57 protein-coding genes, 1 tRNA gene and 1 pseudogene (1 of these 59 running past the window's edge) are annotated in these 47,429 nt (G+C 71.9%); 46 read left to right on the top strand and 13 right to left on the bottom strand.

Features of this window, described 5'->3' with window-relative positions; translation table 11 throughout:
• The 14 genes and pseudogenes from ABZ714_RS19620 to ABZ714_RS19555 all read left to right on the top strand — a co-directional run.
• A pseudogene (locus ABZ714_RS19620) lies at window positions 1–312 on the top strand (hypothetical protein); the annotation flags it as partial.
• On the top strand, window positions 309–560 hold the full coding sequence (locus ABZ714_RS19615; RefSeq protein ID WP_358826525.1) for a hypothetical protein: 252 nt from the start codon (window positions 309–311) through the stop codon (window positions 558–560). The pseudogene ABZ714_RS19620 and the gene ABZ714_RS19615, both read left to right, overlap by 4 nt.
• 98 nt (window positions 561–658) lie before the next feature.
• A complete protein-coding gene (locus ABZ714_RS19610) occupies window positions 659–1,270 on the top strand; it encodes a hypothetical protein (protein ID WP_358826524.1) in 612 nt (203 codons plus the stop codon).
• Window positions 1,271–1,542: 272 nt separating this feature from the next.
• Window positions 1,543–1,929, top strand: a complete 387-nt coding sequence (locus ABZ714_RS19605; RefSeq protein ID WP_358826523.1) for a hypothetical protein — start codon at window positions 1,543–1,545, stop codon at window positions 1,927–1,929.
• A gap of 53 nt (window positions 1,930–1,982) precedes the next feature.
• Window positions 1,983–3,272: a hypothetical protein gene (locus ABZ714_RS19600; protein ID WP_358826522.1), complete on the top strand. Its 1,290-nt coding sequence runs from the start codon at window positions 1,983–1,985 to the stop codon at window positions 3,270–3,272.
• Window positions 3,256–3,582, top strand: a complete 327-nt coding sequence (locus tag ABZ714_RS19595; RefSeq protein ID WP_358826521.1) for a hypothetical protein — start codon at window positions 3,256–3,258, stop codon at window positions 3,580–3,582. Before ABZ714_RS19600 ends, ABZ714_RS19595 begins: the two co-directional genes overlap by 17 nt.
• Window positions 3,579–4,082 carry a helix-turn-helix transcriptional regulator gene (locus ABZ714_RS19590; RefSeq protein ID WP_358826520.1) on the top strand — a complete coding sequence of 168 codons (504 nt, stop codon included), beginning with the start codon at window positions 3,579–3,581 and terminating at the stop codon, window positions 4,080–4,082. The genes ABZ714_RS19595 and ABZ714_RS19590 overlap by 4 nt, the downstream gene beginning before the upstream one ends.
• 98 nt (window positions 4,083–4,180) lie before the next feature.
• A complete protein-coding gene (locus tag ABZ714_RS19585) occupies window positions 4,181–4,618 on the top strand; it encodes a histone-like nucleoid-structuring protein Lsr2 (RefSeq protein WP_358826519.1) in 438 nt (145 codons plus the stop codon).
• A complete protein-coding gene (locus ABZ714_RS19580) occupies window positions 4,615–4,848 on the top strand; it encodes a hypothetical protein (RefSeq protein ID WP_358826518.1) in 234 nt (77 codons plus the stop codon). Before ABZ714_RS19585 ends, ABZ714_RS19580 begins: the two co-directional genes overlap by 4 nt.
• Window positions 4,849–4,853: 5 nt before the next feature.
• Window positions 4,854–5,282, top strand: a complete 429-nt coding sequence (locus ABZ714_RS19575) for a hypothetical protein (RefSeq protein WP_358826517.1) — start codon at window positions 4,854–4,856, stop codon at window positions 5,280–5,282.
• Complete coding sequence (locus ABZ714_RS19570) at window positions 5,279–5,980, top strand: hypothetical protein (protein WP_358826516.1); 702 nt, start codon at window positions 5,279–5,281, stop codon at window positions 5,978–5,980. The genes ABZ714_RS19575 and ABZ714_RS19570 overlap by 4 nt, the downstream gene beginning before the upstream one ends.
• Entirely contained in the window at window positions 5,977–6,462 is a 486-nt protein-coding gene (locus ABZ714_RS19565; protein WP_358826515.1) for a hypothetical protein, read from the top strand. The genes ABZ714_RS19570 and ABZ714_RS19565 overlap by 4 nt, the downstream gene beginning before the upstream one ends.
• A 90-nt stretch (window positions 6,463–6,552) precedes the next feature.
• A complete protein-coding gene (locus ABZ714_RS19560) occupies window positions 6,553–6,897 on the top strand; it encodes a MerR family transcriptional regulator (RefSeq protein WP_358826514.1) in 345 nt (114 codons plus the stop codon).
• A gap of 4 nt (window positions 6,898–6,901) precedes the next feature.
• Entirely contained in the window at window positions 6,902–7,357 is a 456-nt protein-coding gene (locus ABZ714_RS19555) for a hypothetical protein (RefSeq protein ID WP_358826513.1), read from the top strand.
• Between the two features lie 57 nt (window positions 7,358–7,414).
• On the opposite strand, the gene ABZ714_RS19550 is transcribed toward ABZ714_RS19555, so the two are convergent.
• Window positions 7,415–7,618 (bottom strand): hypothetical protein, encoded by a 204-nt coding sequence (locus ABZ714_RS19550; RefSeq protein ID WP_358826512.1) that lies wholly within the window; start codon window positions 7,616–7,618, stop codon window positions 7,415–7,417.
• 263 nt (window positions 7,619–7,881) lie between these two features.
• Here ABZ714_RS19550 and ABZ714_RS19545 point away from each other — a divergent pair, with 263 nt between their 5' ends.
• The 25 genes from ABZ714_RS19545 to ABZ714_RS19425 all read left to right on the top strand — a co-directional run bounded on the left by ABZ714_RS19545 (window position 7,882) and on the right by ABZ714_RS19425 (window position 26,998).
• Complete coding sequence (locus ABZ714_RS19545) at window positions 7,882–8,067, top strand: hypothetical protein (protein ID WP_358826511.1); 186 nt, start codon at window positions 7,882–7,884, stop codon at window positions 8,065–8,067.
• Between the two features lie 151 nt (window positions 8,068–8,218).
• Window positions 8,219–8,701, top strand: coding sequence for a phage terminase small subunit P27 family (locus ABZ714_RS19540; protein ID WP_358826510.1), 483 nt, complete (start codon window positions 8,219–8,221; stop codon window positions 8,699–8,701).
• A 21-nt stretch (window positions 8,702–8,722) separates the two neighbouring features.
• The gene (locus ABZ714_RS19535; protein WP_358826509.1) at window positions 8,723–10,534 is read left to right on the top strand and encodes a terminase TerL endonuclease subunit; all 1,812 of its coding nucleotides are present in this window, start codon (window positions 8,723–8,725) and stop codon (window positions 10,532–10,534) included.
• A 22-nt stretch (window positions 10,535–10,556) separates the two neighbouring features.
• The gene (locus ABZ714_RS19530; protein ID WP_358826508.1) at window positions 10,557–10,739 is read left to right on the top strand and encodes a hypothetical protein; all 183 of its coding nucleotides are present in this window, start codon (window positions 10,557–10,559) and stop codon (window positions 10,737–10,739) included.
• Complete coding sequence (locus ABZ714_RS19525) at window positions 10,739–12,745, top strand: phage portal protein (protein ID WP_358826507.1); 2,007 nt, start codon at window positions 10,739–10,741, stop codon at window positions 12,743–12,745. Before ABZ714_RS19530 ends, ABZ714_RS19525 begins: the two co-directional genes overlap by 1 nt.
• 93 nt (window positions 12,746–12,838) lie before the next feature.
• Window positions 12,839–13,573 carry a hypothetical protein gene (locus ABZ714_RS19520; protein WP_358826506.1) on the top strand — a complete coding sequence of 245 codons (735 nt, stop codon included), beginning with the start codon at window positions 12,839–12,841 and terminating at the stop codon, window positions 13,571–13,573.
• Between the two features lie 60 nt (window positions 13,574–13,633).
• The gene (locus ABZ714_RS19515; RefSeq protein WP_358826505.1) at window positions 13,634–14,854 is read left to right on the top strand and encodes a phage major capsid protein; all 1,221 of its coding nucleotides are present in this window, start codon (window positions 13,634–13,636) and stop codon (window positions 14,852–14,854) included.
• Window positions 14,855–14,913: 59 nt separating this feature from the next.
• Window positions 14,914–15,288, top strand: a complete 375-nt coding sequence (locus ABZ714_RS19510; protein ID WP_358826504.1) for a hypothetical protein — start codon at window positions 14,914–14,916, stop codon at window positions 15,286–15,288.
• A gap of 10 nt (window positions 15,289–15,298) precedes the next feature.
• Window positions 15,299–15,658: a hypothetical protein gene (locus ABZ714_RS19505; RefSeq protein ID WP_358826503.1), complete on the top strand. Its 360-nt coding sequence runs from the start codon at window positions 15,299–15,301 to the stop codon at window positions 15,656–15,658.
• Entirely contained in the window at window positions 15,658–16,239 is a 582-nt protein-coding gene (locus tag ABZ714_RS19500) for a hypothetical protein (RefSeq protein WP_358826502.1), read from the top strand. The genes ABZ714_RS19505 and ABZ714_RS19500 overlap by 1 nt, the downstream gene beginning before the upstream one ends.
• A complete protein-coding gene (locus tag ABZ714_RS19495; protein WP_358826501.1) occupies window positions 16,236–16,583 on the top strand; it encodes a head-tail adaptor protein in 348 nt (115 codons plus the stop codon). Before ABZ714_RS19500 ends, ABZ714_RS19495 begins: the two co-directional genes overlap by 4 nt.
• Window positions 16,571–16,909, top strand: coding sequence for a hypothetical protein (locus tag ABZ714_RS19490; protein WP_358826500.1), 339 nt, complete (start codon window positions 16,571–16,573; stop codon window positions 16,907–16,909). The genes ABZ714_RS19495 and ABZ714_RS19490 overlap by 13 nt, the downstream gene beginning before the upstream one ends.
• Complete coding sequence (locus tag ABZ714_RS19485; RefSeq protein ID WP_358826499.1) at window positions 16,906–17,097, top strand: hypothetical protein; 192 nt, start codon at window positions 16,906–16,908, stop codon at window positions 17,095–17,097. Before ABZ714_RS19490 ends, ABZ714_RS19485 begins: the two co-directional genes overlap by 4 nt.
• Before the next feature lie 7 nt (window positions 17,098–17,104).
• Window positions 17,105–17,482: an HK97-gp10 family putative phage morphogenesis protein gene (locus tag ABZ714_RS19480; protein ID WP_358826498.1), complete on the top strand. Its 378-nt coding sequence runs from the start codon at window positions 17,105–17,107 to the stop codon at window positions 17,480–17,482.
• Window positions 17,479–17,898 (top strand): DUF3168 domain-containing protein, encoded by a 420-nt coding sequence (locus ABZ714_RS19475; protein ID WP_358826497.1) that lies wholly within the window; start codon window positions 17,479–17,481, stop codon window positions 17,896–17,898. The genes ABZ714_RS19480 and ABZ714_RS19475 overlap by 4 nt, the downstream gene beginning before the upstream one ends.
• Before the next feature lie 19 nt (window positions 17,899–17,917).
• Window positions 17,918–18,331 carry a phage tail tube protein gene (locus ABZ714_RS19470; RefSeq protein WP_358826496.1) on the top strand — a complete coding sequence of 138 codons (414 nt, stop codon included), beginning with the start codon at window positions 17,918–17,920 and terminating at the stop codon, window positions 18,329–18,331.
• Complete coding sequence (locus ABZ714_RS19465; protein WP_358826495.1) at window positions 18,328–18,549, top strand: hypothetical protein; 222 nt, start codon at window positions 18,328–18,330, stop codon at window positions 18,547–18,549. The genes ABZ714_RS19470 and ABZ714_RS19465 overlap by 4 nt, the downstream gene beginning before the upstream one ends.
• Window positions 18,527–18,928, top strand: a complete 402-nt coding sequence (locus tag ABZ714_RS19460; RefSeq protein ID WP_358826494.1) for a hypothetical protein — start codon at window positions 18,527–18,529, stop codon at window positions 18,926–18,928. The genes ABZ714_RS19465 and ABZ714_RS19460 overlap by 23 nt, the downstream gene beginning before the upstream one ends.
• A gap of 68 nt (window positions 18,929–18,996) precedes the next feature.
• Entirely contained in the window at window positions 18,997–19,251 is a 255-nt protein-coding gene (locus ABZ714_RS19455) for a hypothetical protein (RefSeq protein WP_358826493.1), read from the top strand.
• Window positions 19,238–21,565 (top strand): phage tail tape measure protein, encoded by a 2,328-nt coding sequence (locus ABZ714_RS19450; protein ID WP_358826492.1) that lies wholly within the window; start codon window positions 19,238–19,240, stop codon window positions 21,563–21,565. The genes ABZ714_RS19455 and ABZ714_RS19450 overlap by 14 nt, the downstream gene beginning before the upstream one ends.
• A 12-nt stretch (window positions 21,566–21,577) precedes the next feature.
• The gene (locus ABZ714_RS19445; protein WP_358826491.1) at window positions 21,578–25,000 is read left to right on the top strand and encodes a hypothetical protein; all 3,423 of its coding nucleotides are present in this window, start codon (window positions 21,578–21,580) and stop codon (window positions 24,998–25,000) included.
• An 8-nt stretch (window positions 25,001–25,008) separates the two neighbouring features.
• A complete protein-coding gene (locus tag ABZ714_RS19440; protein ID WP_358826490.1) occupies window positions 25,009–25,437 on the top strand; it encodes a hypothetical protein in 429 nt (142 codons plus the stop codon).
• Between the two features lie 64 nt (window positions 25,438–25,501).
• On the top strand, window positions 25,502–26,437 hold the full coding sequence (locus tag ABZ714_RS19435; protein ID WP_358826489.1) for an N-acetylmuramoyl-L-alanine amidase: 936 nt from the start codon (window positions 25,502–25,504) through the stop codon (window positions 26,435–26,437).
• A 10-nt stretch (window positions 26,438–26,447) separates the two neighbouring features.
• Window positions 26,448–26,705: a hypothetical protein gene (locus tag ABZ714_RS19430; RefSeq protein ID WP_358826488.1), complete on the top strand. Its 258-nt coding sequence runs from the start codon at window positions 26,448–26,450 to the stop codon at window positions 26,703–26,705.
• Window positions 26,702–26,998 (top strand): hypothetical protein, encoded by a 297-nt coding sequence (locus tag ABZ714_RS19425; protein WP_358826487.1) that lies wholly within the window; start codon window positions 26,702–26,704, stop codon window positions 26,996–26,998. Before ABZ714_RS19430 ends, ABZ714_RS19425 begins: the two co-directional genes overlap by 4 nt.
• A gap of 57 nt (window positions 26,999–27,055) precedes the next feature.
• On the opposite strand, the gene ABZ714_RS19420 is transcribed toward ABZ714_RS19425, so the two are convergent.
• Window positions 27,056–27,535, bottom strand: coding sequence for a hypothetical protein (locus tag ABZ714_RS19420; protein ID WP_358826486.1), 480 nt, complete (start codon window positions 27,533–27,535; stop codon window positions 27,056–27,058).
• A gap of 192 nt (window positions 27,536–27,727) precedes the next feature.
• Between ABZ714_RS19420 and ABZ714_RS19415 the strand changes: the two genes are divergently transcribed.
• Window positions 27,728–28,147, top strand: a complete 420-nt coding sequence (locus ABZ714_RS19415) for a hypothetical protein (RefSeq protein ID WP_358826485.1) — start codon at window positions 27,728–27,730, stop codon at window positions 28,145–28,147.
• A 22-nt stretch (window positions 28,148–28,169) separates the two neighbouring features.
• Here ABZ714_RS19415 and ABZ714_RS19410 read toward each other — a convergent pair whose 3' ends face one another.
• Entirely contained in the window at window positions 28,170–28,655 is a 486-nt protein-coding gene (locus ABZ714_RS19410; RefSeq protein ID WP_358826484.1) for a hypothetical protein, read from the bottom strand.
• Between the two features lie 12 nt (window positions 28,656–28,667).
• Entirely contained in the window at window positions 28,668–30,107 is a 1,440-nt protein-coding gene (locus ABZ714_RS19405; RefSeq protein ID WP_358826483.1) for a hypothetical protein, read from the bottom strand.
• A gap of 191 nt (window positions 30,108–30,298) precedes the next feature.
• On the opposite strand from ABZ714_RS19405, the gene ABZ714_RS19400 reads away from it, so the two are divergent.
• Complete coding sequence (locus ABZ714_RS19400; RefSeq protein WP_358826482.1) at window positions 30,299–31,054, top strand: NUDIX hydrolase; 756 nt, start codon at window positions 30,299–30,301, stop codon at window positions 31,052–31,054.
• Between the two features lie 8 nt (window positions 31,055–31,062).
• Window positions 31,063–31,221: a hypothetical protein gene (locus ABZ714_RS19395; RefSeq protein WP_358826481.1), complete on the top strand. Its 159-nt coding sequence runs from the start codon at window positions 31,063–31,065 to the stop codon at window positions 31,219–31,221.
• 986 nt (window positions 31,222–32,207) lie between these two features.
• On the opposite strand, the gene ABZ714_RS19390 is transcribed toward ABZ714_RS19395, so the two are convergent.
• The 9 genes from ABZ714_RS19390 to dnaA form a co-directional block, all read right to left on the bottom strand.
• Window positions 32,208–32,281, bottom strand: a tRNA-Ile gene (locus ABZ714_RS19390).
• 187 nt (window positions 32,282–32,468) lie between these two features.
• Window positions 32,469–33,083 carry a DUF3566 domain-containing protein gene (locus tag ABZ714_RS19385; protein ID WP_358826480.1) on the bottom strand — a complete coding sequence of 205 codons (615 nt, stop codon included), beginning with the start codon at window positions 33,081–33,083 and terminating at the stop codon, window positions 32,469–32,471.
• 4 nt (window positions 33,084–33,087) lie between these two features.
• Window positions 33,088–35,763, bottom strand: a complete 2,676-nt coding sequence (gyrA, locus tag ABZ714_RS19380; RefSeq protein ID WP_358826479.1) for a DNA gyrase subunit A — start codon at window positions 35,761–35,763, stop codon at window positions 33,088–33,090.
• Window positions 35,764–35,804: 41 nt separating this feature from the next.
• The gene (gyrB, locus tag ABZ714_RS19375) at window positions 35,805–37,868 is read right to left on the bottom strand and encodes a DNA topoisomerase (ATP-hydrolyzing) subunit B (RefSeq protein ID WP_358826478.1); all 2,064 of its coding nucleotides are present in this window, start codon (window positions 37,866–37,868) and stop codon (window positions 35,805–35,807) included.
• Window positions 37,869–38,807: 939 nt separating this feature from the next.
• On the bottom strand, window positions 38,808–39,314 hold the full coding sequence (locus tag ABZ714_RS19370; protein WP_358826526.1) for a DciA family protein: 507 nt from the start codon (window positions 39,312–39,314) through the stop codon (window positions 38,808–38,810).
• 131 nt (window positions 39,315–39,445) lie between these two features.
• Window positions 39,446–40,633, bottom strand: coding sequence for a DNA replication/repair protein RecF (recF, locus tag ABZ714_RS19365; protein ID WP_358826477.1), 1,188 nt, complete (start codon window positions 40,631–40,633; stop codon window positions 39,446–39,448).
• Window positions 40,634–40,693: 60 nt separating this feature from the next.
• Window positions 40,694–41,590, bottom strand: a complete 897-nt coding sequence (gene gnd, locus ABZ714_RS19360) for a phosphogluconate dehydrogenase (NAD(+)-dependent, decarboxylating) (protein ID WP_358826476.1) — start codon at window positions 41,588–41,590, stop codon at window positions 40,694–40,696.
• Between the two features lie 188 nt (window positions 41,591–41,778).
• Window positions 41,779–42,909 (bottom strand): DNA polymerase III subunit beta, encoded by a 1,131-nt coding sequence (gene dnaN, locus ABZ714_RS19355; RefSeq protein WP_358826475.1) that lies wholly within the window; start codon window positions 42,907–42,909, stop codon window positions 41,779–41,781.
• A 1,041-nt stretch (window positions 42,910–43,950) separates the two neighbouring features.
• Window positions 43,951–45,792, bottom strand: coding sequence for a chromosomal replication initiator protein DnaA (gene dnaA, locus ABZ714_RS19350; RefSeq protein WP_358826474.1), 1,842 nt, complete (start codon window positions 45,790–45,792; stop codon window positions 43,951–43,953).
• Window positions 45,793–46,189: 397 nt separating this feature from the next.
• Here dnaA and rpmH point away from each other — a divergent pair, with 397 nt between their 5' ends.
• The 4 genes in view from rpmH to yidC are tightly spaced (at most 18 nt apart) and all read left to right on the top strand, a layout consistent with a single transcriptional unit that may run on beyond the window.
• Window positions 46,190–46,327, top strand: a complete 138-nt coding sequence (rpmH, locus tag ABZ714_RS19345) for a 50S ribosomal protein L34 (protein ID WP_003956500.1) — start codon at window positions 46,190–46,192, stop codon at window positions 46,325–46,327.
• A gap of 18 nt (window positions 46,328–46,345) precedes the next feature.
• Window positions 46,346–46,717, top strand: a complete 372-nt coding sequence (gene rnpA / locus ABZ714_RS19340; protein ID WP_358826473.1) for a ribonuclease P protein component — start codon at window positions 46,346–46,348, stop codon at window positions 46,715–46,717.
• Window positions 46,714–47,091 (top strand): membrane protein insertion efficiency factor YidD, encoded by a 378-nt coding sequence (gene yidD / locus ABZ714_RS19335; RefSeq protein ID WP_358826472.1) that lies wholly within the window; start codon window positions 46,714–46,716, stop codon window positions 47,089–47,091. The genes rnpA and yidD overlap by 4 nt, the downstream gene beginning before the upstream one ends.
• A gap of 3 nt (window positions 47,092–47,094) precedes the next feature.
• A protein-coding gene (gene yidC, locus ABZ714_RS19330; RefSeq protein WP_358826471.1) for a membrane protein insertase YidC crosses the window boundary here: on the top strand, window positions 47,095–47,429 show its 5' end (the start). 931 nt of this gene lie beyond the right edge of the window; only the first 335 of its 1,266 coding nucleotides appear in the window; its start codon is at window positions 47,095–47,097; its stop codon lies off the right edge, out of view.

The following is a 47,429-nucleotide window of genomic DNA, read 5'->3' as shown; positions in this document are numbered from 1 at the left end:
TTGGTGTGGCGGCTCCCGCGCCCCGGGGGCCGCCGGGTCCCGGCGGCGCGGGGCGTCGGTGAGTTCCGGCTGCCGGGGGGGCGCCGCGGGGGGGTCGGGGGGTCGGCGCCGGCCGCCGCCGCCGATGCCGGTCCGTACGGGCTGCGCGCGGTGCGCTGGGCGCACGCCGAGGAGGGGCTGAAGACGATCGCCGCGGCCGCGAAATGGATCGGGGCCCGGCTCGCCGAGGTCGACGCCGATGCCGGGAAGGACACCCGCAGCGCTGCGGGCGGCGTTCACCCGGTGGCCGACGGCGGCGGTGACCACCGGTGATCGCGTTCGGTCTGCTGCTGCTCCTGGGTGTCGCGTCGGCGGCCCTCGGCGCCGCCGGGGTCGGCCTGGCGGTCGTCGTCGGGGCCCTGGCGGCCGCCGTCGCGGTCGTCGTCGGCGCCGTCGCCCTGGTCGACCACCGCCGTCGTACGCGCCCGGACCGGGGCCGTCGCCGTGAGGCGGTCCGGCTGTGGGCGGGGGCCTGGTGGACCACGGTCACCGCGCCCCGCCACCGCCCGGGCCCCCGCTAGTTCCTCCCTTTCTCTGATCTCCGGTGGGCGGGCCGTGTCCGCTCCGGCCCGCCCACCGGCCACCACCCCCTCATCCCTTCTGTTCTGAGGAGTTCTCCGTGTCCGAAACCCAGATGACCCCGCTGACGGCGGCTATCAAGAGCGCTCTCGCCCAGCCGGACCCGCACGTCGCGCCCGCTGTGGTGGTCGTCGGCCAGGCCGCGACCGGCGACCCGGTGTGGACGGTGCAGGTGCAGATGCTCGCCCACGTGGTCCACCAGCGCATCCTCTCCCACGACCCCGCCGCCCCCGTGCCCGCGGCCACCGCGCCGAGCCCGGTGGAGGAGGCTGCGGCCGCGAAGCAGGCGCGGGACATCGTCGGCGAGATCAATGGCCTCCTCGACGCCGACCGGGCCTACACCGGGGCCCGTTGGTACCCGCCCCGGGCCGGTGACATCGTCCACGTCCACTTCGAGCGGGTCGGGGACCTGGCTGCGTCCGGGGAGACGTACCTGATCTCGGCGCACTCCGGCCCGGAGCTGGAGGCGGGGCCGCCGCTGCTGGACATGCGGCGGATCGCTCACGGCGAGAACACCGGCGACGGCGAGTTCGCCGCCGAGGGCAGCGACGACCCGCTGTACGACCTGTGGTTCGAGGCCGGGCCGCAGCGGATCACGGTGGTCCGGGACGGTCGGGTCGTTCACGCCGGGCCGTCCGGGCCGGTCGGCTGATGTCCGGACGGCCCGCCCCGGGGCGCCGCCGCGGTGGCGGGCCGTCGTGACCGCCTGGCCGCCCCGGGACCACCCCGGTCTCTACGTCGACCTCGGCGAGCACTCCCGCCCGTGGGCGCCGGAGCGGGGTGTGTGGATCCGCCCGCCGGCCGCCGAACTCCGGTGCGCGGCCGGGTGCGTGCACTACGCCTACGGCGCCGCCGAGGTCGCTCATCTCCTTGCCCGACTCGCTCATCTGCCACACCCCGGTCCGCCGTCCGACAGGAGCCGTGATGCCCACTCCGACGCCCCGTGATCTGGCCGCTCGCCCGCGCCGTGTGCCGCCGCCCCCGCCCGCTCCCCATACCCCCGCCACCCCGGCGCCGGGGTGGTCGAGGGCCCGGTTCGAGCGGTCCGTGACCGCCCCGGCGGGCAGCCGCCTCCACCCCTACGCCCGGCTGGTCGCGCTGCTCCTGGCGGCCGTGGCAGACCGGGACGGGCACATCCCCGCCTCCCGGGTCCCCGCGCCCGAGCAGCTGGCCTCCGACGCCGGGATCGACGCGCGCCGCGCCCGGGCGTCGCTCTCCGCGCTGGACCACGGCGGCTGGCTCGTCCGCCACCGCATCCCCGGCACGGCGGGCCCGGCCGCGCTCACCCTCACCATCCCGCCCCGCACCTGACCCACCCCGAACATCCCGTACGCCCCTGTACACCCCGGAAAGGAGGTGACCCGATGGCCGCGCAGCGTGTTCGCGTGCCGTGGAGGCTGGTCACCTCCCCGGCGTACGGGGATGCGGCCGTGGCCGTCTACGTGAAGATCGCCGCGCTCGCGGCCCGGCCGGAGGGCTGCGAGGCGGGCGTCTCCTACCTCGCCGGGCTGCTCGGCATGTCCATCTCCACCGTGGAGCGCGCGCTGAAGTCGCTGTCCCGGCCCGCGCCGGACGACGACGTCGTAGAACTCACGACCACCCGGCGGACGTACCGCGGCGGGCGGGGCCAGACCGCAGTTCGCCGGGTCCGGCGGCCCGCTGCGGCGGAGGCGTGGGCGTGGGTGCCCACCCGGGCCCCGGAGGGCCTGACCCCGCGCCAGCTGCGCGCCTACGCCGCCCTGTCGTACTCCACCGACCGCGGCCTGCCGGTGTCGTACGCCGAGCTGGGCCAGGTCCTTCGGCACCGGACCGGGCGCCGGGCCGGACAGCCCCTCGAGGCCGCCGCCGTCGCCCGGATCGTGCGCGACCTGGCCCGGCTGGGCTGGATCACGGTCCAACTGCGGGCCGGGCACCAGGGCCGCCACCAGTACGACGTCCACGCCGAGCCCGTCCAGCCCCCGCTCCCCGCCCCCACCCCGAACCCGGCCCCGGGACCCCCTGCTTCTGATGACGGATCGGGTACCGATCTTGGTGCGGGATCCCTCGCGACTGAGGAAGACCCCACACCTGACTCACCCGATGCCGCGACGGCCGCCGTGCCCATCCGCCGGAGGCGAGACACCGGTAGTAGAGCTGTGGATAACCCCGCACCGCCTGTGGATCACGGTGGACCGGGTCCGGCCCGGGCCCCGTACGGCGGCCCGCAGCTCACCCTCTCCCCCCGGATCTGGCGCGTCCTCGAGCCCGTACGGCCCCTGCTCCCCGGACTGAGCCCGTACGTGCTCCGGGCACTGGCCCGGGCCATCGGCGCCCAGCTCGACACCGGGACCGCCCCCGAGCGCCTGGCCGCCCGCCTCCGCCACCGGTACGCCACCACCGAACCGCCCCGCGACCCCGGCCGGTGGCTGCTCGGAGCCGCGATCGTCCGCCGGGGCTGCGGCCTCGACGTGTGCGAGTCCGGCCGGATCTGGCACACCGGCACCCCCTGCCAGGTCTGCGCCGACCTGCGAGCCTCCCGCCCGCCCGGCGGCCCCTCCGGCCCCCGGCGACCCCCCTGGCCGCCCCCGCCCGCTCCCGGACCGCCCCGCACCTGGTGCCCCTGCCCCGACTGCACCCCACCCGCCCTACGGAGGACCGATGCCACACGCCTCTGACCTCACCCCCTGCCCCCGCTGCGGACGGCCGGTCCTCTGGACCGTCACCGCCGCAGGCCGCCGCCTCCCCGTCAACCCGGGCCCCGACCCGGCGGGCAACGCCGCCGTGTACACCGACGCCACCGGCCGGGTACGGTCCCGCGCCCTCACCACCCTCCGGCCCGTCCCCGAGCACGCCGAGTGGCGCGCGATGCCCCACCCGGCCACCTGCACCAACCCCCACCCGAACAAGCGCAACAACGGGCGGCACAGCGGGCGCACCGGCCGTCTGCGGCCCGCGCCCCAGCCGTGGCAAAGGCGCCCCCGATGACCGGCCCCGGCCCCGGCCAGTGGCGGCGCCGCCGGTGGGCGGTCGACGGAGCGCTGCGGGAGTACGACCTCCCGCTCCTGGCCGGCCTCGCCCGCGGCGACGGCCTCCCCGAACTGGCCCGCATTCACGGACTCCCGAAGGGGACCACCGATCACCGGCTCGTCCGGCTCCGCGGCAGGATCGAGGCCCGAACCAGCGCGCACGCCGTAGCAATCGCCTACCAGCGCGGATGGATGGCGGGCCTGCGACCGGAACCCCTCCCCGGGGAGCTATCCGCCCGCCAACTCCACGTCCTCGCCGCGATCGCGGAAGGCCACGGAACCCTGTCGACCGCCGCCCTGCTCGGCCTCAGCAGACACACGGTCACCACCCACCTGCGCCACATCTACACCACCCTCGGCGTCCAGACCTCCGGCGCGCCCCGCTGCCACGCCGTCGCCCTCGCCCACCAGCACGGCCTCCTCCCCCTCCCGGACCCGGATCCGGGCCGGGCGGGATGACGATCGCTGCCCTCCGGGCCCTCCTTGACGCCGAGCAGCCACACGTCCCGCGCCACCCGGCGCCCCGTATCCCGCACACCGCCCACCGAAGGAACAAGATGACCACCACCACCGCCGTCGGCACTTCCGGCAGCGCCGCGCCGGGCACCCCCGAAGCCACGCACGGCCCGGCCCCGGCAACACCGTCCGTCGACACCCTCCTGGCCTGGGCCGCCCAGCACTCCGATCCCGCGATCCAGCGCGCCGGTACGGCTGCCCGGGATGCCCTCGCCACCCTCACCTCCCGCCACCACGCGGACAGCCGCCTCGCCCACCTCGACGCCCGGGCCGCCCAGCTCGAGGCCGAACTCGCGAAGGTCAACGGCGCACGAGCCGAGCTGCGGCCCGCCCGGGCGCGCCGCGGCACCGCACGGGACCACGACCCCGCCAGGGTCAGGGCCTGGGCCGCCCAGGCCGGGCTCGACGTGCCCGACCGGGGCCGGATCCCGGCCAGCGTCCTCACCGCCTGGCGCGCCCGGACCGGACCCGCGGCATGACCGCCACCCTCGTCGGGTTCGTTCTCGGGATCGCCGTCCTGGCCGCCGCCGTACGGCTCCACGACCGCACCGCCCGCCGCCGTACCGCACGGGCCGCCGAACAAGCCGCCCGCCCCCACACCCAGCCCGCCGACGTTCCGGCCCTCGTCCTCGCCGCCGCCTGCTGCGAAATCTGGTGGACCTCCGCCGGGACCGACCACGAACCCACCTGCCACCACAAGGAGCCCTGACCCCGATGGCCGACTTCCGACTCGTCCCCACCCCCGCCACCGCCCTGCTCGCTACCCAGGCCGGGGTCGGGATCGCCTCCGTCCTGAAGTGCCAGCACCAGCAAGCCTCTGTGGACCTCCACTTCATAGGCACCCGGCTCAACGGCGCGCGCCCCGGTACGGGCTCCGGCCGCGCCCGGGCCGAGGCCGCCATCGTCGTCCCCCGCTGCGTCCTCGCCGACACCTTCGGCGCGCTGCTCGCCCAGCTCGAACACTACGAAGGCCCCGCCGCCGTCGAAGAGTTCCTGGGCGCCGTCTACGCCGCCCAGGACCGCATAGAGCCGCAGATGACCGCCCTGGCCGAGCAGCGCCGCGACTGCTGTGACGCCGGTTTCCGCACCGGCGGCCGCGAGCACACCTGCACCCGCAACTCATCGACGGAGGGCACGCCGTGACGTGCGCCGTCTGCGCCCGGCCCATCCCCCACCAGGAGCAGCACCGGACGGCCTGCCACCGTTGCGGCGACCGGATCGCCGCCCTCCTCCGCGAACTCCCCCACCAGCTCGTGCTCCTGGGCGCGAGTCTGCAGCGCGACGTCCGGCCGTCCGCCGACAGCGGGGCCCCCGGGCGCGGCCGCGCCCATTCCCCGCTGCCGCTCCGGGCCGACGTCCTTACCCTGATCGGCCCCGCCGCCCCGGGCCCGGTCCGCGGCCATGGGCACGACCAGACCGGCCCGACGCCGATCCCCGCGCTCCTGCGGTCCTGGGCGTTGGCCCTCGCCGACGACCTCGGCGTCCCGGTCCCGCCCGGGCCCGCTACCGCCCACGCCGCCTGGCTCGCCCGCCACCACCGCCACCTCGTCACCCGCCCGTGGATCGCCGACTTCCATACCGAGCTGCTCGACGCCGTCCGCGCGGCCCGGGCGATCACCCTCACCGCCCCCCGCCGCCACCCGCTGCCCACCCCCTGCCCCTGCGGCGCCTTCGGGCTCGTCCGTACCGACTGGGACACCTACATCAGCTGCCAGGTCTGCGGCCGCCTCCTCACCGAGAACGAGTACCAGCGCCACGACCGGACCGTGATGCCCGCCCTCGCCCGAACCGCCCTCCACCTCCTCGCCGCCTCCGCGACCGCCCAGGACCCCACCCCATGACGCACACCGACGCACCCGCCGACACCACCGGCGCACCCCTCGACGCGCGCCGCGCCGCCGTGCGCCGCCACTCCGACGCAGGGCTCTCCGGCCGCGCCATCGCCCGCACCCTCGGGATCGGCGAAGCCACCGTCCGCCGCGACCTCGCCGCCATCGCCGCCCACCCCACCCCCGACGACCAGGCACGACGCACCGACGACGCACCCGCCGGGCCCGCCCCGGCGCACCCGGCGCACCTCACCCCGCGTGCACGGCGCGCCGCCGAAACCGACACCGCACTGCGCCAGCTCGCCGACGCGGCCGCCGCCGTCCGCGACGCACGAGTCGCCTACGCCGTCGTCCCCCGCACGGTTGCCCGGGGGTGGCTGGCGCAGCTGCGCCACACCCTCGACACCCTCGACGGCATCGCCCGCGAACTCGCCGAGTACTACCCGGACATGCCCACCTCGGAGAGCAGCCCGCTGGACAAGATCAGCAGCTAGCGTCACACTGAAGCAGCGCTACAGGTGCGCCCAGATCACGGACCAGCCCCCGCCACGCCGGGGGCTGACCCATGAGAGGAGGCGCCCGCCGTGACCCTGTTCACCACCGCCGAGGCCGCCGCCCTCGCCACCACCTGGCGCCAGCAACTCACCGCCGGAGCAGCCGCCGTCACCCCCGCCGCCGTACGGCAGTGGGCCGCCCGCGGCCACCTCCCCCGCGGCGGACTCGACCCCCGCGGCCGCCCCCTCTACCGGATCGGCGACCTCGCCCGCGCCGAAGCAGCCACCCGCCCCGGCGCGCTCCGCCTCGTCGGCATCGGCCCCGGCCCTGCGCCCCACCCACCCCCTGCGCCCCATACGCCACACACCGGATCACAGACCCGTCACAGCACCCCGGCATCCCCCGCGCGCCCCGGCGGAGCCCCGGCACGCTGAACGGATGCGTACCCGACACACCATCCCCGCCGCCCTGGCCGCCGCTCTGTTGCTCACCGCCACCGCCTGCTCCACCGAGAGCAAGCCCGAGCCCACCAAGACCATCAAGCCGCCGCCGACGGCAACCCCGTCGGCGAAGGAGCCGTCCGCCGAGGATCTGGCGAAGGCGCGTGAGAAGGCCGGCCTCCCGCCGAAGCCCGACGCCACGGTGGCCGCCGCGTATATCGCCGCGCTCAACGCGATCGACCCGCGCATCGTCAAGCCCGGCAAGGAAGACCAGGCCATCAGCCGCGGGCTGAACCAGTGCAGGTCGATCAAGTCGGTGAAGGACAAGTCCACACTGCCTCAGCAGGCGCTCGGGCGGTTCACTGTCGACACCCGGCTCCCGGACATCGCCACACACACGACCGGTACGGCGATCCTCGCCGCCGTGCACAAGAACCTCTGCCCCACCTTCTGACCGCTGATGCCTCGAGCCCGGCCGCTCCCCGTCGGCCGGGTCCGCCCTCAGTCGCGGTCAGCTGTTGATGATGCCCTCCTCCCCGGGGCAGTTCGGCGTGTGGCAGGGCCACCACACCGACCCGCTCGGGTCCAGGGTCCGCTCCAGGCCCTTGTCCTCCTTCTTCCACTTGATCCGTGCCGTCGTGCGGCAGTCCGGACAGATACGGGTCTGAGGCAGTGCGCTCAGCCCTGAACGCGTGCTGTACGTCGGATAGTCCATACCGGCACGGTAGGACGGATTCCGTCCGTTGGTACCCCGGGTCTCCCCCCGGCGATGGCGAAGGAGGTGAGGCGGTGCCCAGCCGTGCGCCCCGTCGCTGTACTACGCCCGGCTGCGGGGGTACCCCCCTGCCCGGTACGGCCGTGTGTGCGTCGTGCGCGCCGACGCGGCGCAGGCCCCGTCCGTCGGCGGCCGCGCAGGGGTACGGCCGCGAACACGAGTCCCGGTTCCGCTCCGCTGTCCTGGCGCGCGACCCCGTGTGCGTGGTGTGCCGCAAGGCGCCCTCGGCGCACGCCGACCACTGGCCGCTGTCGAAACGGGAGCTGCGGGAGCGCGGGCTGGACGAGCACGACCCGAGGCGCGGCCGCGGTCTGTGCGCCCGGTGCCACTCGTCCGAGACCGCGCGCCACCAGCCCGGCGGCTGGCATCAGCCTGGTCCCCGGTACTGAGGGTGACCGGGGAGGGGGGCCTGGATCGCTGGCCAGGGGGCCCGCGGAACGCGGGGGGGAGCCCACCTGCGCTCTGACAGGTATCGGGATCCGCCGTACCCGGGACCCTGGCCGCTACCGTCCGTGACCTGATGGAGGGTGAGGGGGACTCGTGGGGAAGCGCGGACCGGCGCCGAAGCCGACGGCCCTGCGGGTGCTGCACGGTGACCGCAAGGACCGGATCAACACGGCCGAGCCGCAGCCCGACGACGGTGATGTCGTGCCGCCGGAGTGGCTTGGTGAGGCAGCCCTCAAGGTCTGGCACGCCCTGGCGGACGACCTGATCTCCAAGGGCGTGCTCACCTCGTGGGACACCGAGGCGTACGCGAACTGGTGTGACGCGGTGGCCCGGCGCCGGGACGCCGCCGAGCACGTGGCCGCCGAAGGAGCCGTGGTGGAGCACCCCGTGTTCAACAAGAACGGCGACCAGACCGGTGCCCGCATGGGCAAGAACCCGTGGCTGCTCGCGCTGGACGCCGCCGACGCCCAGGTCCAGCGGTACGGCGCCCGGTTCGGTCTCACCCCCAGCGACCGGGCGCAGCTGAAGATCGGCGGGACGGCCGAGGCGGGCGGGGCGGAGCGGCTGCTGTCCTGACCGTGCGGGAGGGGGCCGCCGATGACCGCCCGGACCATGACCCGGCGCCCGCCCCGCGCCCCTGCGGGCAGTCGCCCCGGGGGGCGCCGCAGGGCGGTAACCGTCCAGCACCACAAGCGGTGGCGGCCGTCGTCCCGCCGCGGCGGCGTGTGCGGCTACACCCTCGACGGGAAGACGTGCAGCCGCCGGGGCGCGCATTACTGCGAGCCGCGCGCCGACCGGGTGGTCGCGTTCTTCGCCGAGCTGCTGGTGCACCCTGCCGGGGCGCTGGCGAACACCCGGTTCGTGCTGGCCCCGTGGCAGGAACACGAGATCATCCGGCCTCTTTTCGGCGAGGTCATCTGGTCCGAGCAGTGGGGCCGGTACGTACGCCGCTATACCCGGGCGACCATCGTCATGGGGAGGAAGAACGGGAAGTCGGCGCTGCTGTCGGGGATCGCGCTGTACATGCTGTGCGGGGACGGGGAGGACTCCGCCGAGGTGTACGGCGCGGCAGCGACGACCCGGCAGGCCGGGAAGGTGTTCGAGCCCGCCGTGAAGATGATGCGGCGCTCCCCCCTGCTGGCGCGGCGGCTCACCCATATCCGCAACGCGCGGCGGTTGGTGGACGAGACGTCGGGCTCTCACTACGAGGTGATCCCGGCCGACGCCGATGTCGAGCTGGGGCACAACCCGCACGCGTTCATCCTGGACGAGGTGCTGTCGCAGCCGGACGACTCGCTGTGGAAGGCGATGCGTACGGCCGCCGGTGCCCGGACCCAGGCCCTGATGCTGGCGATCACGACTGAGACGTCCGACCAGGTGTCCTTCGGTGCGGACTTCATCGATGAGGCCGACCGGGTCATGGAGCAGCCCGCCCGGGCGCCGCACCATTTCGTGTACGTCCGCAAGATGCCCCGTACCGCCGACGAGCTGGACCGGCTGCACCGGTTGTTCCCCGGCCGTCCGGACCTGCCAGTCTCGATCGACCCGTGGGACGAGGCGAACTGGTACTGGCCCAACCCCGCGCTCGGGTCGTTCCTCAACATTCAGTCCCTGCGGGAGGAGGCCGAGGAGGCCCGGCAGAACCACTCCGCGGAGAACGGGTTCCGGCAGTTCCGGCTCAACCAGCGGGTGTCCCAGGTGTCCCGCTGGATCCCGATGGACCTGTGGGACCTGAACGCGCGGGAGATCGCGCCGACGCCGGGGTGGATCGCCGGGCGGCTCGAGGGCCAGCGCTGCTGGGCCGGGCTCGATCTCTCCTCCAAGCTCGACCTCACCGCCTGGTGTCTGCACTTCCCCACCGGTGAACTGCTGTGGCGGTTCTGGGCGCCCGAGTCCGTGGCCCCGGTACTGGACGAACACACCAGCGGCCGGTTCTCCGAGTGGGCAGCGGACGGATGGATCACGCTCACCGACGGCGACACCATCGACTACGACACGATCTACGACGACGTCGAGACTGACCACCAGCTGTTCCGGATCGTGGACATCACCTACGACAAGTGGTCCGGTGAGCCGGTACGGCAGGAGATCGTGAAACGGACCCGGCTCAAGATGGTCGAGTCCGACACCACGTACCTGCGGATGACGCCGCCGATGGCCGAGGTGATGCGGGGGCTGAAGGCCCGGGAGTACGCGCACTTCGGAAACCCCGTCGCCCGGTGGATGGCGGACACCATCGAGTCCAAGTCGCCGCGGGACGACCCGGACCGGATGCGGCCGGTGAAGCCGCAGCGGGACAAGACCGGCAAGCGGATCGACGGCCTGGTGGCTGCGCTGTTCGCGATCGACGGCGGGATGCGCGGCATGCCCGCGCCGTCCGTCTACGAGACCCAGGGCATGGCCCTCTGACCCCCATGGAGGTGGTGAGGGCGTGGACCGTTGGGACGTGATCGCCCTGATCGGTATTGCGGGCCTCGGGCTCGGGCTCGGGCTGCTTCAGCTCTGGCTCGGTATCACCGTCGCCGGGGCCGCGCTCCTGGTCGTCGGGATCGGCGGCGGCGTTCTCGCCGGACGGGCTGATGCCCGCGCCGACAGCGGGAAGGAGAGCGGCTGATGGGCTGGCTGCGGCAGGCGGCACGGGCGGCGGCCGGTCCCGTGTCCGGGATCGCCACCCCCGAGAAATGGGTGGAGGACTGGTTCACCGGGGGAACCGCGAACAGTGCGGGTATCCGGGTCGACCAGGAGACGGCCCTGATGTACTCGCCGTTCTTCGCCGGGGTGCGGGTGCTGTCCGAAGATCTGGCCGGGCTGCCGCTGTTCCTGTACGAGCGGCTGAAGCCACGGGGCAAGCAGCGCGCCGCCGGACATCCGCTGTACGGGCTGCTGCACGACCAGCCCAACGACATGATGTCCTCGGCATGGCTGCGCGAGACGCTCATGGGCCACGCGATCACCTGGGGCGACGCCGTCGCCCAGGTCGTCACCCACGAACGCACCGGGACGATCGAGGAGATCTGGCCCCTGCGCCCGGACCGGCTGAAGATCTGCGTCAAGCGGACCGGCCCGGGCCGGTTCCGGCGGCTCTATCAGTACCGCGACGAGACCAACGGCATCTCCGCGACCCTGCTGCCGCACGAGGTTCTGCACATCGGCGGCCTCGGGTTCGACGGGATCCGCGGCTACCCGGTGGTCGAGCTGGCGGCGAACGCCATCGGCCTCGGGCTGGCCACCGAGCACCACGGCGCCAAGGTCTTCTCCAACGCGGCCGCGCCCGGAGGCACCCTGACCCACCCGGGGAACCTCTCCCCGGAGGCACGGCGGCGGATGGCGGACGACTGGGAGAACATCCACCGCGGGATCGACCGCGCCCACCGCGTCGCGATCCTGGAAGAGGGGGTGACCTGGCAGCAGGTCGGCATCCCCAACGACTCCGCCCAGTTCCTCGAGACGAGGAAGCTCCAGGTCACCGAGATGGCGCGGTGGCTCCGCCTCCCCTCGCACAAGATCAACGACCTCGAGCGGGCAACGTTCTCCAACATCGAGCAGCAGCAGCTCGACTACGTGGCCTCCGCGCTGAACATCTGGCTGGTCCGGTGGGAGCAGGCGATCCTCACCCAGCTCCTCCTCCCCGAGGAGCGCACCCGGTTCTTCGCCGAGTTCCTCGTCGACTCCCTTCTGCGCGGCGACACCCTGACCCGGTACCAGGCGTACGCGGTCGGCCGCCAGTGGGGGTGGCTCTCCGCCAACGACGTCCGCGACAAGGAGAACCTCAACCCGGTCGACGGCGGGGACGCGTACCTGGTGCCGCTGAACATGGTGCCCGCCGGCCGCTCCGCTGTCGGCGCGGCCGGGCGGCGGGCCCGGCTGTACGCCGGGCGGACCACCGTGCGGGAATCCCTGGCCGAGGTGTACGGAGCCCGGATCGAGGAGTCCGACCAGGAGGTGGCCGACCTCGAGGCCGCGCGGGTCCGGGCCCTGGTGGCCGAGCACCTCGAGCCGGAACGCGGCGCCCGGTCGCTGGCCGGATTCCTGGCTGCCCTGTCCGCGCTGTACTCGGGCGACGGTCCGATCGCCGACCGGCTCTCCGAACTGTGGCTGCCGCTCATGACCGCGTTCGCGGCCGACGTCGCGACGGACGCCGCCGAGGAAGTCGGATACGAGGAGCCGGTGGACCTGTCGGTGTGGGCCCGTGCCTACGTCCAGGCCCACGTCGCGTACCGGATCTCGTCCTCCTTCGGGCAGCTGCGGAACGCCGCCGACAACACGGACACCACCGAGGCGGCCGCAGAGGCCGTCGTGGACCGGATCGCGAAGTGGCAGACCGAGCGGCCCGCGCAGACCGCCCGCTGGGAAACCGCCCAGCTCCCCAACGCCGCAGCCCGTGAGACCTGGAAAGAGGCCGGGGTCACGAAGATCCAGTGGGTCGCCCGCGGCTCCAAGAACTGCCCGTACTGCCAGCGCCTCGACGGTTCCGTACGGGAGATCGAGACCCCGTTCATCGCCAAGGGCGACGAGGTCGACGGCGAAGCCGAGGGCGAAAAGCTGGTCGCCAAGCGGAACACCTTCCACCCGCCGGTACACGCCGGGTGCCTGTGTCAGGTGGTGCCCCTTGTCGACTGACCAGCGCACCGTCTCCGGCCCCGTTCGGGTCCGGCAGCGCGGCCCGTGCGGGCCGCCTGCCGACCGGCAGATACGACACCCTGGGAGGGACAGATGAAGGGACAGCGGCACTACGTGCGCGGCTACGTCCAGCGCGCCGAGGGCGACGACGCGGCCGGGAAACCGCTGACCATCGTGGCCGCGACCGAGGGCCGCAAGGGCGACGGCCTCAACCTCACCATGACCGGCGCCCGCCTCGAGCGGTTCGAGTCGAACCCGGTCGTCGGCTACGGCCATTCGTACTGGGGCCGCGACGGCCTCCCCATCGGCCGCTCCGACAGGACGTGGATCGACAGCGACCAGCTGAAGATGGACATCCTCTTCGACCAGGAGGACGACTTCGCCCGCCGGGTCGAAGGGAAGTACCGCGGCGGGTTCATGAACGCGTTCTCCATCGGGTTCGACGTCTGGGGCGTGGACGAGGAGGGCGTGCCGGAGGGCTGGGAGCTTTTCGAGGTCTCGGCCGTCCCGCTGCCCATGGACCCAAACGCGGTGGTCGAGTCCGGGCGCAGCGCCTCCGACTCCGACCTGATGCGGGCCCTCGACGCCCGCTACGCCCCCGACGAGTTCACGCAGGCCGTGATGTCCCAGCTTGCCGAACTCGGCGACGGCGCCCGGGCGGGAGCGGTGCTGTCGAAGAAGAACAAGCTGCTGGTGCAGAACGCGGTCACCGCGCTGACCGAGCTGCTCGACGCCGCTGGCGGGACCGGCGACGACGGCCAGGACGACGATGACGCCCGGCAGGCTCCCGTCGATCTCGCCCGCCTCCGGCGCCTCGCCGGTGTCTGACCCCCTTTCGCCCCGCGCGGAAGCGCGGGGCGCACCCCATCCCTGAACGGAGAGACAGCCGTGCCCAACATCCGGGAGCTGCGCGCCAAGCGCACCAAGCTGGGCGCTGACGCCCAGGCGATCATGCGGGCCGCGGAGGACGACGGCCGCAGCATGACCCCCGAGGAGGAATCCCGCTTCGACAAGCTGATGGACGAGCGGGACGGTGTGGACCGCACGATCACGCGCGCGGAGCGGCTGGACGCCGACGACCGCGCGGCCGCCGACCCCGACGAGGACGGCGGCCGCGGCGGCGAGGAGGCTATGGCCGCGCTGCGGGCCTACTTCCTCGGCGGGCGGCGGGCGCTCACCGACGCGCAGGCCCGCGCGCTGAACGCGGGCAACGATCCCGAGGGCGGGTTCCTCACCGCGCCGACCCAGTTCGTGAAGGACCTCCTCAAGGGGGTGGACGACCTGGTCCCGATGCGCGGTCTGGCAACCGTGTACCAGCTGACCCAGTCCGATTCCCTCGGAGTGCCCGCTCTGGACACCGACCTGGGCGACGCGGAGTGGACCAGCGAACTGGCCACCGGCGGGCAGGACGACAGCCTGCGGTTCAAGAAGCGGGAGCTGACGCCGAACCCGCTGGCCAAGCGGGTGAAGATCAGCCGCAAGCTGCTGCGCACCTCGGTGATCAGCTCCGAGCAGCTGGTCAGGGAGCGCATGGAGTACCGGTTCGGTACGGCTGCCGAGAAGGCGTACATGACCGGTGACGGCAACAAGAAGCCGCTCGGGGTGTTCACCGCGTCGCCGATGGGGATCTCCACCGGCCGCGACGTCCAGGTCTCCACCTCCGGGACCGGGCTGGTCAACGTCGCGAACGGGAACGCGGCCGACGACCTGATCACCGCCAAGTACACCCTCAAGGGCCAGTACCACAAGAAGGCCCAGTGGCTGTTCCACCGCCTGGTCGTCGCCTCCGTCCGCAAGCTGAAGGACGGGCAGGGCAACTACGTCTGGCGCGCGGGCCTGGCCTCCGACCAGCCGGACACGATCCTCGACCTGCCGTTCATCACGTCCGAGTTCGCGCCCTCGACGTTCGCCGACAACGACTACGTCGGCATACTCGGGGACTTCTCCTACTACTGGATCGCCGAGTCCCTCCAGTTCGAGGTCCAGCGCCTGGTCGAGCTGTACGCCGAGAGCAACCAGATCGGTTTCATCGGCCGCCAGGAGGCCGACGGGATGCCCGTCCTGGAGGAGGCGTTCGTCCGCCTCCAGGCCAACGACGTCGTCCCGTAACCGTCCCGTCCGCCACGTTCCGGCCCGGCCGCCGCGCCGGGCCCGGGAGGGAGCCCGCCATGCGCTCAGACATCAAGTCCCACATCGCACCCGTCCAGACCATCGCCCCGGCCGCGTACACCGCCACGGCCACCGGTACCGGGGTGGACCTCGCCAACTACGACGCCGCCGCCGTGGTGGTGACCGTCGGAGCGGTCACCAACAACACCTTCGCCGTCGAGGTCCAGGAGTCGGACCAGCCCGCGTCCGGATACACCGCCGTCCCCGACGGACTCCTCGACGGGGCCGAACCGGCCACCCTGACCGCGGCCACGACCACGGTGATCGGCTACCACGGCATCCGCCGCTACCTGCGAGTCGTGGCGACCACCTCGGCCGGGAACGCCGTCTTCGGCGCCACCGTCGTCCGCGGTCACGGCCGCATCCAGCCCTGAGGAGCCCCCCATGCGCGTAGAGATGCTGCGGCTGATGTGCAGCCCGGTGCACGGCAACCACCAGCCCGGGGCGGTCATCGACCTGCCTCCGGCCGAGGCACGGAAGCGGATCGCCTCCGGCGACTGCCGTCCGGCCGACGGGCCGCCGTCCCCGCCCCGGCGTCCCGCTCCGGCAGACACCGCCCCCGGCCCGGACGGCGACGGGCCTGCGGTGGAGAAGATGACCGCCGACCAGCTCAAAGCGTTCGCGGACGCCGAAGGCATCGACCTCGGCGACGCCACGAAGAAGGCCGACGTGCTTGCCGCCGTCGTCGCGGAGATGGAACACCGCCGCGACAGCGACGACGGCACCGGCGGGGGCGGGGACTGATGGCGATCGCCGCCCCCGCCGAACTGCGCTCTCTGCTCCGTATCAGCGAGCCCTTCACCGAAGACGACTCCGCCACGGCCGTCCTCCTCCTCGACCTGGCGCTCGGCGTCATCGAGGAGGAGGCCGGCCAGGCCCTCGAGTCGGCAACGGACACCCTGGTACTGGACGGCCCGTCCCGCCAGGACGGCCCCTACCAGTCCGGCACGGGCACGGACCGGCTGATCCTTCCCCGGTGGCCGGTCACCGCCGTCGTGTCGGTGACGGTGGACGGCGACGTCCTGGTCCACGGCCGCCACGCGGACTACACCTGGTCGGCGGCCGGTGTCCTCACCCGCATCGGCGCCCACTGGCCCGCCCACGACCGCGCAGTAGAAGCGGTCGTCACCGCCGGGTTCACCACCTTGCCGCCCGGCCTGAAGCGCATCGGGCTCCGGCTCGCCGCCGCCGCCTGGGCCAACCCCGAAATGCTCGCGTCCGAAACCCTGGGCGACCACGCCCGCAGCTTCTCGGCGGAGGCCCTCGGCATGCAGCTCACGGAGGCCGACCGGCGGACCATCGGCGCCTACCGGGCCCGGACATGAGCATCGGCCACCGGCTCAACCGGACTCTCGAGGTCTGGCGGCCCCAGACGGACCCGGACGGATACGGCGGCCAGACAGTCACGTACGTACGTCAGCCGGTTGACGTACGGGCCAAGGTCGACCAGCCGGGCACCTCCGACCGGATGCTGGCCCAACAGGCCGGATCCGAGCACACCCACACCGTCTATCTGCTGCCCGGCGCGGACGTCGCCCGGGGCGACGAACTGCGCGGCCGGGGCCAGGTACTGCGGGTGCTGGCCGTCGCCGAGCCGTCCGCCACCCGCTACCGCCGGGCCGAATGCCACCTCGTCCAGCCCGAAGGAGTCATCCGATGGCCAACCTGAACCTGACCGTCATCCCCGTCGACGGCGGACTCGCCGATCTCGCCGCGGCCGCCGTAGCGGCGGCCGCGGGCGGAGACACCGCCCCCGTCGGACCGGGCCGGTTCCTCTTCGTGAAGAACGGCGGCGCCAGCCCAGTCACGGTCACCCTCGCCACCCCGGGCCGGGTCTCCGGCCTCGACATCGAGAATCCCGCCACCGTCGTGGCCGCGGGCAAGGAGGCCCTGCTCCCGCTGTCCCGCCTGTTCTCCGGAACCAACGGCCGGGCCGCGATCACGTACGACGCGGTGACCTCGGTGACCGTCGGGGCGCTGGAACTCGGCACATGACCACGCCCCCGGCGGGCAGCGGCCGCCCTCTGCCCGTCGAACCGTTGGAGTGCCGACAGGCCGCCGAGCAGCACCTCTCCGACAATCCCCCCGCCCCAGGCGACCACACCGGGACAGCCGCCGTATGGGCGCTGCTCGCCATCGCCGGAGAACTGCGGGAGATCCGCAGACTCCTCGGCAGGAAGTGAGGCTGCCGTGGCCCGTCGGCGGCGTGCCACCGTCCGTATCCTCGGCGCGGCCCGGCTCCGGCAGCGCCTCGAAACCCTCCCCGACGAGATCGTGGAGGCCCTGAAGAAGGCGGTACGGGAGTCGGCCGAGGCGGTCCGGGACGACACCCGGGACACCGTCCGGGTCCACTCCGGCAACCTCCGCGACACGGTCGACATCCGGTATGAACACAACGGGCTCACGGCGCTGGTGGGCTGGTTCGAGGATCCGGAGTACTACGCCCGGTTCCTCGAGCACGGAACGCGCCGGGCCCCGGCCCGCCCGGCGCTCCGCCCCGCCCTCGAGGCGGAGCGGACGCGGTACCGGGCCCGGCTCACCGCCGAGGTCCGGCAGGTCCTGCGATGACCGCCCGCTCCCCGATGCTGGAAATCCAGGGGGCGGTCTACCGGCGGCTGACCGACGACCAGGAGCTGACTGGCCTGGCCCCCGGGGGCGTCTTCGACTACCTCCCCGAGACCGCCCCGTACCCCTTCACCGTCATCGGAGAAGCCACAGAGACGCCCGACAACGCCCACGACCGGCATGGCTGGCAGACCGTTCCCGTTCTGCACGTCTGGACCCGGAGCCGGGGATTCGCACAGGCCCTGCGGATCGGGGCCCGCGTTGCCGAGCTGCTCGACCACCAGCCCCTCGACGTCCCCGGCTACCACCACGTCGCCACCCTCTTCGAGTTCTCCCAGACGCTCCAAGACCCCGAGCCCCCCGGCGACATCCGCCACCTGATCCTGCGGTTCCGGGTGCTCACCGAACAGATCCCCTGACCCTGAGGAGGGTTTCGGCATGGCCGGACTCAACGCATTCGGTGTCGCCTTCGCCCGCGGCGACGGCGCCGCACCCGAGGTGTTCACCCCGATCGCCCACGTCACCAGCGTGAGCGGCCCGGGCCTGTCCCGGAACACCATCGACGTCACGACCCACCAGTCCCCCGGCGCCTGGATGGAGTTCATCGGCGGACTCAAGGACGGCGGCGAGGTCTCCATCGACGTCAACTACGACCCCTCAGACCACGACGCCCTGGTCGCGGACTTCAACGACCCCGATCCCCGCTCGTACCGGCTGCTCTTCCCGGACCCGGCCCAGACGACCTGGACCCTCAGGTCGATCCTCACCGGCTTCGAGCCGTCCGCGCCGGTCGACGACAAGCTCTCAGCCGCGCTCACGTTCAAGGTGTCCGGGGCGCCAGTCCTCGCATGACCGCCAATCTGATCCGGATCACCCGCGAGGGCACCCGCACCCGCATCGTCGTGGACGGCGTCGAGATCCCGGCCGGGGCGATCGGGCGCGACTCCGTACGCCTCCCCGTCGACCCCGACCAGGTGCCCAGTGTGACCCTCACGCTGCTCGCCACCACGGTCGATGTCCTCAACGCCTCGAAAGGCAAAACACCTCATGGCACTTCTGACCCGAGCTGAGATCGACGCCGCCGACGACCGTGCCTGGGAGGACGTCCCCGTCCCGGAGTGGGGCGGCGACGTCCGGGTCCAGGGCATGTCCGGCTCCGAACGCAACGCCTACCAGTCCTCGCTGGTGGTCATGGGATCGGGCGGGTCGGTCCAGCGACTCAACATGGCCGACCAGACCGCCAAGCTCCTCGCGAAGTGCCTGGTCGACGCCGAGGGTGAACGGCTGTACTCCGACAAGGAGGTCAAGGCCCTCGGCGCGAAGAACGGCGCCGTCCTCGAGCGCCTGTCCAAGGTTGCCGCCAGGCTGTCCGGGCTCCGTAAGGAGGACATGGCCGAGGCTGAGGGAAAATCCGAGGACGAGCCGACTGGCGCTTCTACCACCGGCTAGCGCTCGCTCTCGGCTGGACGGTAGACGACGTCCTCATCCGCCACACCTCCGCCCAGCTCACCGACTGGATGGCGTACGAGCGGGTCACCGGGCCCCTCGGACCTGAGCGCCTGGACCTCCTCTTCGCCACCCTCACCGCCACGGTCGCCAACACGGCCCGCGGCAAAGGCCAGCGGGCCCGCGACCCCAAGGATTTCCTGCCCAAGTGGGACCAGGGCGCGCCCGGCATGGAGTGGGAAGAGATGCTCACCGCCGTCACGGCCATGAACCGCGCCCTGGGCGGAACGGACCTCACGGGAGGGGGCGGGCATGAGCATTCTTGACCAGCTGCTCGTGGCGGTCGGGATCCAGGCCGACGAGCTGACCGCCGGGGCCGCCGGTGCGGCCGACCAGGTAGAGCAGTCCCTCGCGTCCGTCAGCGGCGCGGCCGACCAGGTCGCGACCGCCGTCGGCCAGGCGGGCGACGCCGCCGAGCTGGCGATCAGGGAGATCGGCGGCGCGGCCGACCAGGCGGCCGCCGCCACGGCGGCGGCCGCGGGCCGGGCCGCTACCGAGATCGGCGACGTCGGCACCGCCGCCGACCGGGCCGCCGCCGACGTGCGGCAGGCCGCCGGGCAGGCCGAGACCGCGCTGGAAGGGATCGGCGACGGAGCGACCGCGGCCGCCGCCGAGACCGACCAGGCCGCCGGGCAGATGGAACAGTCCCTCGGCGGCATGCAGGCCGCGGCCGCCGGGGCGGCGGTCGGCGCCCTGTTCATGACCGGCCTCACCACGGCCATGGACGCCAAGCACGCCAACGCCAAGCTCACCACCCAGCTCAACCTGAGCCAGGAAGAGGCGAAGCGGGCCGGGGACATCGCCGGAAAGGTCTACTCCGAAGGGTTCTCGGACTCGATCGACGGTGTCAACGACGCCCTCGGCAGCGTCGCGTCGGCGATGGGCGGCATGGGGAAGATCGGCGACGCCGAACTGGCCCAGCTCACCAAGAGCGCCGTGGTGCTCGGCGACGCGTTCGAGATGGACGTCGGCGAGACCGCCACGGCCGCCGGAGCCCTGATCAAACAGGGGCTGGTCAAGGACGGCGTCGAAGCCTTCGACGTGATCACGAAGGCAGCCCAGACCCTGCCCAAGAGCATGGTCGCGGACATCCCTGCCGTGATCACGGAGTACGGCACGCACTTCAAGCGCATCGGCCTGGACGCGCAGGACGCGTTCGGGATGATGAGCCAGTACGTCCAGGCGGGCGGGCGGGACATCGACCAGGCCGCGGACGTTCTCCACGAGTTCGCCCGGATCACCAGCGAGGAGACCGACCGCGCGGCCGAAGGCTTCAAGGCCCTCGGCCTGCCCGCGAAGCAGATGCTCGCCGACATCAACCGCGGCGGCGAGCCCGCGAAGGCCGCGCTCCAGAAGACGATCGACGCGCTGCGCGGGGTCAAGGACCCGGCCAAGCAGGCGCAGCTCGGCGTTGCCCTGTTCGGCGACATGGCCGGTGAATCGGCCAAGGCTCTGTGGGCGATGGATCCGGCTACCGCCGCCGCGAAGTCGGGTATGGACCAGGCGGCCGGGTCGGCGAAGGCCGCGACGGACGCGATGGCGCAGTCCGCCAGTATCGAGTCCGCGTGGCGGACCCTGGCGGTCACTCTGGGCGAGGCACTCGCCCCGGCTCTCACCGCCGTCGCGAGCGTCCTGGCCGAGCATCCCGAGGTCGTGAAGATCCTGATCCCGGCCGTGCTCGCGCTCGGTATCGGGATCGGCCTGGCCGTCGTCGCCCAATGGGCCTGGAACGCCGCGCTGTGGGCCTGGCCGGGGACGTGGATCATCGCGGGGATCATCGCGCTGATCGCCGTCATCGCGCTCATCATCGCCAACTGGGACGCGGTCTCTGCGGCGACGAGCGCGGCGTGGGACGGGATCACCGGAGCGCTCAGCGCCGCGTGGGGCTGGATAGAGGACGCGGCGAGTGCGACGTGGGACGGGATCACCAGCGGTGTGTCCTCCGCGTGGAACTGGGTCCGTGACGTCTCCGTGAGCGTCTGGAACGCCGTCGCCGGTGCGGTCAGTACGGCGTGGGGCGCGATCACGGGGCATGTCGAGATGGGCGTCCACGGAGTGATGATCGCGATCTCGGCCCTGGCCGCCGTCCCGGGCCATGTCGCCTCGTGGCTCGGGAGCATCGTCGGGTGGGTCGCCGCCCTGCCCGGCCGGATCTGGGCCGCCTCCCGCGGCATGTGGGACGGGCTGAGATACAGCTTCGTGGACGCGATCAACTGGCTGATCTGGAAATGGAACTCGCTCAGCTTCACGATCGGCGGCGGGAACTTCATGGGGATGGACATCCCGTCCTTCACCCTCCACACCCCCGACATCCCGTACCTCGCCGAAGGCGGGGTCGTGACCGGGCCGACGCTCGCCATGGTCGGCGAGGGCCGCGAGGACGAAGCCGTCCTGCCGCTGTCCCGGCTCGACGGCATGCTCCGGTCCGTCGCCGCCCCGGTCAGGGAGACCGGCGGCGGCCAGCTCGAGGTCCGCACCGTCCTCGAGGTCGCCGGTGCCGAGAGCGAGTTCACCGACTTCTTCCGGGCCGTCGTACGCAACCGGGCGGGCGGCTCCGTCGTACGCCTCGCCGAAGGATAGAGAGGAGCGCGCGTGCAGATCCCGCCGGTTCGCGTCACGGAGCTGTACTACCTGGGCCAGTGGGTCCCGGTGAGCTATCTCGCCCGCGGCACGGTCACCATTGCCCGGGGGTTCGGGTCGGAGGCGGGCGGGTCGTCCCGCCCCGACCCCACCAACGGCACCCTGATCCTGGACAACCGCGGCGGGGACCTGGCGCCGCTCGATCCCGAAGGCGTGCTGTACGGGCTGATCGGCCGCAACACCCCGCTGAGGTACTCCGTGGAGGCGGGGTCGCCGTGGCTCTACCTGCCGGGGTCGACCGCGTCCGGCGGCGACCGGATCACCACCCCGGCCGCCGCTGCCCTCTCGGTCACCGGGGACCTCGACGTCCGGGTCGAGGCGGCGGCAACCGACTGGGCGCGGCCGCAGATGCTCGCCGTCCGCATCGCCACCGCCGGGACCAACCGCTGCTGGGCCCTCGAACTCGGCACCGCCGGGCGGCTCGTTCTGATCTGGCACCCCGACGGCACCACCCTGCGCAGGGTCGCGACCGCGACGGCCCCGGTCCCCGCGCACCGCGGGCAGCGGATCACCGTCCGGGCGACCCTCGACGCCGACAACGGGGCCGCGGGCTGCACGGTGCGGTTCTGGTGGTCGCGGGGAATCGCCGGGCCGTGGGAGCCGGTCGGGGACCCGGTGGTGCTGGCCGGGACCACGGCCGTCCACCACGGGACGGCCGCGCCGCTCGAAGTCGGCCACGGCAGCCAGTTCAACGCGTTGCCGGACGGCTCGGCGCTGGGCGCGTTCACCGGCGCCGTCTACCGGGTCCAGCTGCGGGCCGGGATCGACGGCCCGCTGCGGGCCGACCTCGACCTGGCGGCCGGGCAGACCGGCGCGACCACGATCACCGACACCACGGGCCTCCTCTGGACCCTGCAGCGCGGCGCCTATTTCACCCGGCGGCACGTCCGGCTGGTCGGGGAGATCCCGGCCTGGCCGCAGGAGCACGACGCGTCCGGGGCGGACGCGATCGTCCCCATCGCCCCGACCGGCATCACCCGCCGCCTCGCCGCCGGAGCCAAGCCCCTCGGCAGCGCGATCGCCCGGTTCTTCGCCGCCCCCCGGGAGGCGCTGATCGCCTGCTGGCCCCTGACCGACGGCGACCGCGCGCTGGCCGGCGCCCCGCTCGCCGGTACGAGCCCGGCCCGGGCGGTCATCGCCTCCGGCACCGGCGTGCCCGGCTGGTCCGGCGGGACGCTCGCCGACTGGATCGAGCCCGTCCTGCAGGCCCCCTCGCAGACCGTCGGCTACGTCACCGCGCCGGTCCCGTTCGACGGGGCCGCGCGGGTCGAGGGGTGGTGCGCCGAGTGGGTGCGCTCCGGCGCCTCGCGGGACGAGACCCTGGTGGTGGAGGACCGCGGGTACGGCACGGACGTCGACCCCCGGTACGACCTCCGCGTGCAGATCAGCGCGGACGGCACGGTGCGGATCACCCGCGTCATCACCACCACCGACACCTCCTCCACCGCCCTGGTCGCCACCGGCGAAAGTCTCGTCCCGTTCACGCCCGGGCCGCATCACATCCGGCTCACCACCATCCCGGCCGGTGCGACCACCGGCGTCCAGGTGCACATCGACGGCACCCTCGTCCTGTCCGCCACCGTGGGCGAGGGCATCCGCGAGGCCCGCGCCCTCATGCTGGCGTGGGACACCAACCCGGTCGGGCCCGACGGCGGCGGGACCCCGGCGCTCGGGTACCTCTCCTACTGGAGCCGCCTCGGGGCGCCCAGCCCGGCCCAGATCTACGCGACCCTCGCCGGGTACGCCGGAGAGACCGCCGGGGCCCGGGTCGTACGGACCGCGCAAGAGAAAGGGATCCCGGTGTCCGCGTCCGGGGTCATCGCCGAGCAGACCCGGCTCGGGCCGCAGTACCAGGAGACCCTCCTGGACGCCCTCGCGGAGGCGGGGGACGCCGATCACGGCCTGGTCCTCGAGCAGCGCGACGCCCTGGCCCTCGTCTACCGGGGCCGGGACACCCTCTACAACCAGACCCCCGCTCTCGTCCTCGACTACGCGACCGGGGTCATCAGCCCGCCGTTCCGTCCCGCGCCGGACGACAAGGCGTCCGAGAACGACGTCACCGTCGTACGGAAAGGCGGTTCGCCCGGGCGGGCCGTCCTCACCGAAGGCCCCCTGTCGATCCAGGACCCGCCCGCCGGAGTGGGGCTGTACGACGTCTCGCACACCCTCAACCTGTACGACGACGGACAGCCCGCGCAGCACGCCGGATGGATGCTCCACCTCGGCACCCACCCCGGCACCCGCTACGCCAAGATCACCCTGAACCTCGGCAACCCGCGGGTCGCGGCGCTGGTCGACCAGATCCTCCGCGCCGACGTCGGCGACGTCCTCCGGATCCTCAACCCCCCGCGCTCCCACGGCCCGGGCCCAGTCGATCTGCTGATCCGCGGCTACACCGAAACGTGCGGACCCGACGGCTGGACCATCGTGTTCACGTGCGCGCCGGGCGGGCCGTGGACCGTCGCCGTCCTGGACGATCCCATTGGCGGCCGGGCCGACACCTCCGGGTCGCTCACCCTCGCTGCGGTGTCCAGCAGCGCCACGGCCCTCGAGGTCGCCACCACCACCGGGCCTCTATGGACCACCGACCCGGCCGATTGGCCGTTCGACGTCGCGGTCGGGGGCGAGGTCATGCGGGTCACCGCCGTCGCGCCCCGGCTGGCCGATACGTTCGGCCGGACCGTCACCGGCGGGTGGGGAGCACCACCGGACGGGCAGCCCTGGCAGGTCTACGGCGGTGGGGCCGCCGACTTCTCCGTCAGCGGCGGGCTGGGCCGGATCACCCACGCCGCCACCAACACACCCAGGATGGCCGTCATCCCGGTTCCGAGCGTCGGCATCTACGTCAGCGTCGACGTCTCCGCCACCGTCGGCGCCCCTCTCGCCACCGGCGCCTCCACCTACATCGCCCTCCTCTGCCGCGCCACCGGCGTCGACACCTACTACTCGGCCCGCCTCGAGCTGACCACCACCGGGGCCGTGCTGCTGTCACTGCGCAAGATGATCGACACCGAGACCGAGCTGGCCGGGGTCACCGTCCCCGGCCTCACCCACAGCGCGGCCGTCCGGATCGCCGTACGCCTGCAGATCACCGGCACTGTCCTGCGGGCCCGGGCCTGGGCCGCCACGGGGACGGAGCCGACGATCTGGCACGTCGCAGCCGAGGACTTCTCCCTGACCGGGTCCAGCCCGGTCGGCATCCGCACACTGCTCGGCACCGGCGCGACCGGCCTGCCCGTCACCGTCACCGTGGACGACCTGGTCGAGCGCCGCCACCAGCGGCTGACCGTGACCCGCTCGGTCAACGGCATCACCAAACCCCACCTCGCCCAGGCCGCCGTCCGCCTCGCGAACCCCTCAATCCTCGCCCTCTAGGAGGTTCTGTGTCCGGACCGTTCGCCGCCGGATCCCGCATCCGCGCCGACGACCTCAACACCGAGCTGGTCGAGCTGGTCATGGACTGGACCAGCATCGGCCTCCTCGGCACCTACACCGCCGCCGGATCCCCCGGGTCCCCCGCACCGGAGATGAGGATCCTCCGGATCCACGGCTCCCTCGTCTGGGAGTACACCGGCCGCGTCAACACCACCGGCATCACCGCCGGGGCCACGGTCTCCGTCTTCACCTTCAACCCCGACTACCGGCCCACCGCCGAACGCGGGACCGCGACGTTCGCCAGCAACAGCGCCCACTACCCGGCCCGGCTGGCGATCATGACGTCCGGGGCGCTCACCGTCTCCGTCCCCACTGCCGCCGGTGCCACCACGTCCGGCGTCCATCTCGACGCCCTCATCATCCACAAACCCCGCTGACCCACGACCCGCGAACCCCCGTGCCGCCTCTGGCCCGGGGGTTCCGTCATGCCCGGAGGCACCGATGGCAAAACCGATGACCGCCGCCCAGTTCGAGGCCGCCCTCCGCGCCGAGGGCGTGAAGATCGCCGAAGTCGGCAACTGGCAGAACCACACCCGGACCGCGGGCGGCCGCCCCTGGGGACCCGTCAACGGAGTGATGATCCATCACACCGTCACCCGGCGCCCGACGGATCCGGTCGCCCTCTGCCGACGCGGCCACCCCACCCTCCCCGGCCCCCTCTGCCACGGAGTGATCACCAAGGACGGCACGGTCCATCTGATCGGCTGGGGCCGGACCAACCACGCGGGCGGCGGCGACCCCGCCGTCCTGGCCGCCGTCACGGCCGAGTCGTACGGCGCCAGGCCCCCCGCCCCCACCAAGGGCAACAAGGACGGCATCGACGGCAACCGCCACTTCTACGGATTCGAGTGCGAGAACCTCGGCGACGGCAAGGACCCCTGGCCCGCAGCCCAGCTCGACGCGATCGAACGGGCCGCGACCGCACTCTGCCGGATCCACGGCTGGTCGGCGAAGTCGGTGATCGGCCATCTCGAGTGGTCCGACGACAAGGTCGACCCCCGTGGCTTCGCCATGCCCACCCTGCGGGACCGGATCGCGAAGAGGCTGGCAACGGCACCGGCCAAGCCGAAGCCGCCGACCTCACCCACCGCACCCGTGGTCGACCTCTCGAAGATCGTCGCCGCCGCCCGCCGGGACCCCTCCAGGCCGAGCGCCCCCGTCTCGTATCCCGGGGTGAAGATCGTGGAGCAGGCCCTGGTCAAGGAGGGCCTGCTCACCGCCTCCCTCGCCGACGGCCACTACGGCACCGCCACCAAGAAGGCGTACGCCGCCTGGCAGCGCGGCCTCGGCTACACGGGCGGCGACGCCGACGGCATCCCCGGCCCCTCATCCCTCCGAGCCCTCGGTACGCGCCGAGGCTTCACCGTCACCCCCTGAGAGGACCACCATGAAGGACCCCACCAAGCGCACCCTGCGCACCGCGCTCCAGACCGCCGTCGGCCTGGCCGTCATGCTCCCCGCGATCGTGGCCGAGTCCGGGATCCCGGCGACCCTGCCGTGGGTGGCCGGCGCCCTGGCCGTCGCGGCCGGACTGGCCCGGGTCATGGCGCTGCCCGGCGTCCAGCGCCTCCTCCCCGGATGGCTCCGCACGGACACCCCCACCCCGGACGGCGGCATATCCGACCTGATCCGCCGCGGGGGGTGAACGTGGAACTTCTGCTCTGGCTGGGCGGCGGCGCTGCGGCGCTGCTCGCCATCGCCCCCGTCATCCGCTGGACCCACCGCGTCCTGGTGCACGTCGAGCAGATCGCCGACGACTGGACCGGCGAGGAAGGACGGCCCGGAGTCCCTCCCCGCCCTGGGGTGATGGAGCGGCTCGAGGCCATAGAGCGGCGGGTGACGGCGGTTGAGCATGAGCTGCTGCCGAACTCGGGCACGTCCTTGAGGGACGCGGTCGACCGCGTCGATCGCCGTACCGCCGCAGCATCCGACGAATAGAACGGCCCCGTCCGCCCCTCACCGGGGCGGACGGGGCCTTTCGCCATGGGCGGGCTGTTACTGGCCGTGGACGTACTCGGTCACCGCGACGCGGAGCGCGGTGTGCGCGTCGCGGGTCCTCTCCCGCCCACGGTCCAGCGCCTCCTCGACCTCCGCCGCGAACCGCCCGCTGGAAGGAGCGCCGAGGCGTACGTCCGAGAGATCGATCGCGGACCAGGCCGCCTCCTCGGCCGCCGCTATCAGGGCCGGGTCGGCGGTGGCGAGGGCGAGCCGGTCCCGCGCCCGGGTCACCTCGCTACGGGCCCGGTAGACGGCGGCCCGGTCGACCGGATCAGCCTCGCCACCACGGATGGAGTCGACGCGCAGCCAGTAGATCTCCCGGTACGAGAGCACGGCGTCGAGGAGCGCGGCCGCCGCGGCGGCGACGTCCTGGCGGTGCTGGTGCGTACGGGCGCGGCGGTCCGCCCAGATCTGGGTGGTGCTGGCGAGCGCGACTCCGGAGAGCGTGCCGATCACGGCGATGAGTGTGGTCCACATGCCGGTGACGGTACGGCGCGCGTCGAGTCGACATCGGCAAGACCGCTGTTCTGTCAGAGATCTGACACGTTCTGCCCTCGGACCACCTCGAGCCACGGCAGGATCCCCCGTATCGGTGGAGACGACGGCCTCGAACCGAGCAGTACCGACAGGTGATCGCCGGGGCACCCGGCGAGAAGGAGGAAGCGCGACATGAAGATGGATCTTCAGCTCGGGGACCGGGTGTTCGGGTTCCGGCCCGACGCCAAGCCGTACGACGAGCAGCTCACGGTCGACCTGCCCGCAGTGCCCCGGGTCGGCGAAGAGGTACTGATCACCGAGGACGACGGAGAGACCTGGCAGCAATCCGAGTACCGGGTGCGGGCGGTCGACTGGTCGGTGACCGCCCAAGAGGGCACCGGCGGAGTCATGGTGCGCCTCGACCGGCTGCCCGAGGACCGGCAGGAGGACCAGGCCCCGGGCCTGCCAGCGCCGCAGCGGGCAGCAGTCGAGACAGCTCGCCGTCTGCTGATGGTCTCGGCCGAGCGCGAGGGAGATCCGACGTACGCGGCGCTGCTGAAAGCTAGCGCCGCCGCCCTCGCCACCGTCCTCGGCGGTACGTCATCAGGGTGACGTACGACGGCCCCGGCCCTGGTCAGCCTCGCCGGGCCGCGCCCTCGGGCCAGACGACATCCACAGGGGTTCCCGCCGCGCGTGCGTCGAGAACGGTATCGGCGGTACCGCCGCCCTTCCCGGAGGGCGGGGTTCCGTCCCAGACGGCGACAAGCCGGTCCGACCGGGAGAGCAGTTCCCGGTTGGCCGCCTCGTACGCCTGCCGGTCCGCGGTCTCGTACGGCATCACGACGACATCGGTCGCCGCCGCGTGGAGTCGGTCGAACAGCTCGGCATGGGTAGGCTTGACCTTGGCCTGCCGGTAGTCCCGGGACGGGATGACGACCACGAGCCTCCCGCCCGCATCGAGCACGGCCTCGGCAAAGAGGCTGTCAGATCCGGCGGCGATGCATGACACCCCGGTGAGGTTACCCCCGTGTCCAGCGAGCAGGTCGCGGAGGGCGGCGCGGACGAGCGGAATCGTCTCGGCGGTCAGGTCCATGTGTCCGGTCACGGCGATGGTCACCACGGCGGGCCCCTCTCAGGTCGACAGCAGATCGCGGATCCTATCGCGTGCTTCCTGTACGGGCCGGGCCGTGCTGCCGACGGTGAGCGGGTACAACTTCCCTATCTGGGACCTGACCCGGGCCGACCGGGTGGCCTGAGCCGCGTCGACTGCGCGGTGCGTCTCGGCGACGCCTTCGCGAAGATCGCCGAGAAGGAAATGGCAGCGAGCGAGGCCGATGCGGTCGAGGGCGTGGCTCCGCCCAGCCTCCGGGCCACGCTGCGCCAGCGCCCGGCCGATCGCGTCGGCTGCTGCCTCGGCGTGCTGCCGAGGGTCCTGCCGGGCGAGGTCGAGCAGCCGCCCGCCCGTCGTCCCGGAGAGTTCAGCATCATCGAAGTACGCGATCCAGTACGGCTCGGTATCGGCGTCGGCGTCGGCGAGGGATTCCCGGGCCTGGCCGGTGGCCCGCTCGAAGGCGGCGATCCGGCCGAGGGATGCGTAGGCCCAGGCTTCGCGGGTGTGGAGCATGGCCCGTACCCGGGGACCGGCAACGTGGCGGGCGCCATCCTGGGCGAGGCGGATGAGGTCGAGGGCGTCGTATGGCCGGTCGCGGTACAGAAGCTGTCGGGCCATCCCGGCGAGAATGTTGGCGCCGAAGGCCGTGTCACCCCCGGCATGGGAGGCACGGAGGGCTAGGAGGTAGTAGTCCTGGGCGCGGCGCTGGAGTCCGCTATCCCACGCCATGGTGGCCGCCGTACCGGCCAGCTGGGCCATCACCCTGTACAGCTGCTGCTCGACCTGCGGCAACTGGTGTTCATCAAGGTGGGCGGCAACCTCGCTGAGCTGTCCGACGACCGCTTTGCGCCGGAGGCCGCCGCCGTACTGGTGGTCCCAGGCTCGGAAGACTTTCGCCGTGGCGGCAAGTTCGTCGACTTCCCGCAGGCCGAGTCTCCCGGCCGGGCGGCGCTCCGCTCTCGGGCCCGGCGGCTTCAGCCATCCTTCGAGCGGGTCGAGTAAGGCGGCGCCGGTGATGGCGCTTCCGGCGAGGGCTCGGGTGGCTTCGCGTCGGTCCATCACGAGATCGCTCCGTGTCAGGGTCGCGGCCATGCCCACGGTCGTAGCCGCCCGCCATGGAACCTCGTCCGCGGCAGGCTGCTCGGCCCTGGACACCGGGGGCGGTGCGGGCTGCTCGGTCTCCCACGCGCGGGGGGCGAGCCCGACCAGGCGGCCGGGGATGCGCAGTCCGTCGGCGATCCGACTGATGACGTCGAAGCTCGTGACCTGGTGCTGGCGGTTGATGATGAGGGAGACCTTGCCCGGGGTGAGCTGGCACGCGGACGCGATGCGGTTCTGGGAGAGGCCGCCGTACTTTTTGATGAGTGCGAAGGCGCCTCCGAAGTCGTGCTCCGCGAGTGCCTGTCGAAGGTCTCCTCTGTCGAGGATGTCGGGGGCGAGCGGGCCGGGGGTGGTGTCCATATCGGGTGCCGACTTCCAGAGATCCTACGCGCGGCAGGGCGCCTAACTGGAGCATCAACGATGCTATTACCGCCTAGGTAACACCCGCCGGTCATTCAGCCGCCCCGCCAACGCGACGACGCTATTCACCAGACAGCAGAAACCCTTGCGACCTGCCCGGGTCCGGGGGTGGACGACTAGGTGGAGTCGCCGTGACGATTGGTACTGACGAACGGCCGCCCGCGGCCCGGCCCGCTGTGGCGGTGGGCATCGTGGCCCGCGCAGACGGAGCCGTACTCCTCGCCCGTCGCACCGGCCCGCCGAGCGGCTGGGCCTTCCCTGGCGGATGGATCGAACCTGACGAGACCCCCGAGATCGCAGCCGTACGCGAGATCAGGGAAGAGACCGGACTCACCGTGACGGCCGGGGCATTCCTCGGCGCTCGGGTCCACCGGATCTCCGGCCAGTTCATCGCGTACGTCGTCTGCCACGTCGCGCAGGGCACGAGCCCCCGGCCGACTGCAGCGGCACCGGCCGAGGTCAACGGTGTGATCTGGGCTCCCCCCGGAACCCTCCACCGTTACTTGGGAGACGACGTCTATCCGCCGGTCAAGAAGTACGTCACCGGGCTGCCGACCGCCGCCGATATCGACCTATCGGAGATGCATGCGGATGTCCGGCTTGGGCTGGAGCTGGCCGGTACGCAGCCCACCGGGCCTACGGTCGATGGGCTGCGACACCGGCTCCGTGAGTACGCGACGGCACTCATGGTCCCCGGGGAGGCATATGGCCGGACCCTTCGCGGCACGCACCGTACGGTCGTCCTCGACACCATCCGGTATGCGCGTCAGATTGTCGAAGATCCGGTGGCCGAGGCGGACGGGGATCCAGCCGCGACGCTCATCCGGTTATCGGGCCTGGTGGAGACGCTGGCGATGTACCACGACAAGGTCCGGGCGCGCCTGTGAGTTATCACGTGGGCGATGGAGTTGGCGCTGCGTCCGCGCTCGGTGGGGCCATCGTGGCAGGGCTCGGCCTTGTGGCCATGGTGGTCCTCGGCGAGGTCGCGGAGGACCAGCTGCCGAGCATATCCGGGGTGTCGACCCTTGATGCTGCGCCGGACTCCTACGACTGATCGCGGCAGGGACTGCAGAAGAGGCCCGTGACCGGCCCGGTGGTACCGCCGACAGAAGGAAGTCGAAGTGGTGGATCGTACTGAGATTCGACGGATCGCGGGCAGCTCTTCTCCCTACGCATCTCTCGACCCCGCCCCATCGCCCTGGCCGCTGTGCCAGTGCGGGCAGCCTGTTTGTCCCGATGGCCCTGGAGAGGGCGAGAGCGCCACCATGGCCGCTCTCCGGGAGCGGGTACGGGAGACGAACGGGACGCGCCGGTGACTCAGGACGCGCCCGGTGCAGAGCCCTCCTGGCCTGATGGGTGGCCAGTGTGTACGCGGTGCCAGAAGCCTGTCGAGCCGGTCGAGGCTCACCGCGTGTTCCGGCGATTCCCGGTGGGCGCTCTGTACGCGCATCCGGGCTGCCGTCCCAACCGCCGCCCGATACCGCCGGCCGATCCACTGGCCCGCTGAGCCCCCGGCCGCAGGGTTGGGGACCTGCGGCCGGGCCAGATCCCCGGGCTCTACCCCCTTGAGGGCGGGTGGTTGTCAGACCCCCTGTCTACCCTCCCCAGAGACTCCGCGGCCTGATGGTCGCGGTGGCGCACGGCCCGCAGCGTGATGCACGTCCGCTGCGGGCCGCTGCGCGTCTAGGGCACTTGGCGCAAGGGTCTCGGGCTGCCCGGCGGTCGCTCTTCCTCGGCCCCTATGAAGGCGCCCCCCTGCGCTGATGCGCAGGGGGGCGCCCCTTCCGGCAGGAAAGCCTCCCGACAGTCCCACCGGGCCACATAGGGGTTGCACGTCAGACGGCGGGCGACTCTCCACCGTCTCCCCACCAGACACTGTACCCACAGCTACAACACGTCTACACACTGTTGATCGGAATGGACTACGAGAGGCCGAAAGGGACCGCGCCGGGGTAGGGGCGGGGTAGGGAGCGCCCAAATGGTAGAAGCCCTGTAGATCCCGGAGGTTCTACAGGGCTTCTGACCTGGTGTTACACACTGTGGGGCTAACAGGATTTGAACCTGTGGCCTCATCCTTATCAGGGATGCGCTCTAACCAACTGAGCTATAGCCCCGCCGCGCTCCGCGCTGACCTCTGAAGATTAGCGCACGTGCGGCGCAGCGCCCAAATCCGTAAACGCGACCCCCGCGAAAGGGCGGAACGAGGCCGCGCGCAGGGGCCGCCGGAGCGGGGGAGGCCCCCGGGTGCGGACACCCGGGGGCCTCCCCCGACAACGAGCCCGGCGCGGTGGCCGGGTGGGTCTACTCGTCCTCCGCCAGGGTCAGCTCGACGCCGCCCACGAAGCCCGCGGAAAGGTTGTAGATAAAGGCGCCCAGCGTCGCCAGGGCCGTGACCAGGACCACATCGATGACCGCGATCACCGAGGTGAAGATCAGCACCCGGGGGAGCGAGAGGAACGCCTGGAGGTCGAAGCCGTTGCTCTCGTTCGAGCCCGTGGCCTCGCTGATCGTGCCGCCGACGGTGGAGAAGACGCCCATGGCGTCCATCACCGTCCACAGCACCGCCGAGGCGACGATGGTGCAGATCCCGAGCGCGATGGAGAGCAGAAAGCTGACCTTCATCACCGACCACGGGTCGGCCTTGGCGACCCGCAGCCGGGCCTTCCGGGTCCGGGGGGTGGTCCGGGCGCCCGTACGGGGCATCCGGACGCCCTCGTCGCCGTCCGCCGACTGATACGCCTGCGGGGGGCGGTAGGGCCCCGAAGCGGGCTGGGCCGCCGGGCGCTTGCCGTCGAAGACCGGGGAACGCCCGTCCGTGTCCACCGCACCCCCCTGGGAGTCCGTGGCAGAGCCACGGGGGCCGTTCCTCTTGGCAGCTCCGGCTGCGGCCGGCCCGGCTCCCGTGGCTCCACTCACGCCTTTACTCCTCGTGCTCCCGGGCCGAGGACTCAGTGCCCTCGGCAGCCGCCTCGGCCGGTTCACCGCCGGCCACACCGATCCCCCTGACCTCAACAGAGGTCACGGGAGCCGATTCGGTTCCGTCGGATCCGACTTCGGTTCCGTCGACTTCCTCGGCCTCGCGGCCGGCCTCGGCGTTGCGGGCGATACCGACCACGGCATCGCGCTTGCCCAGGTTGATCAGCTGGACACCCATGGTGTCACGGCCGGTCTCCCGGACTTCATTGACTCGCGTACGAATCACACCACCGCCGAGGGTGATGGCCAGAATCTCGTCGGACTCCTCGACCACCAGCGCGCCCACGAGCGAGCCGCGGTCCTCCACGATCTTGGCGGCCTTGATGCCGAGGCCGCCGCGGCCCTGGACGCGGTACTCGTCGACCGCGGTCCGCTTCGCGTACCCGCCGTCGGTTGCGGTGAAGACGAACGTACCGGGCCGGACGACATTCATCGAGAGCAGTTCGTCGCCCTCGCGGAAACTCATCCCCTTGACACCCGAAGTGGCGCGTCCCATCGGGCGCAGCGCCTCGTCCGTCGCGGTGAACCGGATCGACTGCGCCTTCTTGCTGATCAGCAGCAGATCGTCCTCGGCCGAGACCAGCTCCGCCCCGATCAGCTCGTCGTCGGCGCCGCTCTCGGTCTCCCGGAGGTTGATCGCGATCACACCGCCGGAGCGGGGCGAGTCGTAATCCTTCAGCGGGGTCTTCTTGACCAGGCCGCCCTTGGTGGCGAGGACCAGATACGGCGCGGCCGCGTAGTCCCGGATGGCCAGGATCTCGGCGATCCGCTCGTCCGGCTGGAAGGCGAGCAGGTTGGCGACGTGCTGGCCGCGGGCGTCCCGGCCGACGTCCGGCAGCTCGTACGCCTTGGCCCGGTAGACCCGGCCCTTGTTGGTGAAGAAGAGCAGCCAGTGGTGGGTGGTGGAGACGAAGAAGTGGTCGACGATGTCGTCCTCCTTCAGCTTGGTGCCCCGCACCCCCTTGCCGCCGCGCTTCTGCGAACGGTAGTCGTCGGTCTTGGTCCGCTTCACATAGCCGCCGCGGGTGATCGTGACGACGATGTCCTCCTCGGCGATCAGGTCCTCGATGGACATATCGCCGTCGAAGGGCACCAGCTGCGAGCGGCGGTCGTCGCCGTACTTCTCGACCAGGACGGCCAGCTCGTCGCTGACGATCCCCCGCTGCCGGGCGGGCGAGGCGAGGATCGCGTTGTACTCGTTGATCTTCGCCTGGAGCTCGTCGTGCTCCTGGATGATCTTCTGCCGCTCCAGGGCGGCCAGCCTGCGGAGCTGCATCTCCAGGATCGCGTTGGCCTGGAGCTCGTCGATGGCCAGCAGGTCCATCAGGCCGCCGCGGGCGATCTCGACGGTGTCGCTGCGCCGGATCAGCGCGATGACCTCGTCGATCGCGTCGAGCGCCTTGAGCAGACCGCGCAGGATGTGGGCCCGCTCCTCCGCCTTGCGGAGCCGGAACCTGGTCCGCCGGACGATGACCTCGATCTGGTGGGTCACCCAGTGGCGGATAAACGCGTCCAGCGAGAGCGTCCGCGGCACCCCGTCGACCAGCGCCAGCATATTGGCGCCGAAGTTGGTCTGGAGGTCGGTGTGCTTGTAGAGGTTGTTGAGGACGACCTTGGCGACCGCGTCCCGCTTGAGGACGATCACCAGCCGCTGGCCGGTCCGGGACGAGGTCTCGTCGCGTACGTCGGCGATCCCGCCGATCTTGCCGTCCTTGACCAGGTCGGCAATCTTCTGCGCGAGGTTGTCCGGGTTGACCTGGTACGGCAGCTCGGTGACCACCAGGCACTGCCGGTTCTGGATCTCCTCGACCTCGACCACCGCGCGCATCGTGATGGAGCCGCGGCCGGTACGGTACGCCTCCTCGATGCCCTTACGGCCCACGACCAGCGCGCCGGTCGGGAAGTCCGGGCCCTTGATCCGCTCGATCAGCGCGTCGAGCAGCTCCTCGTGGGAGGCGTCGGGGTGCTCCAGCGCCCACTGGGCACCGGCCGCGACCTCGCGCAGATTGTGCGGCGGGATATTGGTCGCCATGCCGACCGCGATCCCGGCGGAGCCGTTGACCAGCAGGTTCGGGAAGCGCGCCGGGAGGACCGTCGGCTCCTGGTTACGGCCGTCGTAGTTGTCCTGGAAGTCGACGGTGTCCTCGTCGATGTCCCGGAGCATCTCCATCGACAGCGGCATCATCTTGCACTCGGTGTACCGCATGGCGGCGGCCGGGTCGTTGCCCGGGGAACCGAAGTTGCCGTTGGAGTCGACCAGCGGCATCCGCATCGACCACGGCTGGGCCAGCCGGACCAGGGCGTCGTAGATCGAGGAGTCGCCGTGCGGGTGGTACGTACCCATGACGTCACCGACGACGCGGGCGCACTTGTAGAAGCCCTTCTCGGGCCGGTAACCGCCGTCGTACATCGCGTACAGCACCCGGCGGTGAACCGGCTTGAGGCCGTCCCGGACATCGGGCAGCGCACGCGAGACGATCACGGACATCGCGTAGTCGAGGTAGGAGCGCTGCATCTCCGTCTCGAGCCCGACGGGCTCGATCCGCATCTGCGGCTGCTCGTCCGCGGCGGCGTCGCCCGCGGGGTCCTCGGTGGTGGCAGGAGTGTTCTCGTCGGCCATTGCTGGTCTTGGATCCTTTCGTACGGTCAGCGGAGACCGACTCAGATGTCGAGGAAGCGGACGTCCTTGGCATTGCGCTGGATGAAGGAGCGCCGGGCCTCGACGTCCTCACCCATCAGCACCGAGAAGAGATCGTCGGCCTGGGCGGCGTCGTCCAGCGTGACCTGGCCGAGGACCCGGTGCTCGACGTCCATCGTGGTGACGCGCAGCTCCTCGGCGTTCATCTCGCCCAGACCCTTGAAGCGCTGGATCGAGTCCTCCCGGATCCGCTTCCCCTGCTGCTTGCCCAGCTCGACCAGGGCGTCGCGCTCCCGGTCCGAGTACGCGTACTCGAAGTCGTCCCGACCCCACTTGATCTTGTAGAGCGGGGGGCGGGAGAGGAAGACGTGTCCGGCCTCGACCAGGGGCCGCATGAAGCGGAAGAGGAACGTCAGCAGCAGGGTGTTGATGTGCTGGCCGTCGACATCGGCGTCCGCCATCAGGATGATCTTGTGATAGCGGAGCTTCTCGATGTCGAAGTCCTCGTGGACCCCGGTACCGAAGGCCGAGATCAGCGCCTGGACCTCGGTGTTCTGGAGGATCTTGTCGATCCGGGCCTTCTCGACGTTCAGGATCTTGCCGCGGATCGGCAGGATGGCCTGGTACATCGGGTTGCGGCCGGACTTCGCCGAGCCGCCGGCCGAGTCGCCCTCGACGATGAAGATCTCGCACTTCGTCGGGTCGTTCGACTGGCAGTCGCTGAGCTTGCCCGGCAGGGACGCGGACTCCAGCAGACCCTTGCGGCGGGTCAGATCGCGGGCCTTGCGGGCGGCGACCCGGGCGGTCTGCGCCTGGACGGCCTTGCGGACGATGTCCGCGGCCTCGTTGGGGTTGCGGTCGAACCAGTCCGTGAGGTGCTCGTGCACCACCTTCTGGACGAAGGTCTTCGCCTCCGTGTTGCCCAGCTTGGTCTTGGTCTGGCCCTCGAACTGCGGCTCGCCCAGCTTGACCGAGATGATCGCCGTCAGGCCCTCGCGGATATCCTCGCCGGAGAAGTTGTCGTCCTTCTCGCGGAGCAGCTTCTTGTCCCGGGCGTACCGGTTGACCAGGCCCGTGAGCGCGGCGCGGAATCCCTCCTCATGCGTACCCCCCTCATGCGTGTGGATGGTGTTCGCGAAGGAGTAAACGCCCTCGGTGTACTGAGAGTTCCACTGCATCGCGATCTCGGCCGAGAGCATCCGCTCCTTGTCCTCGGCCTCGATGTCGATGACGGTCGGGTGGATCAGCTCACCCTTGCGCGAGTTCAGGTACGTGACGAAGTCGACGATGCCGCCCTCGTAGTGGTACGTGACCGAGCGCGCCTGGTCGGAGTCCTGCTCCTCGGCCGAGTCGGCACCCACGGTGGCCCGCGCGGACTCCCGCTCGTCGGTCAGCGTCAGGGTCAGGCCCTTGTTCAGGAAGGCCATCTCCTGAAAGCGCCGGGAGAGCGTCTCGAAGGAGTACTCGGTGGTCTCGAAGATGTCGCCGTCGGCCCAGAAGGTGACCGACGTACCGGTCTCGTCCGTCGCCTCGTTCTTGGCGAGGGGCGCGGTGGGGACGCCGAGCTTGTAGTCCTGGGTCCAGCGGTGGCCGTCCGTCCTGACCTCGACCGCGACCTTGGTGGAGAGCGCGTTGACGACCGAGACGCCGACACCGTGCAGACCGCCGGAGACGGCGTAGCCGCCGCCGCCGAACTTGCCGCCCGCGTGCAGCACGGTCAGTACGACCTCGACGGCGGGCTTGTTCTCCGAGGGCACGATCCCCACCGGGATGCCGCGGCCGTTGTCGACGACCCGGACCCCGCCGTCGGCGAGGATCGTGACGTCGATGGTGTCCGCGTGCCCGGCGAGCGCCTCGTCGACGGAGTTGTCGACGACCTCGTAGACGAGGTGATGAAGGCCACGCTCACCGGTGGAGCCGATGTACATTCCGGGCCGCTTGCGGACCGCGTCCAGGCCCTCCAGGACGGTGATCGCGCTGGCGTCGTACGAGGCGGTGACCTCGCCGCCTCCGTCGGCGGGAGTGGACGGGTTGATCTCGTTGGGGTTGCCGGAATCGGCCACGAAGCGCCCTTTCTGGCACAGCACAAGCCGTTCTCCGGGCAGGCGGGGACGGCTGCGTCGTTCGACATGTTCCGCAAGGTGGCGGGATTGTCCACCAGTCTACCGGTACCGCCGACACGAATGGGGGTTTGCCGGTGGCTGAGTCCGCATGTGCCGCCCTGGGAACCGTCGGTCCGACTCCCCATATCAGGGGAGGGGCTCCAAGAGGCTCACACGGGCGTTGAGCGCTTCTGCCTGTCAACCGTTCGTCACGGTCCGGCAGCGCCCCGGGAAGACCATCCGCACCAGGCGTCCCCCGCCCCTCGCCCGGGGCCGGTCGCCCGTGCGCCCGCGAGGGCCGGGCCACCGCCGGGAGACGGCTCCGGGGCGGGTCCGGGCGGTTCGGGAGAGGGCGTGGGGGACGGATCCCCGGCGCGGAGGCGCGGGCGGCGGAGAACGGAGCGCGTTACGGGCGTACGACGCCGGGCGGGGCGTACGACGAAACCCGCGAGCCCCCGGCGCGGCGCCCCCGAGTCCGGCGCCCCCGAGTCCGGCGGCCCCGCGACGGCCGGCGAGTTTCTCGGCGGCCTCCGACAGGATGAGCGAGCGGGGCCGGGGCTGTGTGCGATCACAAGGCGGAGGAGGGGGTCCCCGGGCCGGGCGGCGAGTCCACGCGGCGCAGGGTGCCATCGGCGATCGACGGCAACGCGGCGTCAGGCACTTCCCGGGTCGCCGGGGCCCGGGGGGAGCGCGTACCAGGGCACGCGAACCCGGCGAGATCCACAGGAGACGGTCCACGGCCGACGGCCTCGGGCCGGGCCCGGCGCGCCGAACGCCGTACGAACCGGAGACCGGCCGGGGTTCCGGGCCCGTACAGGACCCACCGTCCCGGGACCGGCGGGGCATCCGCCCGGAACCCGTCCGGGACTCGTACGCCTCAGGAACCGCCCCGGAACCACCCGCCCCCGGCCCCGTCGTACGGCATCAGCCGTAGGTGTCGCCGGGGCCCGTACTGCCGGGGGCGCGCAGCGGCCCGTAACCCCGGCGCGGCGCGCCCGGCCCCAGCACCTTGATCAGCCGCACGGTGCCCTGGCCCAGGTCCTCGTTGAGCCGGGCCACCAGCCGGGGCGCGAGCAGCCGGAGCTGGGTCGCCCAGGCCGTGGAGTCGCACTGCACCGTCAGCACCCGCTCGTCCTCGTCGTACCGCTGCGGTACGCAGTGCTGCGCCAGGCCCTCGCCGACGATCTGCGGCCAGCGGCCCATCACCCCGCCCACGGCGGCCGGGGTCTCCCAGCCGCGTTCGGTGATCAGCCGGTTGATCGCGGCGCCCAGCGGCAGCGGATCACGGCCGTCCGCCCGGGCGCCGGAGCGGAGCCCGCCGCCCCGGCGGGCCTGCCGCCGCTCCTGCGCGGCGGCCCCGCGGGCGCGGGCCTGTTCCTTCGCGGCACGCAGCGCGACCCGGGCCAGATCGATCCCCGACGGCTCCGGCACCCGGGCGCCGTCCGCACCACCGAGCCCACCGAGCCCACCGGGAACTCCGGGCCCGCCCGGACCCGCCGGACCGCCCGGCAGACCGGCACCCGGCCCACCGGCTCCGAACCCCGGGAACGGCGTGTTCTCGTTCACAGCCGGGTCACCTCGCCCTCCGCCACCGCGTACCGCGCCCCGGTCAGCACATCCGGCACGTCGTCGCCGACCGCCGCGGTCACCAGGACCTGCTCACCCGGTGCCACCAGCTCCGCCAGCCGCTCCCGCCGCCGGGCGTCCAGCTCGGCGAAGACGTCGTCCAGGACCAGTACGGGCTCATTGCCCTCGGCGCGCAGCAGATCGTACGAGGCCAGCCGGAGCGCCAGCGCGTACGACCAGGACTCGCCGTGGCTCGCGTACCCCTTGGCGGGCAGCCGGCCGAGCCGGAGCACCAGCTCGTCGCGGTGCGGCCCGACCAGGGTGACGCCCCGCTCGATCTCCTGCTTGCGGGACGCGGCCAGCGCCGCCATCAGCTGTTCGTACAGCTCGTCGGGGCGGTCCGGTGAGGGCTCGGCGTCCGCCGCTCCCGCCGTCTCGGCCGGTTCCCGGCCGGGGTCGCCGTCCGCCGCCGCCGCCGCGGCGGACGAGCGGTACTCCAGGGCGACCGGACCGCCGCCCGGCGCCAGGGACTCGTACGCCTTGTCGGTCAGTGGCTGGAGGGCCGTGATCAGCTCGGCCCGGCGGGCCAGCAGGTCGGCACCGGCGCGGGCCAGATGCTGGTCCCAGACGTCGAGGGTGGAGAGGTCGGCGCCCCGGCCGCCGTGCCGCCGGGCCAGCGCCGCCGACTTCAGCAGGGTGTTCCGCTGCTTGAGCACCCGCTCGTAGTCGGAGCGGACCCCGGCCATCCGGGGCGACCGCGCGGTGATCAGCTCGTCGAGGAAGCGCCGCCGGTCGCCCGGATCGCCCTTGACCAGCGCCAGATCCTCCGGCGCGAAGAGTACGGTCCGTATGATCCCCAGCACATCACGCGGCCTGACCTGCGACGATCGATTGATCCTGGCGCGATTGGACCGGCCCGGGTTGAGCTCCAGCTCGACCAGCTGGGACCGCTCGCCCTGGGTGACGGCGGCCCGGATCACGGCCCGCTCGGCCCCGGCGCGGACCAGCGGGGCGTCCGACGAGACCCGGTGGCTGGCGAGGGTGGCCAGATAGCCGACGGCCTCGACCAGATTGGTCTTGCCCTGCCCGTTCGCCCCCACGAACGCGGTGACGCCCGGGTCGAGCGGTACCTCGACCCGGGCGTACGAGCGGAAGTCGGCCAACGACAAATGCGTGACGTGCATGGATCTACGCCGACCTCCCCGGCCGCGGCCGTCGTGCTCTCCGGCCGACGGCCGTTACTTCTACTTCTTGGTCTCCACCGCGTGGCCGCCGAACTGGTTGCGCAGCGCCGCGATCATCTTCATCTGCGGGGAGTCGTCCTGCCGCGAGGCGAACCGGGCGAAGAGCGACGCGGTGATCGCCGGGAGCGGCACGGCGTGGTCGATGGCCGCCTCGACGGTCCACCGGCCCTCGCCGCTGTCCTCCGCGTAACCGCGCAGCTTGTCGAGGTGCTCGTCCTCGTCGAGCGCGTTCACCGCCAGGTCCAGCAGCCAGGAACGGATCACCGTCCCCTCCTGCCAGGAGCGGAAGATCTCGCGTACGTCGGTGACGGCGTCGGCCTTCTCCAGCAGCTCCCAGCCCTCGGCGTACGCCTGCATCATCGCGTACTCGATGCCGTTGTGGACCATCTTGGCGAAGTGCCCGGCGCCCACCTTGCCCGCGTGCACCGAGCCGAACTCGCCCTCGGGCTTGAGGGCGTCGAAGACCGGCTGCACCTTGGCGACGTTCTCGGCGTCACCGCCGTACATCAGCGCATAGCCGTTCTCCAGGCCCCAGACACCGCCGGAGACACCGCAGTCGACGAAGCCGATGCCCTTGATGCCCAGCTCGACGGCGTGCTTCTGGTCGTCGGTCCAGCGGGAGTTGCCGCCGTCGACGACGACATCGCCGGGGGAGAGGAGTTCGGCCAGTTCGTCGATGGTGGACTGGGTCGCGGCCCCGGCCGGGACCATCACCCACACCACGCGCGGGGCCGGAAGCTGCTCCACGAGCTCCGACAGGCTGTGGACATCGGCGAGATCGGGGTTCCGGTCGTATCCCACGACGGTGTGGCCCGCGCGGCGGATGCGCTCGCGCATATTGCCGCCCATTTTCCCGAGGCCGACGAGGCCGAGCTGCATCTTTCGTGTCCTTCGCATAGTCCGACGTTTTCCGTACCTGACCTGGGTCGAGCCTACGCCGGACGGCTCGGTGCGGCCCGGCGGGCCACCCGTCGCCCCATCGGCGGGGTGGAGTCCGCCGGGGCGCGGCGGTCGTCGTGCCCCTGACCCGGGGCGGGGGCACGACCCCGGCGGCCGGGAACGGCCGGCCGGGGTCCGGTGGATGATCAGCCGGAGAGGCGGACCGGCATGATCAGGTACTTGTACGCGTCGTCGGCCTCGGCGTCGACCGCGGGACGGCCGCTCAGCAGGGCCGGCTTGGTCGAGGTCGTGAAGGAGAGCTGGGCGACCGGGGAGTCGATCGCGCTCAGACCGTCGAGCAGGAAGGTCGGGTTGAAGGCGATCGAGATGTCGTCGCCCTCCAGCTGGGCGTCGACCCGCTCCACAGCCTGTGCGTCGTCGCTGGAGCCCGCTTCGAGGATCAGCACGCCCTGCTCGAAGCTGAGTCGGACCGGGGTGTTCCGCTCGGCGACGAGCGCGACGCGCTTGACGGCCTCCACGAAGGGCGCGGTCTCGATCACGGCCACCGAGTTGAACTCGGTCGGGAAGAGCGTGCGGTACTTCGGCAGATCGCCTTCGAGCAGCCGGGTCGTGGTCCGCCGTCCGGCGCCCTCGAAACCGATCAGCCCCTCACCGGCACCGCTGCCGGAGAGCGCGAGAGTGACCGTGTCACCGCTGGTCAGCGCCTTGGCCGTGTCCAGCAGGGTCTTGGCGGGGACCAGGGCGACGGCGGAGGTACCCGCTTCCTCGGGCTTCCACAGGAACTCGCGGACCGCGAAGCGGTAGCGGTCGGTGGAGGCCAGCGTGACGGTGTCGCCCTCGATCTCGATCCGGACACCGGTCAGCACGGGCAGCGTGTCGTCCCGGCCCGCGGCGATGGCGACCTGGGCGGCGGCGGCGGCGAAGACCTCACCGGGGACGGTCCCGGTCGCGGTCGGCATCTGCGGCAGAGCGGGGTACTCCTCCACCGGCAGGGTGTGGAGGGTGAAGCGGGAGGAGCCGCAGACCACGGTCGCCCGTACACCGTCTGTGGAAATCTCCACCGGGCGGTTGGGGAGGGCGCGGCAGATGTCGGCGAGCAGCCGGCCGGAGACCAGGACCGTGCCGTCCTCCTCGATCTCGGCCTCGACCGAGACACGGGCCGAGACCTCGTAGTCGAAGCTGGAGAAGCTCAGCGCGCCGTCCTCGGCCTTCAGCAGCAGACCCGCGAGCACGGGCGCCGGAGGACGGGCTGGGAGGCTCCGGGCCACCCAGGCCACCGCCTCCGCGAGTACATCGCGCTCCACCCGGATCTTCACCGGAACCGCCTCCTGCTGTCGCCGTCTCGCCCTTGCTGGCTCTTGTCGTCGGCTGTGTCGCCGGGGACCAGTCTGACGTACGGCGCTGACAGCGGGTGCGCCTCGGGGTCAAGTCGGGTCGACGGGCGTGCCGGGCGGTCGGCGCGAGTTGTGCACAGGTCCCACTTCGAAGCGAATTCCCCGGTAACTCTAAGTGGGAGTAGTAGTAGGGCTTGTGGATACCGTGGATAACCCCGTTTTCGCAGGTCAGTCGCGGTTTTTTATCCACCGGGCCTGTGGGTGGCGCTGGGGGTAAACCCAGGGTTTCTGTGGACACCGGAAAGTTCTGCACAGGCGATGCACAGCCGAGGGGTAGTTCTCCCCAGTCCTGTCCCCAGCTTTACCCAGGTTCCCCACAGCCCAATCCGGTGTCCTGGTGTGACGGCTTTCACTCGACCGGGTGAGAGGGGGTGTTGTGTTGCCGAACAGTGGACAGCGGTGTGGACAAGCTGTGGGCAACCGGCCGTCGTCTGTGGGTGGCCGGTGGACAACTTTTCCCGACCCCTGTGGACGATCTTGTTGTCCACAGCCTGTGGATCACGGTTGGCCACAATTCCACAACCGACTGACCTGCTGTGATCATCAGAGGGTCGGTCCGCCTGTGGACACCGTAGGGACAACTCCGCAGTCCCCAGGGTGTGGACGGTGGATTCTCCCCCTTCCTGTGGAGAACCGCGCCATCCCGGTCGGTATTCGAACACCCGCCGCGCCGCCGTCCACCGCCTCCGGGGCCTCCGCACCCCGCCGCGCCCGCCCCAGCACCGCTTCCGGGGCGCCCTTCCGGCGCTCCGGGGCACCTTCCGGGCGCCTCAGGTGACGTCTCCCGGGCTCGTTTCCGGCGCCTCCCGGGGCTCTCGGCGCCCTCCGGACGCGTACCGCCCGGGGCCGGGTCCGTACCGCCCGGGAAACGACGGAGGGCGCCCGGGACCCGTCGTCCCGGGCGCCCTGCGCCCACAGCTGTGGACGGCGACGACGGCCGTCCGGCCACCGTCGCCGTCCCCGTCAGCCGTTCTTGATGCGGTTGGTCAGCTCGGTGACCTGGTTGTAGATGGAGCGCCGCTCCGCCATCAGCGCCCGGATCTTGCGGTCCGCGTGCATCACCGTCGTATGGTCCCGGCCGCCGAACTGCGCGCCGATCTTCGGCAGCGACAGATCCGTCAGCTCCCGGCAGAGATACATGGCGATCTGCCGGGCCGTGACCAGGACCCGGCTGCGCGACGAGCCGCAGAGGTCCTCCACCGTCAGCCCGAAGTAGTCCGCCGTCGCCGCCATGATCGCGCCCGCGGTGATCTCGGGGGCCGCGTCCTCGCCGCCCGGGATCAGGTCCTTCAGCACGATCTCGGTCAGCCCGAGGTCGACCGGCTGCCGGTTGAGCGACGCGAAGGCCGTCACCCGGATCAGCGCGCCCTCCAGCTCGCGGATATTGCGCGAGATCCGCGAGGCGATGAACTCCAGCACCTCCGGCGGCGCGTTCAGCTGCTCCTGGACCGCCTTCTTCCGCAGGATCGCGATCCGGGTCTCCAGCTCGGGCGGCTGGACATCGGTCGTCAGCCCCCACTCGAAACGGTTCCGCAGCCGGTCCTCCAGCGTCATCAGCTGCTTGGGCGGCCGGTCCGAGGAGAGCACGATCTGCTTGTTGGCGTTGTGCAGGGTGTTGAAGGTGTGGAAGAACTCCTCCTGCGTCGACTCCTTGCTCGCCAGGAACTGGATGTCGTCGACCAGCAGGATGTCGACGTCCCGGTAGCGCTTGCGGAAGGTGTCGCCCTTGCCGTCCCGGATCGAGTTGATGAACTCGTTGGTGAACTCCTCGGAGCTGACGTACCGCACCCGGGTCCCCGGGTAGAGGCTGCGCGCGTAGTGCCCGATGGCATGCAGCAGATGCGTTTTGCCGAGCCCCGACTCCCCGTAGATGAAGAGGGGGTTGTACGCCTTCGCCGGGGCCTCGGCCACCGCCACGGCGGCGGCGTGCGCGAACCGGTTGGAGGCGCCGATGACGAAGGTGTCGAAGAGGTACTTGGGGTTCAGCCGGGCATGCGGCTCCCCGGGGCCCGCGGCCCCGCCGCCGGACGACGGCGACGACCCCATGAGTCCGGCCGGGATCCCCGGACCGCCGGGCCCGCCGCCGGCGCCCGGTCCACCGGACGGGGCGGGACCCCCGGAGTGACCGGGCGCGCCCGAGCCGCCGGGCCGGTGCGCCGGAGGCTCCCGCCGCTCCGGGCGCGGGGGCTCGTACCCCTGGTGCTCGGACTGCTGCGGGGAGCGGTAGTCGTGCGGCGGCTGATGCGACCGGGGGGAGGCGTACGGATCGCGGTCCTGGAAGCCGCCGAGCCGCGGCTGCTGCCAGGACAGGTCCTCCTGGCTCCGCGGCCAGGCGCCCGGCTCGGGCCGGGACTGCGGATACTCCGGGTAGGCGGGCCGGATCTCCGGGAGCCCGTCGTCGCCCGGCCGGTGGCCGTAGCCGCCGTAGGGGTCGTTCTGCTGATGGGGGTAGCGGCCGGGGCCCGGGGCGCCGCCGTCGTCGTAGGACGGCGGGGCGGGCGGTGCCGGGGCCTGCGGGGCCGCGGGACCGGCGGCCGAGTCGTCGACCGTGATCGCGATCCGGATCGGCCGTCCGCACTCCCGGCTGAGCGTCTCACTGATCAGCGGGGCCAGCCGGCCCTCCAGGACCCGCTTGCCCCATTCGTTGGGGACCGCGAGCAGGGCGGTGTCGGCGACCAGCGCCAGTGGCTGGCAGCGCTCGACCCACTGCTTGTCCTTGGGCTCGACGCCCTGCTGGCCTTCGGCGAGAAGCTGCTCCAGCACTCGTGGCCACACTGCGGCAAGATCGGCAGGTACGTCAGCCACGAGCCACGCTCTCTCGAAGATCCCGCACGTCCGCCGGAGGCGGGCTCCGGGGCGGGGGAAGGACAGTCAAGGACAGAAAGGAAAAGGTTCGGAGTCCGGCCACGGTAGTCAGGGCGGCCCGGCTCGTTCAAGTTGTTGTCCACAGCCTGTGCACAGACGGCCCCGTCCGGCACCGGATGGGCGGGGGCTCCGGCGCCGGTTTGACCGGATGGCGTAGCCGCGCGTACCGTAACCAGGTCGAGTTGTCGATGGCTGCTGCCGCCTGCCTCCGATGGGCAAAGATCACCTTCCGTGGTCGTGAAGCGGTGCACTCGGGCGAAACGCGAGCTACTCGTGGGCGCACGGTGACAGCCAGGCGATGCCCCGCCACCTACGAATCTCTTTCTGGAGCCCCCGAGTGAGCAAGCGCACCTTCCAGCCGAACAACCGTCGCCGGGCGAAGACCCACGGTTTCCGTCTGCGCATGCGCACCCGTGCCGGCCGCGCGATTCTCGCGTCTCGCCGCAGCAAGGGTCGCGCCCGTCTGTCCGCCTGACCGCGTACAGGTCATGACGTGCTGCCTACCGAGAATCGGCTGAGGCGGCGCGAGGACTTCGCGACCGCGGTACGACGAGGACGCCGGGCCGGCCGCCCGCTCCTCGTCGTCCATCTACGCAGCGGTTCACCGGACCCGCACGCGCCTGGGGAGAGCGCTCCCCCGACGTGTGCGGGTTTCGTCGTGAGCAAGGCCGTGGGTGGCGCGGTTGTGCGCAACAAGGTCAAGCGCCGACTGCGGCACCTGATACGCGACCGGCTCGCCGAGCTGCCCGCCGGTAGCCTGGTGGTCGTACGGGCGCTGCCCGGAGCGGGCGACGCCGACCACGCACAGCTGGCCCGAGACCTGGACGCCGCCCTGGAGCGGCTGCTGGGAGGGGGCGCGCGATGAAGTACCCGCTGCTGGCTCTGATCAAGCTGTACCAGTGGACGATCAGCCCCCTGCTGGGGCCCGTCTGCCGGTACTACCCGTCGTGTTCCCACTACGGGTACACGGCCATCGACCGGCACGGTGCGGTGAAAGGCACGGTGCTCACCGCCTGGCGGATTCTGCGGTGCAATCCGTGGTCCCCGGGCGGAGTGGATCATGTGCCGCCGCGTAAACGTCCCCGGTGGCACGAGATGCTGCGGAACGCCCTGCGGGGCAAGGACGCCGTTGTCGGCACGGAGGGCGGGCGCGGCGCAGATTCTGTGCCGTCACGGGGAGCGGACTCCGCTCCCGGCAGTCCGGCCGCAGAGACCTCGCCCAATGCTCAAGGAGCCTGATTAGTGGACACGATTGCCAGTCTCTTCAGTTTTATCACCACACCTGTCTCGTGGATCATCGTCCAGTTCCACAAGCTCTACGGGGCGATCTTCGGTCCCGACACGGGCTGGGCCTGGGGACTGTCCATCGTGTCGCTGGTGGTCCTGATCCGTATCTGTCTGATCCCGCTCTTCGTGAAGCAGATCAAGTCGATGCGGAACATGCAGGCGCTCCAGCCGAAGATGAAGGCGATCCAGGAGCGCTACAAGAACGACCGGCAGCGCCAGTCGGAAGAGATGATGAAGCTGTACAAGGAGACGGGTACCAACCCGCTCTCCTCGTGTCTGCCCATCCTCGC

Source organism: Streptomyces sp. NPDC006798, assembly GCF_040635975.1.
Classification (GTDB): domain Bacteria; phylum Actinomycetota; class Actinomycetes; order Streptomycetales; family Streptomycetaceae; genus Streptomyces.
This window is presented reverse-complemented; position numbering and strand designations above follow the sequence as displayed.

Bases quoted from the DNA above. Each gene is read 5' to 3' on its own strand.
- ABZ714_RS19520 (WP_358826506.1), top strand. From the start codon at position 12,839: ATGAAGGGACAGCGGCACTACGTGCGCGGCTACGTCCAGCGCGCCGAG.
- ABZ714_RS19505 (WP_358826503.1), top strand. From the start codon at position 15,299: ATGCGCGTAGAGATGCTGCGGCTGATGTGCAGCCCGGTGCACGGCAAC.
- ABZ714_RS19575 (WP_358826517.1), top strand. From the start codon at position 4,854: ATGGCCGACTTCCGACTCGTCCCCACCCCCGCCACCGCCCTGCTCGCT.
- ABZ714_RS19595 (WP_358826521.1), top strand. From the start codon at position 3,256: ATGCCACACGCCTCTGACCTCACCCCCTGCCCCCGCTGCGGACGGCCG.
- ABZ714_RS19430 (WP_358826488.1), top strand. From the start codon at position 26,448: ATGAAGGACCCCACCAAGCGCACCCTGCGCACCGCGCTCCAGACCGCC.
- ABZ714_RS19590 (WP_358826520.1), top strand. From the start codon at position 3,579: ATGACCGGCCCCGGCCCCGGCCAGTGGCGGCGCCGCCGGTGGGCGGTC.
- ABZ714_RS19555 (WP_358826513.1), top strand. From the start codon at position 6,902: ATGCGTACCCGACACACCATCCCCGCCGCCCTGGCCGCCGCTCTGTTG.
- ABZ714_RS19535 (WP_358826509.1), top strand. From the start codon at position 8,723: ATGACCGCCCGGACCATGACCCGGCGCCCGCCCCGCGCCCCTGCGGGC.
- ABZ714_RS19580 (WP_358826518.1), top strand. From the start codon at position 4,615: ATGACCGCCACCCTCGTCGGGTTCGTTCTCGGGATCGCCGTCCTGGCC.
- ABZ714_RS19450 (WP_358826492.1), top strand. From the start codon at position 19,238: ATGAGCATTCTTGACCAGCTGCTCGTGGCGGTCGGGATCCAGGCCGAC.
- ABZ714_RS19415 (WP_358826485.1), top strand. From the start codon at position 27,728: ATGAAGATGGATCTTCAGCTCGGGGACCGGGTGTTCGGGTTCCGGCCC.
- ABZ714_RS19510 (WP_358826504.1), top strand. From the start codon at position 14,914: ATGCGCTCAGACATCAAGTCCCACATCGCACCCGTCCAGACCATCGCC.
- ABZ714_RS19435 (WP_358826489.1), top strand. From the start codon at position 25,502: ATGGCAAAACCGATGACCGCCGCCCAGTTCGAGGCCGCCCTCCGCGCC.
- ABZ714_RS19405 (WP_358826483.1), bottom strand. From the start codon at position 30,107: ATGGACACCACCCCCGGCCCGCTCGCCCCCGACATCCTCGACAGAGGA.
- ABZ714_RS19565 (WP_358826515.1), top strand. From the start codon at position 5,977: ATGACGCACACCGACGCACCCGCCGACACCACCGGCGCACCCCTCGAC.
- ABZ714_RS19550 (WP_358826512.1), bottom strand. From the start codon at position 7,618: ATGGACTATCCGACGTACAGCACGCGTTCAGGGCTGAGCGCACTGCCT.
- ABZ714_RS19605 (WP_358826523.1), top strand. From the start codon at position 1,543: ATGCCCACTCCGACGCCCCGTGATCTGGCCGCTCGCCCGCGCCGTGTG.
- ABZ714_RS19470 (WP_358826496.1), top strand. From the start codon at position 17,918: ATGGCCGGACTCAACGCATTCGGTGTCGCCTTCGCCCGCGGCGACGGC.
- ABZ714_RS19490 (WP_358826500.1), top strand. From the start codon at position 16,571: ATGGCCAACCTGAACCTGACCGTCATCCCCGTCGACGGCGGACTCGCC.
- ABZ714_RS19585 (WP_358826519.1), top strand. From the start codon at position 4,181: ATGACCACCACCACCGCCGTCGGCACTTCCGGCAGCGCCGCGCCGGGC.
- recF (WP_358826477.1), bottom strand. From the start codon at position 40,633: ATGCACGTCACGCATTTGTCGTTGGCCGACTTCCGCTCGTACGCCCGG.
- ABZ714_RS19500 (WP_358826502.1), top strand. From the start codon at position 15,658: ATGGCGATCGCCGCCCCCGCCGAACTGCGCTCTCTGCTCCGTATCAGC.
- ABZ714_RS19600 (WP_358826522.1), top strand. From the start codon at position 1,983: ATGGCCGCGCAGCGTGTTCGCGTGCCGTGGAGGCTGGTCACCTCCCCG.
- ABZ714_RS19475 (WP_358826497.1), top strand. From the start codon at position 17,479: ATGACCGCCCGCTCCCCGATGCTGGAAATCCAGGGGGCGGTCTACCGG.
- ABZ714_RS19420 (WP_358826486.1), bottom strand. From the start codon at position 27,535: ATGTGGACCACACTCATCGCCGTGATCGGCACGCTCTCCGGAGTCGCG.
- ABZ714_RS19460 (WP_358826494.1), top strand. From the start codon at position 18,527: ATGGCACTTCTGACCCGAGCTGAGATCGACGCCGCCGACGACCGTGCC.
- ABZ714_RS19455 (WP_358826493.1), top strand. From the start codon at position 18,997: ATGGCGTACGAGCGGGTCACCGGGCCCCTCGGACCTGAGCGCCTGGAC.
- ABZ714_RS19525 (WP_358826507.1), top strand. From the start codon at position 10,739: ATGGGCTGGCTGCGGCAGGCGGCACGGGCGGCGGCCGGTCCCGTGTCC.
- ABZ714_RS19495 (WP_358826501.1), top strand. From the start codon at position 16,236: ATGAGCATCGGCCACCGGCTCAACCGGACTCTCGAGGTCTGGCGGCCC.
- gyrA (WP_358826479.1), bottom strand. From the start codon at position 35,763: ATGGCCGACGAGAACACTCCTGCCACCACCGAGGACCCCGCGGGCGAC.
- gnd (WP_358826476.1), bottom strand. From the start codon at position 41,590: ATGCGAAGGACACGAAAGATGCAGCTCGGCCTCGTCGGCCTCGGGAAA.
- yidD (WP_358826472.1), top strand. From the start codon at position 46,714: ATGAAGTACCCGCTGCTGGCTCTGATCAAGCTGTACCAGTGGACGATC.
- ABZ714_RS19485 (WP_358826499.1), top strand. From the start codon at position 16,906: ATGACCACGCCCCCGGCGGGCAGCGGCCGCCCTCTGCCCGTCGAACCG.
- ABZ714_RS19465 (WP_358826495.1), top strand. From the start codon at position 18,328: ATGACCGCCAATCTGATCCGGATCACCCGCGAGGGCACCCGCACCCGC.